Origin of the sequence: Roseisolibacter agri (assembly GCF_030159095.1) — a bacterium.
Taxonomy (GTDB): Bacteria; Gemmatimonadota; Gemmatimonadetes; order Gemmatimonadales; family Gemmatimonadaceae; genus Roseisolibacter; species Roseisolibacter agri.
On the sequence record NZ_BRXS01000007.1, the window covers coordinates 57,672 to 115,342 of the forward strand.

The following is a 57,671-nucleotide window of genomic DNA, read 5'->3' on the forward strand; positions in this document are numbered from 1 at the left end:
GCGGAGCTGACCGCGCTCGAGGCGGAGCATCACCAGCAGCTGGCCGTGCATGGCGCCGAGATCGCGCGGCTGCACGCGGAGGCCGAGCGCGCGCGGACGCAGCTCGCGCTGCTCTCGTCCGCCGCGATGCCGCAGGCACAGGCGTCGCTCGCCGCGAGCCTCGCCGCGTATCGCGCGGGGCAGGCGGGGCTCGCGGCGGTGCTCGACGCGCACGCCGCGGTCTTCGACCAGGAGACCGCCTACCAGCGCGCGCTCACGGACTTCGCGAGGGCGGTCGCGGAGCTGGAGCGCTCGGTCGGCGCGGAGGTGCTGCCATGAGGCGTCGGATGCTGTGGGCCGTCGTCATCGGTGCGGTCGTCGTCGCGGGCGCGGCCGCCGCGGTGCTCGCGCGCCGCGATCAGCGAAGCGGCGCCGCGCCCGCGACGACGCGTGACGGCAGCATGGCCGACATGCCGGGGATGGAGGGCATGGCGATGGGCGGCGGCGGGACGGTGCGGCTCACCGCCGGCCAGCTGCGGCAGTTCGGCGTCACGTTCGGCACCGTCGAGGAGCGCGAGCTCACCGCGGCCGTGCGCACGAGCGGCATGGTGACCGTCGATGAGCGGCGCGTCGCGACGGTCGCGCCGCGCTTTGGTGGCTACGTCGAGCGCCTGCTCGTGGAGACCACCGGCCAGGCCGTGCGCCGCGGGCAGCCGCTCGCGACGGTGTACTCGCCCGAGGTGCTGGCGGCCGCGGAGGAGCTGCTGGTCGCGCGGCGACTCGCGGGGACGCTGAGCGCGGACGGGCCGGGCGTGCCCGCGGCGCCATCGGATCTCGTCGCGGCCGCGCGGCGCCGTCTGACGCTGATGGGCGTCAGCGGCGCCGAGATCGACGCGGTGCTGCGGAGCGGCCGTGCGTCGCCGACGGTGACGCTGCGCGCGCCGGCGTCGGGCGTCGTGCTCGAGAAGCGCGTGACGGAGGGCCAGGCGATCGGTGCGGGCGAGCCGCTCTACACGCTCGCGGACCTCTCGGTCGTTTGGGTCGAGGCGGAGCTGCGCGAGGGCGACGCGGTGGCCGCGCGCGTCGGCACCGCCGCGGACGTGGAGCTGCCCGGCGAGCCGGGGCGGTCGCTCAAGGGGCGGATCACCTTCCTCGCGCCGACCGCCGACGCGACCTCGCGCACCGTCCGCGCGCGCGTCGAGGTGGCGAACGCCGACGGGCGGCTGCGGCCGGGCGCGTACGCCACGGTGCGACTGACGACGCCGACGCGCCGCGCGCTGACGGTGCCGGCGACCGCCGTCGTCCGCACGGGCGAGCGCGCGATCGTCTTCGTCGACATGGGCGGCGGGGAGCTGATGCCGCATGACGTCACGACGGGCCGCGTGTCCGGCGAGTACGTCGAGGTGCTGTCCGGCGTCGATCGCGGGCACCGCGTCGTCACGTCGGCGCAGTACCTCCTCGAGTCGGAGTCGAACCTCGCCGACGTGATGCGCGCGATGATGGGGCAGACGGGCAGCGCGGAGATGGGCGGCATGCCCGGCATGGAGGACATGCCCGGGATGGACGCGAAGGGCGCGCACACGAAGGGGATGCCCAGCGCGGCCGCGCCCGCGCCGCGGAGGTGAGGCGATGCTGACGCACATCCTCCGCGGCGTGATCGCGTGGTCGGTGCGGCACGCGCGTCTCGTGCTTGCCGTGACCGCGGTGCTCACGGTCGCGGGCGCGTGGGCGGCGCTGCGCACGCCCGTGGACGCGATCCCCGACCTCTCCGACGTGCAGGTCGTCGTGATGACCGAGTGGCCGGGGCAGGCGCCGGCGCTGGTCGAGGACCAGGTCACGTATCCGCTCTCGACCGAGCTGCTGAAGGTGCCGCGCACGAAGGTGGTGCGCGGGATGAGCCAGTTCGGCCTCTCCGCCGTGTACGTGGTGTTCGAGGACGGCACGGACCTCTACTGGGCGCGCTCGCGCGTGCTCGAGTACCTGAACGCGGCGCGCGAGCGGCTCCCCGACGGCGCGATGCCGATGATGGGGCCTGACGCGACCGGCGTCGGCTGGGTGATGCAGTACATCCTCGCCGACACGACGGGGCGACTGAGCCTCGCCGACCTGCGCGCGCTGCAGGACTTCACCGTGAAGCCCGCGCTCACCGCGGTGCCGGGCGTGGCCGAGATCGCGTCGCTCGGCGGCTTCGAGAAGCAGTACCAGATCGAGGTCGATCCGACGCGGCTGCTGGCGTACGGTCTGTCGATGTCGCGTATCGTCGCGGCGGTGCAGGCGTCCAACGCGGACGTCGGCGGGCGCGTGCTCGAGATGGGCGGCACGGAGTACGTGGTGCGCGGCCGCGGGCGCTTCGCGTCGCTCGACGACCTGCGCGCCGTGGCGCTCGCGACCGGGCCCGCCGGCGTGCCGGTGACGGTCGGCGACGTGGCGACCGTGCAGCTCGGGCCGGAGCTGCGGCGCGGCATCGCGGACCTGAACGGGCGCGGCGAGGTCGTGACGGGCTTCGTCGTCATGCGCTACGGCGGGAACCCGCGCGACGTGATCGACGGCGTGAAGACACGCATGGCGACGCTGGAGTCGGCGCTGCCGCGCGGCGTGACGTTCGTGGCGGGCTACGACCGCTCGAGCCTCATCGACCGCGCAGTCGCGAACCTGCGCGAGAAGCTGGTCGAGGAGTCGCTGATCGTCGCCGCGGTGACGGTGCTCTTCCTGCTGCACGTGCGCAGCGCGCTGGTCGCGATCGTCACGCTGCCGGTGGGCATCCTCATCGCGTTCCTCGCGATGCGCGCGCTCGGCCTGTCGGCGAACATCATGAGCCTGGGCGGGATCGCGATCGCCATCGGCGCGATGATCGACGCGGCCGTGGTGATGGTCGAGAACTACCACAAGCACCTGGAGCGCCGCGGGCACACGGGCGCGCCTTCCGCAGAGGAGCGCTGGCGGCTCGTGCGCGACGCCTCCGGCGAGGTGGGGCCGTCGCTCTTCGTCTCGCTGCTGCTGATCACGGTGTCGTTCCTCCCCATCTTCGCGCTCGAGGCGCAGGAGGGGCGGCTCTTCCATCCGCTCGCGTGGACGAAGACGCTGGCGATGGCCGCGGCCGCGCTCCTCTCGGTGACGCTCGTGCCGGTGCTCATGGGGCTCCTCATCCGCGGCGGCGTGAAGCCCGAGGCCGCGAACCCCGTGAACCGCGCGCTGGTCCGCGCGTACCGGCCCGTGATCGCGCTCGTGCTGCGGCACCGCTGGGCGACCGTCGGTGTCGCCGCGGCGCTGCTCGCGCTGACGATCGTGCCGTGGATGCGGCTCGGCTCCGAGTTCATGCCGCCGCTGGACGAGGGGAGCGTGATGGACATGCCGTCGCTCGCGCCGGGCGTGGGCGTGGAGCAGGCGAAGGCGATCCTGCGCCAGCGCGACGGCGCGCTCGCCGCGATCCCCGAGGTCGCGATGGTGCTCGGCAAGGTCGGACGCGCCGAGACGGCGACGGACATGGCGCCGATGTCGATGATCGAGTCGACCGTGCTCCTGAAGCCGCAGTCGGCATGGCGCGCGGGCGTCACGCGCGACTCGCTGCTGGCGGAGATCGACCGCCGCGTGAGGACGCCCGGCGTCGCGAACATGTGGTCGATGCCGATCCGGAACCGACTCGACATGCTCGCGACGGGGATCAAGACGCCGGTCGGCATCAAGGTGTTCGGGCCCGACCCCGCGACGCTCGACCGGGTGGCGCAGGAGATCGAGCGCGTGCTCCCGCGCGTGCCCGGAACGGCCGCCGTGTTCGCCGAGCGGACCGTGGGCGGCCGGTACCTGGACGTGGTGGTCGGCCGCGAGGCGGCGGCGCGCCATGGCCTCACGACGGGCGAGGTGCAGACCGCGCTCGCCGCGGCCGTCGGCGGCGCCCCGGCCGGGCAGGTGCTCGAGGGGCGCGAGCGCTACTCGGTGCTCGTGCGCTATCCGCGTGCGCTGCGCGGCGACCCGGAGGCCGTGCGCGGCGTGCTCGTGTCCACGCCGTCCGGCGCGCAGGTGCCGCTCGCGCAGCTGGCGCGCGTCGACGTGGTGCGCGGCGCGACGCTCATCAAGTCCGAGGACGCCCAGCTGAACGACGTCGTCTACGTGGACGTGCGCGATCGCGACGTGGGCGGCTACGTGGACGAGGCGCGCGCGCTGCTCGCGCGCGAGCTGCGCCTGCCGCCGGGCTACCGCCTGGAGTGGTCGGGGCAGTTCGAGGCGATGGAGCGCGCGGAGCGCCGGCTGAAGCTCGTCGTGCCGGCGACGCTCGCGGTGATCTTCCTGCTGCTCTACGCGAGCTTCCGCAGCGCGGCCGAGAGCGCGCTGGTGATGCTGTCGCTCCCGTTCGCGCTGGTGGGCGGCGTGTGGCTCCTCTGGCTGCTCGGCTACAACCAGAGCGTGGCGACCGCCGTCGGCTTCGTGGCGCTCGCAGGCGTGGCGGCGGAGACCGGCGTCATCATGCTGCTCTACCTGGACCACGCCTACCGCGACCGGGAGGCGGCGGGGGAGCTGCGCACGCGCGAGGACGTGGACGCGGCCGTCGCGCACGGCGCGGTCGAGCGCGTGCGGCCGAAGATGATGACCGTGACGGCGATCATGGCGGGCCTGCTGCCCATCCTCTGGTCGGCCGGCGCGGGCGCGGACGTGATGAAGCGCATCGCGGCGCCGATGGTCGGCGGCATGGTCACGAGCACCGTGCTCACGCTGGTCGTCATTCCCGCGGTGTACTCGCTGTGGAAGGAGCGTGCGCTCCGCCGCGCGTCCGTGGCGCCGAGCGCATCCTGAGCCCCGCGATCGTCGGAGACGACCCCAGCCGGGAATGCAGTCGCGCGTCGCGCCGTCCTCACCGTGCTCGCCCGATCCGTATTCCAGAGCCCGGGAGGTTCCGATGCGTTGGCAGCTCTCCTACGTCGTCGTCCCCTGTCTGCTTCTCGCCGCCTGCGCCGATGACGTCCCGCAGGGCGGCGCCGGCCCGACCGCGCCCAGCCTGCAGCGTCAGAGCGGCCAGGGCGCGGCAGTGAGCACCGCGAACAACATCGGGCCGAGCCCGATGGGCGCGATCATTCCCATCGGGCTGGAGGTTGTGGCCACCGGGCTCGTCTCGCCCATCCAGCTCGTGCAGCCCGACAAGATCGGGATCCGGTTCGTCGTCGATCAGATCGGGTTCGTCCGCATGATCGACGAGAACGACGCGCTGCTGCCGCAGCCGTTCCTCGACGTGCGCAGCCGCCTCGTGACGCTCAACCCCAACGGCGACGAGCGCGGGCTGCTGGGCCTCGCGTTCCACCCGGACTTCCGGAAGAACGGGCGCTTCTTCGTGTTCTACACGGCGCCGCCGCGCGTCGCGGGCTACAACAACACGATCACGATCGCGGAGTACCGCGCGGACGTCGCCACCGGGTCCAACACGAACAAGATCATGACGGACGAGGTGCCGCGCGTGATCCCGGGCTCGGAGCGCATCGTGCTGCAGGTGGACCACCCGCAGGCGAACCACAACGGCGGCACGGTCGCCTTCGGACCGGACGGCTATCTCTACATCTCGATCGGCGACGGCGGGGGGCGCGACGACGACAACCCGCTCGGCCACGTCCCGGACTGGTATCCCGACAACGCCGGCGGCAACGGCCAGGACATCACGCAGAACCTGCTCGGCAACATCCTGCGCATCGACGTCGACCGCGGCGCGCCGTACGCGATCCCGCAGGACAATCCGTTCGTCGGCCGTCCGGGGCTCGACGAGATCTGGGCCTACGGCTTCCGCAACCCGTACCGCTTCGCGTTCGACACGAAGCACGGTGGGACGCTGCTCGTCGGCGACGCGGGGCAGGAGCTGTGGGAGGAGGTGAGCGTCGCCGAGCGCGGCGCGAACTACGGCTGGAACGTGAAGGAGGGCACGCACTGCTTCGACGCCGAGGCGCCGACGGTGGTGCCGGCCACCTGTCCGACCGTGGATCCCACGACGGGCGAGCCGCTGCGCAACCCGGTGATCGAGTTCCCGAACAGCAAGAACCCGCTCGGCGGCGATCTCGGGCTCACGGTCGTGGGCGGCGTCGTCTACCACGGCGAGGACGTGCACGCGCTGCGCGACCTGTACGTGTTCGGCAGCGCGGCGACGCAGCGCCAGCCCGCCGGGAGCGGGCGGCTCTTCGCCTCCGAGATGCACGGCTTCCCGCTGTGGACCATCCACGAGCTGCGCGTGAACGGCACGGACCCCATCGGCTACTTCGTGAAGGGGTTCGGCACCGACCGCGCGGGCGAGGTCTACGTGACGGCGTCGCGCATCCTCGGGCCCAGCGGCACGACCGGCACCATCCTCCGGATCACGGATCCGATCCAGTGATCCGACGGCGGCTGTCGCGCGCGGGTGCGGGCGGGACGCGTCCCGCCCGCACCGGGGCGCGCGATGCGCCGCGTCGCTGACGCAGACGCAGACGCTAGGGCAATCCGTCGAGCACGCGCCTCTTCCCCAGCGGGTCGATCTCGAACGCCACCGCCTGTCCCTTGCGCGCCTCGGCGCCGCGCACCGTGGCGAGCGCGGTGTAGTAGTCGAGGTACGAGAACGACGCGATCGTCCCGCCCACGAACTCGTAGCGCGAGACCGCCTCGCGCCAGCGCGGCACGACGCCGGTGACGTCGACGTAGACGTACGGCCGGAACCCGTCCGCGTCCTCCCAGTTCTCGGCGTACCACACGCTGCGCACGCCGCGGTGCGGCGGATGCGCGGTGCGCACGCCCGCCAGCGACGCGAGCAGCACGGCGTCCTTCACCACCGCGTGCGTGGCCGCGTGGTCCTTGTGGATGCTCTCGCGCCAGTGCGTGACGACGTGCGTCGGGCGCACGTCGCGGATGGCGTCCGCCACCCAGCGGCGTGCCTCGTCGTCATTCGGCAGCTCGCCGTCCTTCCACGGCCCGAAGCGCACCTCGGCGCCCATCGCCCCGGCCACGGCGGTGGCCTCGCGGCGCTTCTGCGCGCCGTAGGCCTCGGGCGCGAGCCGCGCGTTCCCGCCCTCGCCGAGGGTGAGGTGCAGGAGCACGACGCGCGCGCCCTGCTGCCGCGCCTTGAGGAGGAGCATGCCCGTGGTGAGCTCCATGTCGCCCGCGTGCGCGCCGATGGCGAGGATGGTGCGCGGCGGCGCGGCTTCCTGCGCGGGCGCTCCGTGCGCGAGCACGGCGAGGCCCGCGAGGGCAGGGAGTACGGCGCGTGTGTGCATGGCGGGGAGAGGTGGGTGGCGCGGCGAATCTATCGCGGGCGCGGCCCCGGTGGCTCCGGGCGCGGCGCGCGCGCGCCGCGCATCTTCCACCTGCCGCATTCGCGGCCGAACGGCCATCCGTCCGCACTCACGCCCGTACTCATCCTCCGCCCATGTCGCGCGCGCTCGTGCTCCTCTCCCTCGCGGCGCTCGCCGCATGCGGCGCCGGCGCCGCGTCCCGTTCGGGCCCGCAGCCGACGCCCGTGCCATCCGGCGTCGCCTGGGAGCGCCAGCCTGCGGGGCGCGTGCACGTGCTGATGCCGTCGCCCACCACCGTGGTGTTCGGCGGCTACGATCCCGCGGCCGCCCCGGCGCTGCGCGTGGCGTCGGGCGACGTCGTCGAGATCGGCACGGTCTCGACGTGCGGCACGCGCCTCCTGCAGCCCGGTGCCGACTCGGGCACCATCGAGCCGGCGATCCGCGGCATCCAGGCCGCCGTGCGCGACTCGACGCTGCGCCGCGGGCCCGGCGGCCACGTGCTCACCGGCCCGATCTTCGTCGAGGGGGCCGAGCCGGGCGACGTGCTCGAGGTGCGCTTCGCGTCCGTGCGCCTCGACCTTCCCTTCGCGTGCAACTCGTTCGGCCCGCGCAGCGGCTTCCTGCCCGAGGACTTCCCGGGCACCTCGCGCTCGCGGGTGGTGCCGCTCGATCGGCGCCGCATGGTCGGTCGCTTCTCGGACAGCCTCGGCATCGAGATCCCGCTGCGCCCGTTCTTCGGCAGCGTCGGCGTCGCACCGCCTCCCACCCAGGGGCGCATCCACAGCGCGCCGCCGGGGATGCACGCGGGGAACCTCGACAACAAGGAGCTCGTCGAGGGCACCATCCTGTACATCCCCGTCCACGTGCGCGGCGCGCTGCTGCACGTCGGCGACGGACACGCCGCGCAGGGCGACGGGGAGGTCGACATCACGGCGTTGGAGACGGCGCTCCGCGGTCGGCTGCAGCTCGTCGTGCGCAGGGACATGAAGCTCACCTGGCCGCGCGGCGAGACGCCGACGCACTGGATCGCGATGGGCGCGGACAGCAACCTCACCACCGCCACCAAGATCGCCGTCCGCGAGGCGATCGCGCTCCTCGCGGACGTGAAGCGCATGACGAGCGAGGACGCCTACATGCTGGTCAGCACCGCGTGCGACGTGCGCATCACGCAGCTCGTCGACGGGACGATGGGCGCGCACGTCATGATCCCGAAGGGACTCTTCACGCGGTAGGCCGCATCGAGGACCGGATGCCGCGCCCCGCGCGCCCGCCGCCCGTCGCCGTGCCGACGATCCCGCCGGCCGCCGCGCCGATGAGCGCGCCCTTCACGCTGCGGCCGGTCACCGCGCCGATGATCGCGCCCGCCGCCGCGCCGATGCCGGCACGCTGCGCGCGGCTCGGACCGCCGCCGCTCGTGCGGGCCGTGGTCGCCGGCTGACCGATCGGCTCCGGCGCGCTCGTGGTGGCGACCACCTCGCCGCTGGACACGGTGTCCGCCACGCCGTGGGCGACCGCCGCGTCGGTCGTGGCAGCGGGCGGAGCCGGCGCCGCCTCCACCGTGCGGTGCGCGACGGTGCGCGCGACGGCCGCCCGCGCGCGCGTCCCGCGTCGCGACGCCTTCGCCCGTGCGCGCGCCGTGGCCGCCGGCTCGCGCTCGCTCGCCGTCGCCACGTGCGTCTCCGGCTGCGACAGCCGCGCCACGCGCTGGCGCGCCTCATCTGCCTCGGCCGCCGTCGGGGTCAGCGCGAGGAAGCGGCAGTACGCCGCGACCGCGGCCGGCCGGTCGCCCAGCGCCTCGGTGACGCGGCCCAGGTGGTAGACGGCCGACTCGTTCGTGCCGTCGAGGTCCGACGCGCGGCGCAGCAGCGCCCGCGCCGCCTCGGGGTCGCCGAGCGCCTCCGCGGCGTACGCGCGGTGCGCGAGATCCTCCGCGCGCGACATGCTCGCGGCGGCCGGCTGTGCGGCGGCGGGCACCGCGCCGCACACCTCCGGGAGCGCGGGCCGTACCGGCGCCGGCGCGAGGCGCGCGACGAGCGCGGAGTCCTTCGCGAGGGGCGCGGCGTCCGTGGTCGCGTCACCCGTGGAGCAGGCCGCCAGGGCGGCGAGGAGCACGAGCGCGGACATCGGAGAGCGGTGCATGGACGCCTGCCGTTCTCGGGGAAGGGGACGATCGCGGGTGGCCGTGCACGCCGGACGGCTGGGCGCGACCTGACGTCGCGCACCGCGGATCCGCGCCTGCCATCACCCTGGAGAGGGCAGGCGACGTACCCGGGGTTGCGGGCCCCTACGCGCCCGCAACGTGGCGAGCTGTCCATACCGATGACGGCCGGTGTCTATTCGGGGGGACCGGCGGGCTCGACGCGTCGGCCCCGGTCAGCGCCCGGTCAGCGCCCGGTCAGCACCGCGCCGTGGCTCTGCGTACTCCCCGCGTCAGGAGTGCCGGGACGCCGTCGTGCCCGCGACGCGCCGTCCCGCCCGCCCGCCACCGCCGACCAGGAGCCCGCTTGCCTCCTCGCCCCACCCTCGCCCGGCGTCTCGCCGCCGCGGCCCTTCCCGCCTGCGCGCTGGCCGCGCTCGCCACACTGGCGCTCGCGCCCCGGGCCGCCGCCGCGCAGCGCGACTCCGCGCGCGCCACCGCCGCGGACTCCATCAAGTACCGCTACCCGACCGACGCCCGCCTCGCGGCGCTCAAGGCCGAGGCGGCGAAGAAGATCGACGAGCGGGCGAAGCTGATCCAGGAGATGGTCGACCAGGTCTTCTCCTACGGAGAGCTCGGCTTCCAGGAGGTCGAGACGTCGAAGTACCTGACGGGCATCCTGGAGCAGAACGGCTTCAAGGTGGAGCGTGGCGTCGCGGGCATTCCCACCGCCTTCGTGGCGAGGTGGGGCTCGGGCAAGCCCGTGATCTCGCTCGGCTCCGACATCGACGGGATCCCGCAGGCCACCAGCAAGCCGGGCGTCGCCTACCGCGATCCCATCACCGTGCAGGGCGCGCCCGGGCACGGCGAGGGGCACAACTCGGGCATGCCGCTCAACGTCGCCGCGGCGCTGGTGGTGAAGGAGATCATGCAGCGCGAGAAGCTCCCGGGCACGCTCGTCCTCTGGCCCGGCGTGGCCGAGGAGCAGATGGCCGGCAAGGCGTTCCTCGTGCGCGCGGGCGTGTTCAAGGACGTCGACGTCACGCTCTTCACGCACGTCAGCAACGACCTCGGCGTGTCGTGGGGCCAGTCGAGCAGCAACGCGCTCATCTCCGCGCTCTTCAAGTTCAAGGGCTCCAGCGCCCACTCGGCCGGCGCGCCGTGGCGCGGGCGCAGCGCGCTCGACGCCGTGATGATGCTGGGCATGGGCTGGGACATGAAGCGCGAGCACCTCGAGCTGCCGCAGCGCTCGCACTACGTCATCCCCGACGGCGGCGACCAGCCCAACGTGGTGCCGAGCACCGCGAGCATCTGGTTCTACTTCCGCGAGCGCGACTACCCGAAGACGCTGGCGCTGTTCGAGGCCGCGAAGACGATGGCGCAGGGCGCGGCGATGCTCACGAACACGCAGGTCGACACGATCCAGATGATCGGCTCGGGCTGGAGCGGACACTTCAACCGCCCCATCGCCGAGGCGATGTACCAGAACATCCAGACCGTCGGCATGCCGGCGTGGGACGAGAAGGACCAGCAGCTGGCGAAGGCGCTGCAGCGCGAGCTCGGCTCGCCCGACAGTGGGCTGAGCAAGCGGCCCGGTCGCCTCGGCGGGCCCGTGAACGAGGCGACGCGCATGGGCGGCGGCTCTGACGACATCGGCGACGTGAGCTGGAACGTCCCCACGATCACGCTGCGCTACCCGTCGAACATCCCGGGGACGCCGGGCCACAACTGGGCGAACTCGATCGCGATGGCGACGCCGATCGCGCACAAGGGCGTGGTGGCCGGCGCGAAGGTGCAGGCGATGACCATGCTGGACATCCTCATGACGCCGCAGATCGTCACCGACGCCTGGTCGTACTTCAACGACGTGCAGACGAAGACGGTCAAGTACAAGCCGTTCATCGCCGCGACGGACCAGCCGCCCATCTGGCTCAACGCCGACATCATGGCGCAGTACCGGCCGGAGATGCGGAAGTACTACTACGACGCGAAGAAGTACCGGACGTACCTGGAGCAGCTCGGCGTCACGTACCCGACGGTGAAGACGCCCACGGTGCCCTGAGACCGGCGCTGACTGCTGCCCCGACGACGAAGGCCCCGCCGATTCGGCGGGGCCTTCGCGTTCACACCCGCGCGGCCGTCACGCCGCCGGCGCGTCCAGCGTCGCCCGCACCAGACGCCCGAGGGCGCTGAGGCTGAACGGCTTCTCGATGTAGTGCGCCGCCGGCACCGCGCCGTCGCCCGCCGCCGCCTCGCGCTCGGCGTACCCCGACATGCAGATGACGCGCAGCGCGGGGTCGAGCGCGCGCGCCCGCTCCACGAGCACGCGGCCGCTCATGCCGGGCATCGTCAGGTCGGTCAGGAGCAGGTCGACGCGCGGCCCCGGCGACGCGAGATGCTCCAGCGCCTCGGCCCCGTCGGCGGCGGCGATGCAGGTGTAGCCGTTCCCCGTCAGGTACCGCAGCACCAGCTGGCGGATCGCCGCCTCGTCGTCGACCACCAGCACCACCTCGCGCGACGCGGGCGCGGCGGACGGCGCGGCGGGCGTGGCCGGCAGCGACTCCGGACCCGCGTCGCCCTCCGGCGCCGCGGCGAGCGGGATCAGCACCGTGAACGTCGTCCCCGTGCCGACCGTGCTCGCGACGTCGATCGTGCCGCCCGCGCGCGAGACGATCGCGTACACGGTCGACAGCCCCAGCCCCGAGCCGCGCCCGCGCGGCTTGGTGGTGAAGAAGGGCTCGAAGATGCGCGCGATGACGTCGGGCGTCATGCCGTGGCCCGTGTCGCGCACTTCGAGCGTCGCGTAGCGCCCGGCCTCCAGCACCGCCGTCGGCGCGTCGCGCACGGTGGTCCCGACGGTGATCGCGAGCGTGCCGCCGTCGGGCATCGCGTCGCGGGCGTTGATCGCGAGGTTGAGCAGCACCTGCTCCAGCTGCGCACGGTCCATCTCCACCGGCACGGCGCCGGACGGCAGCGACACGCGCAGCACGATCTCGCCGGTCACCACGCGCCGCAGCATCGCGTCCATCCCGTGCACCACGGCGCGCAGGTCGAAGCGCTGCAGCTGCACCGCGTCGCGCCGCCCGAACGCCAGCAGCTGCCGCGTGAGCGACGCGCCATGGTCGACCGCGCGCACGATGTCCTCCATGTCCTGCCGGCCGGCGGTGCCCGACGTCGCCGCGAGCTCCGCGCTCGCGCGGATGGCGGTGAGGATGTTGTTGAAGTCGTGCGCGATCCCGCCCGCCAGCAGGCCCACCGCCTCCAGCTTCTGCGCCTGCTGCAGCTGCACCTCGAGCGCGCGCTGCCGCGTGAGCCGCGCCTGCTCCGCCGCGGCGAGCGCCATCAGGTGCCGGCGCGCCAGCAGCTGGCGCGCCATCACGAGGCCCGTCAGCGCGACGGCGCCGACGACCATGCGCCCGAGCGTCGTCTGCCACCGGTCGCCGACCTCGAGGATCACCACGACGACCGCGCCGAGCACCGCGCCGTAGGGGAGGATGCTGGAGCGCGCGGGGCCGAGCGCGAACGCGCGCGCGTCGTCGCGCCCGGGACGCTCGCGCTGCAGCTGCGCCGATGCCACGGCGAGGCAGCCGGCGAGCAGGTACAGCGGCTCGTACCAGATGCCCGGCCGGTGCACGCCGGCCGCCGCGGCGCGTCCGTACGCGAGATCGCCGACCACGGTCAGCGCGACGCCGGCGGCGAGCAGCCCGACGGCGTCGCGCGCCACGCCGCGGCCCGGGCGCAGGACCACGACGATCGCGGCGAAGATCACGGCGCCGTTCAGCGCGGGGAAGCCGATCGTGGTGAGCGCCTTCACGGGCGACGCCAGCGAGCTCTCGCCGGGCGTGTGCGCGAACACGTAGAGCAGGATCAGCAGGCCGCTGACGAGCACCGTCGCCGAGTCGAGCCAGAAGGTGGCGCGCTCCAGCGCCGTCTCCATCGCGCGCGTCAGGCGCGCCAGCCCCGCGAAGATCGCCGCGTACCAGAGCAGCGGCACGACCACCGCCACGAGCAGGCCGGCGCCGGGGAAGGGCGCGACGTGCCGCGCGAAGACGAACAGGAGGTTGTTGACCGCGAGCATCGCGTAGGCGGCGGCGATCCGGCGCCAGCCGCGCGCGCCCGCGTCATCGAGCGCGCCGGTCCGCGACGCCTGCAGCGCGAGGGCGGCGGCCATCCAGTAGATCGGGAGGAAGGCCGTCGCGAACAGCCGCGACACCGCGGGCGACTCGCCGGGATGGCGCGTCGGCAGCGCGAACGCGGCGAGGATCGCGAACGACGCCGCGACGGCGATCCGTCCGCCCCACAGGGGCGCGCGCGGGCTGCTCGGCTGCAGGGGACGACTCATGGTGAAGGAGGACACGGTCGGGCCCGACGTCGGGGCCGACCGTCCGCGTGGGCGCGGTACGATCCGGGCGCGCACGGGCGCTCGCGCAAGGTGCCGACCACCGGCGCGCACGTCGAGCGCATGGACGCACGATTCTCGTGCGACGCGCGACGCGGGCGCATGCCCGGGCACTATTGACGCCGCGTCCGGTCGAGCGCAGAATGGCACCGCACCTCCAACCCGTGCTCGACAGGCCGCTGATCGCGTGGTGACGCACCCGATCGCGCGGCCGGGCGCATGGAGACCGCGCGTCCCCGGACGCGCGCGATCGCGTGCGCAGGACCCTCCGCACCGCCGCGATGCGCCGACGACGGCGACGCCGGTAGCGCACGGCCCGCAGCCTCGCTCCTCCGCGTGACGCACCGCGGAGCGCCAGCGCGCCCCTCCTGCCTGCGGCCCGCGCCGCCATGGGAGAACGCATCGCGATGTTCGGCTCCAAGATCCTGGACGTGGCGGTCGGGCTGATCCTCGTCTTCTTCCTCGTGAGCGTGATCTGCTCGACGATCCGCGAGGGGCTCGAGGCGTGGCTCAAGAGCCGCGCCGCCTTCCTCGAGCAGGGGATTCGCGAGCTGCTGCACGACGAGCAGGCCGTCGGCCTCGCGCGCAGCGTCTACACGCACCCGCTGATCTACTCGCTGTACGCGGGGCGCTACACGCCGGGCGCGAGCCGGCACCGTCCCTTCGCGCTCGCGCGCGGCACCGGGCTGCCGTCGTACATCCCGTCGCGGAACTTCGCGCTGGCGCTCATGGACCTCGCCGCGCGCGGCCCGGTGACGCAGCAGGGCAGCGGCGCCAGCTCGGCCTCGCCGGTGCTGTCGCTGGCGGAGGTGCGCGCCAACGTCGTCAACCTCGAGAACGCGTACGTGCAGCGCGTGCTGCTGACGGCCATCGACACCGCGCAGGGAGACCTGGACCGCGCGGTCGCCAACCTCGCGGCGTGGTTCGACAGCGGGATGGACCGCGTGTCGGGCGCGTACAAGCGCGGCACGCAGAACGTCGTCCTCGTCATCGCGCTCATCGTGACCGTGGGGCTCAACATCAACACGATCACGATCGCGGACTACCTGTACCGCAACGACGAGGCGCGCGCCGCCCTCGTGGCGCGGGCCGAGGCGGCGGCCCGGGACTCGTCGCTCCTGAAGGGCGGGGACTCGACGCGCTACCTGCGCGCGCGGGCCGCGCTCGACTCGCTGCAGCTGCCCATCGGGTGGGACATCGGCTGGGGCGCACCGCGCCCGACGCCGCGCGCCACCGCTCGGGCAGTGTGGGCCGACATCATGAGCCCCGACCAGTGGTGGAACGACCTCTTCGCGCCGATCGTCGGCCTGCTCATCACCGCCTTCGCCGCGTCCCTCGGCGCGCCGTTCTGGTTCGACGTGCTGAACAAGGTGATGGTCATCCGCTCGACCGTGAAGCCGCGCGAGAAGAGCCCCGAGGAGGGATCGGAGGACCGCCAGAGCGCGGCGGACCGCGAGCGCATCGCGGCGCAGCGCGTGGGCGCGCAGGCGCCGCCGGTGGGAGCAGGCGTGGCCACGCCCGCCGCGCCGCCCGCGCCCGTGGCCGAGCAGCCCGCGCCCGTGGCCGAGCAGCCGCCGGCCCCGGAGGAGGAGCTCGACTTCGACGGGTGCAACGTGCTCACCAGGGATCGCCGGACTGACGAGGCCCACACCGCCGACGAGGAGCTGCCCGAATCCACCGGAGGCGTCGCCTGACATGTCGCCACGACTGCACTGGCTTCCGGACGTCCTCGAGGGCGCGGGGCTCAAGGTCGCACGCCAGCCCGGCTGGGAGACGCGCGGCAGCGACACCATGGGCCCGATCCGCGGCGTCATCTGCCACTACACGGCGACGCCGGACCGCACGAAGGTCATGCCCACGCTCGGACTGCTGATCCGCGGGCGCGACGACCTGCCAGGCCCGCTGTCGCAGCTCGGCCTCGGGCGCGACGGGACCTACTTCGTCATCGCGTCCGGCAAGGCGAACCACGCGGGGCGCGGCGCGTGGAACGGGATCGAGACGGGCAACTCGAGCTTCATCGGCATCGAGGCCGAGAACTCGGGGCGGCGAGACGATCCGTGGCCGCCGATCCAGCTCGACGCGTACCACCGCGGCGTGGCGGCGATCCTCGCGTTCGTGGGCCGCACGGCCGCGTCGTGCTGCGGGCACGCCGAGTGGGCGCTGCCGGCGGGCCGGAAGTCGGATCCGGGCCTCGACATGCACGCGTTCCGCCAGAACGTCGCCGCGATCCTCGGCGGCGCCGCGCCGCCGCCGCCGATCATTCCGCGCGCGGAGCCCACCGGGAAGGGCCGCCCGACGCTGCGACGCGGCGACGAGGGCGAGCACGTGCACGCGCTGCAGGCGAAGCTCGGGATCGCGCCGCCCGGTCCCTTCGGCCCGAAGACGGAGGCGGCCGTGCGCGACTTCCAGCGCGGCAAGGGCATGGTCCCCGACGGCATCGTCGGGCCCAAGACCTGGCTCGCGCTCGATCAGCTGCGGTAGGCGGCGCGCCGGTGCGTCAGTGTGACGCGTCCGCCTGCCGCGCCGGGCGCAGCGCGTCGACGATCCGCTGCCGCTCGTACAGCCGGCCCGCGCGCATGACCTGCCGCACCTTCCGCAGGTCCGCCACGCGCTCGTGCGGCTTCCCGTCGACGATCGCGAGGTCCGCGACCTTGCCGGCGGCGATGCTGCCGTAGTCGCGGTCGTCCTTCATCACGCGCGCGGCGACGATGGTCGCGATGCGCAGCACCTCGGGCGCGGGGATGCCGGCGCGCTCGTACAGCTCCAGCTCGTCGTTGTAGCTGCTGCCGTCGGTGCCCGCGACCAGCGTCACGCCCGCGTCGTACAGGCGGCGCAGCAGGCGCAGGTAGTTCGCGTCCGCCCGCTTCGCGAGCGAGTCGGGCGGCGCGCCGGGATTCCGCGCCGACATCCAGAGGTTGAACGTGCCGTCGATGACGGTGCCGCGCTCCTTGAAGAGCGCGATCATCTCGGTCATCGGCGCGCCCTCGACGTCGATGCGCGGCGCCACCGCGGCGGCGACGGCCGAGTAGGCGCGCATTGGCAGGTAGAGGGAGTCCTGGTAGAAGGTCGAGAACAGGAACGCCGCGTGGTTGATCTCGTCGAAGCCGAGGCGGACGGCGGTGGGCACGGTGATGCCGCGCGGCACGTGGCCGCTGAGCCGCAGGCCGCGCCGGTGCGCCTCCTCCGCGATGGTCGGCACGAGGTCGGGATGCACCACGTTGTAGACCTTGATCTGCCGGTACCCGAGCGAGTCGTAGCGCGCGACCCACGCCCGCGCCTCCGCCTCGGTGGCGACCAGCACCTCGCTCGGCCCCGCCCAGCGCAGCGGCCCCTCGATGAAGCCCGCGAGCACGAAGCGCGGCGCGAGGATCGTCCCCGCGTTCGCGCGGTCGCGGTGCGAGACGGCGACGTCGAGGTCGGCCGCGAGATCGCGTACGGTGGTGATGCCGTCGGCCAGCTGTGCGGGCGCGCTGCTCGACTGGCTCGTGAGCTGCGCGTGCGTGTGCATGTCCCACATGCCGGGGATCACCGTGCGGCCCGTGGCGTCCACCGTGCGCGCGCCGGCGGGGACGGCGACCGAGTCGGCCGGGCCGACGGCGACGATCCGGTCGCCGCGGACCACGATCGTCGCGCGCGGCCGCACGATGCCGCGCTCGCTGTCGAAGACGTCGCCGCCGACGATCGCGATCGCCTCGGCCGCCGGCGGCGCGACGGAGCGGGCCAGGGCGGCGCCCTGCGCATCGCGCCACCGCGTCTCGATGCGGCGCAGCGCGGGGAGCGTGGACTCGAAGCCGCGGCGCACGGTGATGAACCAGCCGACGCCCGTGACCGCGAGCTCGCCGCGCTGGTCGAGCCAGAGCGCGCTCGGCGCGCCGGCGCCGCGGTGCAGCATCACCAGCCGCAGGCGCTCGCGCCGTCCGCCGACGCTGAGCGTCGTGTCGCCGACGATGTCCGCGCGCACGCTGCCCGCGCCCGGCAGCCGCAGCGAGCGGTCGGGACGCGCCAGCGCGGCGCGCGCGACGAGTGCGTTGTCGAGCGGCGAGCCGCCGCCGAGTCGGTACGTGAGCCCGGGTGACAGCGCCACCGCGCGCCGCGTGCGGTCCGTCGCGCCCCACACCAGCGAGTCGCGCGTCATCTCGAAGCGATCGGAGGGCGCGCGGCGCGGCGCGTCCGGCTCGTTCAGCGGGAGCTGCCACACCGTGCCCGCGACGACGCGGCCGTCGGGCGCGAGGCGGTAGTGCGTCTCGTTGCGCGCGCCGCGGTTCCGGTCGATGTGGTGGTAGTGCACGACGAGCGAGTCGCCGTCGCGCACGACCAGCATCTCGCCGGCGGGGCGGCCGTGGTTCAGCACGACGTGGCGCACGGTGTCGGGCGCGTTCGTGACGACGGCGGGCATGGCGGGCATCGCGGCGGCTCCGGGCGGGAAAGGGTGGTGGCGACGGCATGCGAAGCTACTGGCCGGCGCACGCGATGGCGACGCGGCGGTCCCGTGTCCATCTTCGCTGCCGCTCCCGAGCCCGCCCGCGTACCCGACCGGATCCAGACATGCACCCTGCCGATCCCACCGACTCCGGCTTCGCCGACACGCCCGCTCCCGTCACCCGCCGCGAGTTCGTCCACGGCGCGGCCGCCAGCGCCGCGCTGCTCGCCATGGGTGGCCTGTCCGCGCCGCTGGCCGCGATGCCCGGTGCGATGCCCGCCGTCGCCGCGGACCGTGCGGCCGTCCTCGCGCAGGTCGCCGCGCAGCACGACGACACGCTGCGACGCCTGCGCGAGTGGATCGCGCTGCCGTCCATCGCCGCGGAGGACCGCAACTACCCGCAGGGGCCCGAGCACATGGCGCGCCTCGCGCGCGAGGCCGGCTTCCAGCACGTCGAGGTGGTGCCGACCGCGGGCAAGAGCGGCGTCTTCGCGACGCTCGACGCGGGCGCGCCCACGTGGCTGGCGATCTACATGATGTACGACGTCAAGCAGTACGACCCGGCCGAGTGGAGCGCGCCGCCGCTGGAGGGGCGCATCGTCGAGAAGGCGGGGCTCGGAAAGGTGCTCGTCGGGCGCGGCGCGACGAACTCCAAGGGGCCGCAGATGGCCTGCCTCGCGGCGCTGCACGCCTTCCGCGCGGCGAACACGAAGCTGCCGGTGAACCTCGTGCTGATCTGCGAGGGGGAGGAGGAGATCGGCTCGCCGAACTTCCGGCAGATCGTCTTCAAGCCGGAGGTCGAGGCCGCGCTGAAGAAGTGCGTCGGGATCATCATCCCGCTCGGCAACCAGGATCCCGACGGCTCCGTGCAGATCAACCTCGGCGCCAAGGGTGTGGTCGAGCTGGAGCTCGTGGCGTCGGGCGAGAAGTGGGGGCGCGGGCCCACGAAGGACGTGCACTCGAGTCTCGCCGCGCAGGTCGACAGCCCCGTGTGGCACCTCGTGCAGGCGCTCAACACGCTCGTGAAGGCGGACGGGCACACGCCCGCGGTCGAGGGCTTCTTCGAGAACGTGCGGCCGCTGACGGCCGAGCAGCGCCGCATCCTCGACGCCGCGATCCCGAAGCGCAGCGAGGAGAGCGCGAAGCGATCGCTCGGCGTGTCGCGGTGGATCGCCGACGAGCCGTGGCGCGAGTCGCTCGTGCGCCTCGCCTCGCAGCCGACCATCAACATCGAGGGGCTGGTGGGCGGCTACACGGGGCCCGGCGGCAAGACGATCCTGCCGCACCGCGCGATCGCGAAGATCGACATGCGCCTCGTGCCCGACATGACGGCGAAGGAGGCGCTCGCGAAGCTGAAGGCGCACCTCGCGAAGCAGGGCTTCGGCGACGTCGAGGTCAACATGACCGGCGGCTACGATCCCACCGAGACGCCCGCCGACTCGCGCCTCGTGAAGGCGATGGCCGCGACCTACCGCAAGGTCGGCGTCGAGCCGCTGCTCTGGCCGCGGCTCGCGGGCTCGTGGCCGGGCGCGACGTTCACCGCCGCGCCGCTGAAGCTCGCGGCGGGGCAGTTCGGCATGGGGCACGGCGGCGGCGCGCACGCGCCCGACGAGTACTGGGTCGTGGAGCCCGCGAACCCGAAGGTCGCGGGGATGGACGGTGCGGCGCGCTCGTTCGTCGAGCTGTTCTACGCGCTCGCCTGACCGTCATGTCGCTGCAGGAGCTGCTGGACCTCTCGCTCGTCGGCCGCGCCGGCGCCGTCGGGCTGGAGGACGCGACGCGCGATCCCGCGTCGCCCGCGGTGCTCACCTTCGGGGAGATCGACGCGCGCGCCGACGCGACGGCTCGACTTCTGGCGGCGCGCGGCTTCGTCGCCGGCGACCGGCTCGCGTTCTTCCTGCCGAACCGGCTGGAGCTGCTCGACCTCTTCCTCGCCTGCGTGCGGCTGGGCGTGATCGCGGTGCCCATGAACGCGCTCTACCGCGAGCGCGAGGTGGCGCACCTCGTCGCCGATTCCGCGCCGAAGGTCGTCGTCACGACCGCCGACCGCGCGGCGTACCTGCCCGCGGGCACGCCGTGGTGGGACGTCGCGACGCTGGCCGCGGAGGCGGCGGCGCACGCGGACCCGGGCCGGCGGCTCGTCGTGCCGATGGACGGCGAGGCGATCGCGGCGCTCGTGTACACGTCGGGCACGACGGGGAAGGCGAAGGGCGCGATGCTGACGCGCAACAACCTCGCGGCCAACGCCGCGGTGCTCACGACGTGCTGGCAGATCACCGCCGCCGACCGCTACCTGGCGGTGCTCCCGCTCTTCCACGTGCACGGCCTCGCGAACGGCGTGCACTGCTGGCTCGCCAGCGGGTGCCGCATGCGGCTCGAGGAGCGCTTCGACGCGGCGCGCGCGGCCGACGTGCTGCGCGCCTTCCGCCCGACGCTGGTGTTCGGCGTGCCGGCGGTCTACGTGCGGCTGCTGGAGCTGGACGACGCGACCGCGCGCGAGGTCGGCGCCGCGGCGCGCCTCTTCGTGTCCGGCTCCGCGCCGCTGCCCGCGCACGTGCACGCGGCGTTCGAGGCCAGGTACGGCCAGCGCATCCTCGAGCGCTACGGGATGAGCGAGACGCTGATGACCATCGGCAACCCGTACGCGGGCGAGCGGCGCGCCGGGAGCGTCGGCTTCCCGTTCCCCGGCACGGCGGTGCGGATCCTCGATGCGTCCGGCGAGCCGGCGGCCGAGGGCGAGACGGGCGAGCTGTGGGTGAAGGGGCCGACGGTGTGCGCCGGCTACTGGAACCGCCCCGACGCGACGGAGGCGGCGTTCGCGGGCGGCTGGTTCCGCACGGGCGACCTGGGCGCGCGCGGCGCCGACGGCTACGTGACGCTGCGCGGGCGCGGCTCGGACCTGATCATCTCGAGCGGCTTCAACGTCTACCCGCGCGAGATCGAGGACGTGCTGCTGGAGCTGCCCGGCGTGCGCGAGGCGGTCGTCGTCGGCGCGCCGCACGCACGCAAGGGCGAGGTGCCGCTGGCGTACGTCGTCGCGGACGATCCGTTCGACGGTGACGCGCTGCGCGCCGCGTGCGCCGCGTCGCTCGCGTCGTTCAAGGTTCCAGTCGACGTCGTGCGCGTCGACGCGCTGCCGCGCACCGCGCTCGGCAAGGTGCAGAAGCACCTGCTGCCCGCGTGGGCGGGTGCTGCCGCGGAGGGCGCGTGAGCGGTGCCGCGTGGGCGCTCGTCGCCCTGCTCGGCGCGGTCGTCCTCTCGCTCACCTCGCGCGTGAACGTCGGCATCGTCGCCGTCGCGCTGGCCTGGCTCGCCGGCGTCTTCGGCGCGGGGCTCGGCACGGAGGCGGTGCTCGGCGGCTTTCCCGGCTCGCTGTTCGTCACGCTGCTCGGCGTCACGCTGCTGTTCGCGGCGGCGGAGGCGAACGGCACGCTCGCCGCGCTCGCGACGCGCGTCGTGACGCTCGCGCGCGGCGACGCGCGGCTGCTGCCCTGGCTCCTGTTCGCGGGCGCCGCGCTGCTCTCGTCGCTGGGGCCCGGCGCGGTACCGACGGTGGCCCTCGTCGCGCCGCTGGCGATGGCCGCGGGGATGCGCGCGGGCGTGTCGCCCTTCCTCACGGCGCTGATGGTGTGCACCGGCGCGAACGCGGGGAACCTGTCGCCGGTGAGCGCGGTCGGCGTGGTCGCCAACGGCGTGATGACGAAGGCGGGCATGGGCGGCCACGCGACGCGTCTCTGGCTCGCCAACGCCGCCGCGCACGCGCTGGTCGCGGCGTGCGCCTACGTGCTGCTGCGCCTGCGCGCGACGGACGCCGGCGTCGCCGACGTGCGCACCGACGCGCCGACGGACGCGGCGCCGCTCGGCCGCACGGGATGGCTCACGCTGTGCGTGATCGTCGCCTGGGTCGCGGGGCTGCTCGCGTGGCGCTGGCCGCTGGGCCCCAGCGCGTGCGCGGCGGCGGCGCTGCTCATCGCCGCGCGCCTCGGCGACGAGGCCGCGACGCTGCGGCGCGTCCCGTGGAGCGCGATCGTGATGGTGTGCGGCGTGTCGATGCTGGTCGCGCTGCTGGAGAAGACGGGCGGGCTCCCGCTGTTCGCCGCGCTGCTCGCGCGCCTCGCCACGCCGGCGACGCTCGACGGCACCATCGCGTTCGTCACCGGCGCCATCTCCGCGTGGAGCAGCACCTCGGGCGTCGTCATCCCCGCCTTCCTGCCCACCGCGTCCGCGCTCGTGGGGCAGACGGGCGGTGGCGATCCGCTCGCGGTCTCGCTCAGCATCGCCGTCGGCTCGCACCTCGTCGACGTCTCGCCGCTGTCCACGCTCGGCGCGCTCTGCATCGCGACGCTCGCCGAGCCCACGGCGCAGCGCACGCTCTTCCGCCAGCTGCTGACGTGGGGGCTGTCGATGATCGTCGTGGGCGCGCTGCTCTGCCAGCTCGCCGCGGGGTGGGTGGCGCGGCTCTGAGGACGGCCGCCACCTCGGCGTCGCGACGGTCGAGCTCGAAGCGCGTGATGCGGGCGCGGGGCTGCTCGTCGGGATGACTCGGCGCGCTGCCGGCGTCCCTGTCACCGAATGCTCTGGCGCCGGCGCGCCTCCTGCACCATACGTGACGTGCACGACGCCGAGTCGGCGCCGCCGGGCGGACTCCCCAGCGAGGTCCCGATGCTACACCACGTGCGGGCGCTGCCGCGCCCACTCCCGGTGCCGGTCGCCGGCACGGTCGTGAGCCTCACCGCGCACGCCGCCCTCGTGGGCGCGCTGGTCGTCGGGGGGACCGGCACCGGCGTCGAAGCCACGGACGACGCGACGGTCACGCAGCTCGTCCGCGTCGGCGCGGGGCAGGGCGGCGAGCGGCTCCACTGGGTCGGCATCGCCGAGGGACCGGGCAGCGGCCTCGCGCGCGCCGGCGAGCGTCCGCCGAGCGCGTACGTGGTGCCGGGGCGCGAGGGCGCGCGTCGCGGTGCGATCGGCGGTGGGGCGGGCGGCCGGCCCGCCGCCGGCGACGCGTTGGCGGGAGTGATCCCGCCCGAGGCGCCCGTGACCGCGCGGCCATCGCCCCCGCCGATCCCGGACTTCGTCCTGCCCGACGTGACGGCCGTCGAGGCGGCGACGGTGCTCGTCGCGGGCGTGCTCACCTCCGCGCCCGATCCCTCGCGCGGCGTGTCGCGCCCCGAGGACTTCACGCGCTTGAACGCGCAGGAGATGCTGCCCGACCTGCTGGGCGTCGGCGGTGCGCCCGCGCTCACGCCGGCGTTCGCGCACGCGCAGGTGGACGTGCTGCCGATCCCGCTCGTGAGCAACCCGCTGCCGTCCTATCCGCGCGCGCTGGAGCGCTCGCGCACGGGCGGCCGCGTGGTGGTGGAGTTCCGCATCGACAGCACGGGCGTCGTCGATCTCGCGTCGCTGCACGTCGTGCAGAGCACGGACTCGCTCTTCACGAACGCGGTGCGCGGCGTGCTGCCGTCGCTGCGCTTCGTGCCGGCGCAGCTGCGCACGCACGCGGTCGGCCTGACGGTGCGGCAGCCGTTCGTGTTCCGCGTCGCGCGCTACTGACGCCGCGCCGCACCGCTCGACACGGCCCGGCTCGGCTGCCACGGCGAGCCGGGCCGTCTGTCGTCGCGGACTGATGCTTGCCCTGTGTGTGGGGCTGCAGGACCCACCCCTACTCATCAGGAGAGGACCGATGTCTCACGACCACTCGCGCAGCAACCTCGACCCGCGCAAGGACGACGGCAACGTCGTCGGCAACCTCGTCGGTGAAGGCGTTGGCGGTACGGCCGGGATCGCGGCCGGCGCCGCGGTCGGTGCGCTCGGCGGCCCGGTCGGCATGGTGATCGGCGCCCTCGCCGGCGCGGTCGGCGGCTGGTGGGCGGGCCGTTCGGTCGCCGAAGGCGTGCACGACTACACGGACGACGACGACCGGTTCTACCGGGAGCACCACACCACGACGCGCAGCAAGCTGGCCGACGTCAGCACCTCGCGCAGCTACGACGACGTGCGCCCGGCCTACCAGCTCGGCCACCTCGCGGGCCGCAACCCGGACTACTCGGGCCGCAGCTTCGACGACGTCGAGACGGACCTGCAGCGCGGCTGGACGAACGACGTCGCCGCGAAGCACGGCGACTGGACGTCGGTGCGCCCGTACGCGCGCGACGCGTACGACCGTGGCCGCGGCATGACCTCGGGCATGGCCGGCATGGCGGGCAACGTCGGCGCGCGCGTCGGCAACGCGCTCGACGACATGAAGGACCGCATCGACGGCAACCCGGCGTCGCGTCCGGGGCTCGACAGCACGGATTCGGCGGCGCGCGCGTCCAACGCGGGCCCGATCGACCGCGCGACGGGTGCGGTGGCCGGTGCGGCGGGCTCCGTCGGTGCGGCGGGTGGTCGCCTGGCCGACAAGGCTGCCGACACGGTGGACGACATGAAGGACCGCGTGGACGGCAATCCGGCGAGCCAGCCGGGCCGCGACACGACGGACCGTCCGGGCCGCTGAGCCGATCACGGTGCGACGGGGCGGATCGGCGACGCGGCCGATCCGCCCCGTCGTGCTGCACTCACCACGAGACGACGCATGAGCATCTTCGGCAAGCTGTGGGACAGGCTGCGCGGGCACGCGAACGAGGCGAAGGCGGCGCCGCTGCCGCCCGCCTCGCTGCCGCCGATCCCGGCGCCCGGCGCCGCGCCGGCTCCCGCGCCGGCACCGACGCCCGCACCCGCCGCGACGGCGGCCCCCGCGACCGTCGACGTCGAGGCGATCATGGAGGCGCTCGACGCGAAGCAGAGCCACCGCAGCAACTGGCGCCACTCGATCGTCGACCTGATGTCGCTGCTCGGCATGGAGAACAGCCTCGCCGAGCGGCGCGAGCTCGCGAAGGAGCTGGGCTACACGGGCGACATGAGCGACACCGCGACCATGAACGTCTGGCTGCACAAGCAGGTCATGCGGAAGATGGCCGAGAACGGCGGCAAGGTGCCCGCGAGCATGATGGACTGAGCGTGCGCGCGAAGCGACGAGGGGGCGGATCGCGATGTCGCCGATCCGCCCCCTCGTCGCTTCGTGCGTACGTCTCAGCTGCTCCGCTTCGCCGGCGGCATCGCGCGGCCGCCCTGCTCGATCACCAGCGTGCCCGCGCGCTCGCCCTCGACCTGGAAGCGGAAGCGCAGCGCCGGATCGTGCTCGGCGACGAAGACGCCGTCGCCCTGGTGCAGCAGCCGCGCGGCCACCTGGCCCGGCGGCTGCGCGCGCAGGTGGTCGCCCTGCTCGTACACCTCCAGCTTCACCGGCCCCAGGTCGAACGTGCCCGCGAAGCGCGCGCGCTCGGCCGCGGTCATGGGCAGGTCGGCGATGGAGGGCTGCGCGAGTCCCAGCGCCTGACGCGCGACCGTCTGCACGAGGCGCGTGACGATGCTCCCCGCGTACACGCCGTTCGTCAGCACCGTGACGCCGAGCGCGGAGTCGGGCAGGTACGCCGTCTCGCCGAGGAAGCCGGGCGTGGCGCCGCCGTGCGCGAGGTAGCGCTGGCCGTCCACCGCGCCGATCTCCACGCCCAGGCCGTATCGCGCCGGGCGGCCCGACGCGAGCGTCACGGGCGTCGCCATCGCCTTCCAGCTCTCGGCGCTGACGACGCGGCCCGTGGCGAGCGCGCGCTGCCAGCGCGCCAGGTCGCCCGCGGTCGAGCAGAGCAGGCCGGCGGAGTACGTGACGGTCGCGTGGTGTGACGGCGCGACGGTCGCGGCGATCGGGCCACGCGTCGCGTGCGCGTAGCCGGCCGCGCGGCGCGCCGCGGGTGCGGCGTCGCACGGCATCGTCGACCGCAGGCCGAGCGGCTGCAGGAACGCGGTGCGCACGTAGTCGGCGTACGGCATGCCGCTCGCCTTCTCGACGACGAGGCCGAGCAGGATGTAGCCGTTGTTGTTGTACGCGTAGCGCTCACCCGGCGCGAACTCCACCGCGCGCGCCGCGAGGCTGTCGACCACCGTGCGCGGCGACGACGGCGCGGTGAGGTCCGCGACCGTCCACGCGCGCGAGAGCCCCGACGTGTGGCTCAGCAGGTGTCGGAGCGTGACGCCGCGCGCGCGGTCGGCCAGCGCGGGCAGGTGCGCGCCGATCGAGTCGTCGAGGCCGAGCTTCCTCTGCTCCGCGAGGCGAACGACGGCCGCCGCCGTGAGCTGCTTCGTGATCGAGCCGACCTCGAAGATCGTGGCGGGCGTCGCCTTCGCGTTGCGGGCCCGGTCGGCGACGCCGTACGCCTTCTCCAGCACGACCGCGTCGCCGCGCGTCACCGCGACCGCGATGCCCTCGATCGGGATGCTGCCGGCGGCGCGCACGATGGAGTCGACCGCCTGCTCGAGGGAGCGCTGCGCGTCCCGGGATGCGGCGGGCGGCTGGGCGTGGAGCGCGTGCACGGGTGGCGCGACCGCCAGCGCGAGCGTGGCGGCGAGGCGGAGGGAGCGAGGAGGCATCGGGATCTATGGCTGCAGGGTCGGATTCGTGCATCGACGGCCGCGAGGGCCGGTGCGGCCCGTACGCCCCTCGCGCCGCGCGGTTTCAGCGTGACACCCGTTGGCGGACGTGCGGTCGGCGGCCACATTGCTCGCGGGGGGGACTTCACCGACGGAGGGGAGCGTTGCCAGACGGGGTGCCGGAGCCGATCGAGCGCGCGTTCGCGCGCGTGCGCCAGGACCTGGAGATCCGCGACGGATTCCCGGACGACGTGCGGCGCGAGGCCGAACGCGTGGCGGCGGAGCGCGTGGCCGTCGCTGGGCCCGGCCGTGTCGACCGCACCGACGTCGGCTTCGTCACCATCGATCCACCCGGGAGCCGCGACCTCGATCAGGCGGTGCATGCGGAGCGCGCGGGCGACGGCTACCGCCTGCGCTACGCGATCGCGGACGTCGGCTTCTGGATCGATCGCGGCGGCGCGGTGGAGCAGGAGGCGTGGCGGCGCGGCGTGACGTACTACGCGCCCGACCATCGCGCGCCACTCTACCCGGAGGTGCTGTCACAGGGCGCCGCGAGCCTGCTGCCCGAGGGCACGCGACCGGCTGTCCTGTTCGACCTGACGCTCGACGCGCGCGCGGAGGTGACGTCGTGGACGGTGGAGCGCGCGCTCGTCCGGAGCCGCGCGCAGCTCACCTACGCGCAGCTACTGGAGCACGCGGTGCAGGGGAGCACTTCGTCGCTCGCGGGCGCGCCGTGGGCGGAGACGCTCACCCTCCTCGCTGAGATCGGCCCGAAGCGGCTGGAGCGCGAGGCGGAGCGCGGTGGCGTGTCGCTGCCGGTACGCGATCAGCACGTGCAGCGCAGCGCCGCCACCACGCTCGGCTACGAGCTCGCCTACGAGGCGCCCAACGCGGCGGAGGCGTGGAACGCGCAGGTCTCGCTGCTCACCGGCCACGTCGCCGCGCTGCGGATGATGGACGCGCGCGTCGGGCTGCTGCGCACGATGCCGCCCTTCGGCGAGCAGGACGTCGCCAAGTTCCGGCGGATCGCGCGCACCCTCGGCTTCGCGTGGCCGGCGGGGCGCTCGTACGCGGACTTCATGCACGGCCTGCAGCCGCACCATCCGCGCATCGAGGTGCTGGTGCGGCAGGCGCGGCGCGTGATGCGCGGCGCGGACTACGTGGCGTTCGACGGCGAGCTGCCCGCGCAGCCGCTGCACGGCGCGCTGGCGTTCGTCTACGCGCACGTCACCGCGCCGCTGCGTCGGCTGGCCGACCGCTACGTGCTCGACCTGCTCGTCACGCTCTCCGCCGGCGCGCGCCCGGCGGAGGCCGAGGTCGCGACGCTGCGCGCGCTCGTGCCGGTGATGGACGCCGCGGAGCGCCGCACGAGCGCGCTGGAGCGCCAGGTGGTGGACCTGGCCGAGGCGTGGACGCTGCGCGACCGCGTGGGCGAGGTGCTGCGCGCGACCGCGATCGACGTGCGCGGTCGCGACGTCGAGGTGCAGGTCGAGCAGCCGCCGCTCCGCGCCACGCTGACCGTCGGCGACGGCGCGGTGCCCGCGCTCGGCGAGGCGCTGGACGTACGGCTGGCGGCCGTGGACGTCGAGGGCGGGCACGTGCGGCTGGAGGCCGTGGGCTGAGTGGTGGTGCCCGCTCTCACCGCATCGCTGCGTGCTCCGCATACAGCACGGGCACGATGTCGTGGAAGCACGAGTCGCTCTCGACGCCGTCCCAGTAGGCGCGACGGTGCGTTCGGAACCCGACGAGCGTGAGACGCTCCGACAGCGGCTGGTCGGCAAGGTCGCGGACGCCGCCGTAGCGGAGCGACTCGGGAATGCGCTCCTCGGCACCGTTCGTCATGCGGATCCCGCGGGGCTTCGCGACCGCCTGCTTCGCGGGCTCGTCGAGGAAGTTGGATCCCAGGACGTCGGCGCCCGCGAAGACGTTCAGCCACTTTCCGGGGGCGTCCGGGAGCCCCTGCCGGTCGTCGAAGTACCTCGGCCAGTAGGTGCGAATGAAATCGAACGGGCAGCCGATCGTGACGAGCGTCGAGATTCGACCCAGGTGGTGCGCGGGCCGCACCACGGGAAAGATCGAATCGAGCGCGACGACCGATCCGAAGCTGAACGCGACGACGTGAATGCGCTCGTATGCGCGCCCCTCGACCTTGCTCTCGAGCACGTGCTGCAGGAGGCGGCCGAACGCACCGCGCACGCGGGCCGCGCGTTCCCCCGTCGCGAGGTACGCGCTCGCCGCTGCGGCGCCCGCGGCAACCTCACGGAGCACCGTCTTCAGGCTCTGGGTGCGCAGCAGCCCGATCGCCGTCAGGATGACGAGCAGCCCCTGAAGGCGGCCCAGCAGGGCGGGCGACCGTAGCGCCGTCCATCCCGCGCGGGCCGTACCGGTCGCGCCGGCCCACACGGAACGCCCCGTGTCGCGAGCGCGCTCGATCCACGGCCGTCCAGGCCGTCGGCCGCCGACTGGCGCCGGTGCGCGCGTCTGCGGAGTGCGCGTGGTCACCGGCGACGCGGTCGTCGTCGGCGGGGAGGCGACCGCGACCTGGCGGTTCGACGATCCGGGCACGACCGCCGGCAGCGTCGCGATCGCGGTCGCCAGCAACACCCCCACGTAGGCCACCAGGCCGAGCATCACGAGCACGCCGTAGGCGACCTGCCACTTCTCGGCGGCCGTCTTGCTGGGCTTCCGGATGCTCGTCATCACCCGTCCGAAGAGCGCGAGCAGGGTGCCCGTGATCGACAGCGCCTGTCGGGCCGGTGTGCGGTTCTGGTAGGCGCCGAGCAGGGTGTCGTGGTATCGGAAGTCGAACACGTCCACGATGGGCAGCTCGACGCCATCGACGTCGAGACGCACCACCGTCGCCTTCCGCGTCCGGTAGTCGTCCGCGAGGCTCTCGTCCTTCCCTTCGAGCACGAGGAACTGGGCGTCGTGGGTCGCCGCATTCTCGTCGAACGCACGCGCGATGCGGCGCGCGGCGACGTCGGCGGACTGCACGCCTCCCTCCACGAACAGCCCTGGAACGAAGATGATCGCGTCGCGACCGTGCATGACGGGCGCGCCGGGCGCTGGAGGCGTCAACCGGGCTGCCGAATCCGGATCGACTGTCGTAGGCATCTCGGGTCGCGTGCGGGGGAGCGGCTGCCGCGCAGCATGCCGTAGCCGGCGAGCGAGGCGTCAGGCGACGGACCGGACGCGGCTCGGGTCGCGCTGGCGCGAGGGGTCAGGGCATTGCCCGCAGATCATCGGCGCCCAACCGCGGACCCGACGCGAGCGCCCAGCGGACGTTCGCGATCAGCCGCATGGGATCCTTGCGGAGCTGGGTCGCGAACGTGCTGCCGAAGCCGACCGCGAGCCAGAGATCCTGTGCGGTGTGGACCTCGACTCCGGCCGACCACTTCGCCGTCGACCGGTCGCTTCCGCGATCGGACCACTGGCCGAGCATCTCGACGAACGAGTTGGCCTTGCGTCCGCCGAGGGTCGCGCGTGCGCCCGAGCTGAAGACGTTGGTCGTGGAGTCCGCCGTCTCGCGCCGGTCGAAGCGCGTCTGGAGGAGGAACTGGCCCACGCGCGAGATCGGGAACGATCCGGTCAGCCAGGTCGACATCCCCGTGTAGCGCAGGCCGTCGAGGCGTGACTCGGGAAGACGTCCACCGATGGCGATCGCACCCGACAGCGCGGCACCTCGAAGGTCGCCCCGTCGAGCCGCGGCATCGTAGACGGAGTCCGTCTTCGTGACGAGACACTTCAGGCGCTTCGCCGCATCCGACAGGTTGGTCGTCGGATCCGTGAAGGCGGTGTCGGGACAGAGCGCGCGCGCGACTCTGCCCACCTCCCGCGCCACGACGGCGCTGGCCAGCGGATCGCTGCGATCGAAGAACACCGTCTTGGCGCCGAGCGCCACGTCGGTGGACGTCGTGTCCGAGCCGGCGGAGCGCGCGCTGCCGAACGAGACGTCGAGGTTGGCGAGGCTGTACCACGCGGCGCTCTCTCGATATCGCCGGCGCGTCACGGGCGCACCGAACACGAACCAGGGCTGGAAGTTGATGCCCACGCCCTGGCGTGCCTGCCCTGTCGAGTCGACGACGTTGCTCAGGCCGACGGCCAGCTCGCGGGCAGTGGTCGGACGCGCGATGTCCGACGGTGCGACGCCAAGCAGCACGAACGCCGGAATCTCGGGGATTCGCGTCGTCGCCTGCGCGTCGGCCGAGCGCACGGCCCCGACGAGCAGCACGGCGGCATACGTCGCGAGCGCGGCGGAGCGGTGGATGCGTCGCACGGTGGAGGTGATCGCGGTCGGCATCAGACGACCTCCACCTGGATGTCCACGACCTCTCCCTTGTCGGCGCCCGTCTCGCTCTTCACTTCGGCGAGCGGACTCCCGTGGCAGTCCTGCTGCTGCTGTCGCAGGGCGGTGCGGATGATGAAGCTGTGGTTGCCGCCCCACAGCACGACGCGCAGGAGCATCTCGCTGCCGGTCGCCAGCGCGGGCACGGTCGTCGAGACCTGGCCGTCGTCGACCTCGGAGATGTCGAAGTGCGCGGCGCGCGTCCACTTCACCTCGCCCGGCAGGTGGTAGTAGATGGTCACCTCCGCGAACAGCGGGGTGAGCACGCGCATGTCGACGACGACGGGCCCTCTCAGCGCATCGATCGCGACCTGGGACTTCTGCATGATCTGAGCTCCGTGAATGAGGGTGCGCGCTACGCTGTCGTGCCGCGCGCCGGCGGCGCGCCCGCCGGCGACTTGGGGTGCTCCTCGGGCGCGCGTCCCGCCGCTCGGATGTTGATCACCTTGTTCAGCATGTCGAACCAGAAGGGCGCACCCAGCGACACGGCGAGCGTGGTCAGCGCGAGGCCCGGGAGGGAAAGGAGAACGTCGCCGGCACGGTAGGTGGCGACGAGGAGCGCGCGCGGCTTCCAGCTCGTGTCGGCATCGATCCGTGCGCGCACCGCGCGCGGCAGCGGCGGCCAGCCGAGCGGAACGCCGAGCATGTTCAGCGAGTCGAGCGTCCGACGGATCATCTGCAGACGGCGCGTCGCTGCCAGCGAGATGGCGCCGTCGGGCGAGATCCCTGCCGCCGGCTCGGTCGCCGCCGGCGTGGTGGGCCGTTCGGGCTTCTTGGCCGCGGCGCCGGTCACCGGGGCGGGCAGCGGCGGCTCTTCCGGGCGGCCGGCGGCATTGGGTCGGCCGGTGACGCCACCGCCGGCGGAGCCCGCGGTGTCGGCGCGCGCCACGGTCGACGTGTCGATCCCAAGCGCGGCCGGCGACATGGACGCGAGGGACTCGGCCTGCGCCACGACGACGGCGCGCAGTGCGGCGCTCTCGGCGAGCGCGCGTGCGATGCGCAGCGTATCCGCGTGGGCGAGCACGGTGAGGAGCGCCGAGAGCACGAGGATCCGGAGCTGCGTCTTGCGCTTGTAGAGCCCCGAGACGCGCTCCATGACGTCCTGGTACCAGCGCTGGACGCGTCGCTGGACGTCGGCCAGCTCACCGCCCTCGTTGGCGAACGCCCGCAGCGGCTCCGCGATCTGTGGAGGGAGGCCGTCCAGCAGTGCCACGAGCTCGCGGCAAGTGGTGGCCGTCGGCGCGACGACGTGGAAGAACGCCGTCGAGAAGGCCGTCACCGGGATGTAGGACGCCGCGTCCTCGGTGCCCAGCAGCGCGAACGGGCGCCGCCGCTTCTGGCGCAGCGCACGGATGATGGGGTGCTCCCAGAACTTGTCGAGCAGCAGCTTCGCATTCTCCGCGTCCCTCTCCTCCTCCTTCGCGTCGGTCGGCGCCTGCGGGACCGCCTGCCGGCGCCACGTCCAGGCGCGCGTCAGGGATCGGCCGGTGAACAGCTTGTGGAGCCCCTCCTCCAACGTGTCGGCGCGGCTGTTCATCCACTGCGCGACCAGCTCGTTCAGCGTCGTGCACGCGAGACTGAGCAGCACGTACATGAAGACGAGCCCGATCACGACGTCGAGCGTCTGAAGGCCCACCTGGCTATCCTCCCCGTGCCGGTCGCCGAGATTCGCGGTTCACGTTCCGCTAGACGGACACGCGGTCCCGGTTTCCGGAGCGAGGTGCGCTTTCGACCGGAGATGCCGGGAGGCATGACGCGCGTCGGCGCGCTGGCGCGACGCGCCGTCGGCCGGCGGGTCTACCGATCGACCGCCGCGATCGCCGAGTCGAGGAGTGCGCGCAGCGTCGCAAGATCGGCCGGCGCCCCCACGGCGCGATTGCGCAGCGCGCGGAAGCGCGCGACCGCCGCGGCGCCCGCACGCCGCTCGTCGTCGGGCGCGCGGTCCAGCGCCGTGAGGATGCGCGTCAGCGCCTGCATCGGTGGCCGCGCCGGGGCGAAGAACTCCGCCCGTCCCGCGCGCGCCGCCAGCCGCGCGGCCTCGCTCCAGGCGCCGAGGTCGAACCACGCCGGCGACGCGGCGAGGTCGCGGAGCGCGGACGCGACCGCGGGGAGGGACGCGTCCGCCTCCGCGATGGGCGACGTCGCCAGCGCCTCCACCTGCGCCGCCACCGGCGCCCCGCCATCGACCCGTGCGGCGAGCCGGCCGAGCGCGGCGGCCGCCGCGCGCACCGCCGCCGCGTCGCGTGCGCGCAGCGAGAGGTCCAGCTGCGCGAACCGTCCGCCGAGCCGGAATGCGCCGCCGTCGCGCGAGAGCGGGTCGTCGGCCCCGCGCACCACGGACCATCCGGGCTGCTCCCAGCCCGTGCCGAAGCGCGACGCCATGTCGCCCGTCTGGCCCGGCACCGTGGCGTCGCCCACCACCTGCGCGATGTCGGGCGCGCCGGTCCGGCCGAACCGGGCGGGCAGCACGATGGCCGCGATCCCGGCGGCCGCCAGCAGGGGCACGGCGGTGAGGAGGCCGCGGCGCCAGCGGCGCGCCGCGGGTCCCGCCCCGGAGCCCACGCCCGGTCGCGGGTGGGGCAGGGGCTCCCCAGGCTCACCGCGGCCGCCCTCGTCCTCCAGCGCGCGTACGAGGGCGCTCGCCTCGAGGAGATCCTCGTACGACTCGTCGCCGCGCGCGAGCGCCGCCAGCACGCGCGCGCGCTCCTCGGCGCTCAGGGTGCCGTCCAGCAGGGCGGCGATGGTCTCCGGCGCGATGCGGTCGTTACTCAAAGGGGGCCACCGGACAGGACGTGCGGCGCGCGGCGCCGGAGGGGCGACGCACACCCAGCGTATTGACGGCCGCAGCGTGAAAAACTCGCACCCGCGATGGCGCCGGCCCGGTCACTCGCCCCCGCTCAGGAGCTCGGCGACGAATGCGCGGTCGATGCCGCGCGCTTCCAGCGCCGTACGGAGCCGGCGCTCCAGACCCTCGATCCGGCGATAGAGCGGCATCTGCTCGAGACGCAGCGCGCGGGCGATGTCCGCCACGCGGACGCCGTCCCAGAAGTGCAGGCGCAGGATGAGGCCGTCCTCCGGTGGCAGCGCCGCGACGACCTCGCGGACCACGCACGCTGCCGCCTCGAGCCGGTCGGCGTCCAGCGCCGTCGTCGCGTCGTCCGGCGAGGCCAACGTTCCGCCCGCCTCGCCGAGCGACTCCAGGCTAATCTCGCGCGTGGCGGGCCGTGGCGGCAGCCGCGCCGCCAGCCGCGCCAGCTCGACCTCGCTCTGCGTCGTGGCGGCCGTGTGGAGCAGCTGGATGGCTTCGCGCAGCGTGTAGCCGTCGCGGTAGAGCAGCTGCTCCAGGCGCACGGCGATCGGTCCCAGGCGCTTCGCCGCGGCCGACGGTCGCCAGCGTCCCCAGACGCTGTTCTTGTAGTCGCGGACGAGGTTCGCGAGGACGACCGCCAGGTACGTCGCGATCGTGCTCCGCCCGCCGAACTTCCGGATGATGGCGTAGTCCCCCTCGATCAGGCGCCCCTTCGCCCACGCCGCGAAGTCCTCGGCGTCCGCGCCGCCCAGCGCGTGACGGCGGGCCTGGATCGCGATGAGCCGCTCGACCAGCGGGAGGCAGGCGAGAAAGACCCGCTCCGTCTCGGAGGCGGTGCCGGTCGTGGGTCGTGACATGCGCCCTTGGGGGAAACGGACGGCGGGGCGGCCAACGTAGCGCCGGGCGCGGGCACTTGGCCAGAGGCGAACCGTGCGGCTGCCGCTGGACATCGCGGCCACCTCGGTGTCTACTGCGCCTGCGGCGCGCGTCACGCCCGCCGGCACCAGGCTCCCCCGGTCCGAGTCCCCATCCGTGCGCCCGATCGCCCGATCGACCGTCCGACGCGCCGTGCAGCACGCGCTCGCCCTCGCGTGCATCACGGTGGGCGCATCGTGTCGTCCCCGGATCCCGCCCGCGCTCGGAGCGGAGCCGCTCGGCGACGTGCAGACGACCGTGCTGCTCATCGGCGATGCCGGCGATCCGGGACGCCATGCCCGTGCCGGCGCGGAGCCCGTGCTGCGGGCGCTGGCGCGCGCGGCGAGCGAGCGCGCCGACCGCACCACCGTCGTCTTCCTCGGCGACAACGTCTACGACGACGGCGTGCCGCCCGAGGAAGGATCGCCCGGGCATGCGCGTGCCGAGTCGATCCTGCGCCGCCAGCTCACCGCGGAGGACGGCATCCCGCCGGTGGTGCGCCGCATCTTCGTGCCGGGCAACCATGACTGGAACGACCACGGGAGGCGTCGGGACCCGCGCGGCGCGGACCGCGTGCGCGCGCAGCGCGACGTGCTGCGCCGGCTCGACGGCTCCGGCGCGGCGACGCTGTCGCCGCCGGCATCGTGTCCGGGTCCGGAAGTCCACGACGTCGGGCCGCGGCTGCGGCTGGTCGCGCTCGATTCCGAATGGTGGCTGCAGCCGGGTGGCGGCGCGGGCGCCTGCACCGAATCGGGCGTGCCGCACGACTCGGCGTCGTCGGTGGACGCGCTGCGCGCGGCGACGGCGACGGCCGGGGACCGTCATGTCGTCGTCGTCGCCCACCATCCCCTCCTCACCGGGGGCGAGCACGGCGGGCACTGCACGCGGTGGCTGTCGCTCTGCTCGATCAAGCGTCTGTTCAGCGGCGGCAACTGGCAGGACACGCCCAGCCGCGCCAACGCGCGCATGCGTCAGGCGATCACCGCGGCGCTGCGCGATCGCCCGGCGCTCCTGTACGCCGCGGGCCACGACCACACGCTCCAGGTGCTGCGCGGCACCGGCGGCTCGGCGCCGGCGGCGCGCTACCTCGCCGTGAGCGGGGCCGGCATCTACGGCAACCAGTCGCAGGTGAAGTGCCTCGACGAGAGCCTCGCCGCGATCCGCGCACCGGGCTTCATGCGGCTCGACGTGCGCGCGGACGGCTCGGCGCGGCTGACGGTGCTCACCGTCGATCGCGATGGCAACGCCACGGAGCGCGCGCGCGTGTGGCTGACGCGCGACGACTCGTCGACGACGCCGTGCGGGCGATGATCGCGGCGCGCCGTCACGAGCGAGGCGCAACGCACGACGCCCGCCGCGCGACATTCGCGCGGCGGGCGTCGTGTCCGAGAGCGATCACGGCCAGCTGCCGAAGAAGCAGGACGCGACGTCGGGGGACAGAATGTGGGGCTCGTCCTGCGGCTTCAGTCCGGGACAGCTCGAACGAGGGGCCGGAAGGGGGCCCTTCTTCAACCATTCCGGCCAATCCCCCTTCGGCGGCTCGAGCACTTGGAAGAGCCACTTGAAGTCGTAGTCCTCGAGTCGCGCGCCGTTGGGGTGCTTCGCGCACGCGTCCTCCTCGCACTCCATCCGCTCCGGGTCTGGCTCGGGATGATCGTAGTTATAGATCCAAGCGCGCTGACCGTCACCGAGTGGGATGACCCGCGACACGCCGGGGCCCTTTCCGGGCCCGATGACTATCTCGGCATCATGGCTGGCCTTCGGTGACCAGATAGCGAGTAGCGGGATCCTGCGCGAGCCAGGGGCGTTCGGATTGTGATCCGGAGGAAAGTCGAAGACGAGTCGCGAGTTCTTGTGCACGCCCATCTCTCCGCCGTCGAACGTGACCTTCGTCGTGACGCGGTCCCAGAAGTCAGAGCCGGCCTCGTCGATGAGCGACAGGTGGTGTGACGCATCGGGTCCGTTCGTCAGCTGCGAAAGCGGCACGACGCGCTGCGGGGAGAAGCTCGGGTCGAGAGCGCAGCGACCACCAGCACCCTTCTCGCGCACCGTGACGCGTTTGTTCTGCAGGGGGATGGGCTTCTCCGTCGTCCCGTCCGCGTTTCGCACGATCAGCCCAGCATGGTGCTTCTTCGCCCTCGTATGGTCGGGGTGCTCACCATCTTTGGAGCTGCCGTGCGGTCGGACGCGAGTGCCGTCGGGCAGCAACACGTAGTCGAGCGTCTCCTTTCCGTTCTCCTGCCCCTTCACGAACAGGCACGGACCACGGAACACCACATTGATCGTCATGTCGTCCTCTGGTGAGCGTTCGCACCACTAGACGGTCACACCGCGCGGAATTCCGGCCGTCGTCGGCCGGACCTCACCGCGCCTCGTACCGGAAGGCGCTCCACAGGCGCGGTGACCGCATCCCGGCCCCGCCGCCCAGCATGCGCACCTGCGCACGGCGCAGCGCCTCCGCGGCGTCCGCACCGGACGCCAGCTCCTCGTGCAGGGCCCGCATCAGCACGGCCGTGCCCGCGTCATCGGCCTCCCACAGGCTGCCGACCACCCCGCCGGCGCCCGCCTGCAGGAACGCATCCGCCAGCCCGTCCTCGTGGTCGTCGCGGCGCGAGCGCGCCTGCGTCGTGCCGCACGACGCGAGGACGACCAGCTGCAGCCGCCGGAGGTCGAGCCGCGCGATCTCGGCGGCCGTCAGCGCGTTCGCGTCGAAGCCGCCGGGCTGCCGGGCCAGCACGAGGTGCGAGAGCGCAGGCACGCGCTCCACGAGCCGCGCATGCCCGGCGAAGTGGAAGATCGTCGCACGGCGCAGGGCACGCGTCACGGCCGTCTTCGTCGCCGCGTCCGCCGTGAGCACCGTCGGCCGTGCGAACGCCGCGGCGAGCGCGGACGCCTCGCGCGCGGCCTCGCGCAGCGGCTCGAGCTCGCGGAACAGCGCGCCCTCGAACGCCGGGTCGCCGACGATCACGGCCGCGCGTGCGCGCTCCGCGTGGTGCGGCCGCGGCTCCGGCGACGCGGCGGGCACGGAGGCGAAGCGCAGCGCGACCGACTCGACGACGTGCCGACCCGCCGCGTCCACCAGCCCGGCGAATGGCAGCCGCCCGAGCGCGCCGTCCGCGACGAGCACCAAGGCGCCCGCGCGCCGTGCGTCGGGCCACGCCGGCGCGAGCAGGAGGTCGAACAGCGCGCGCGCTTCGGTGGCCACCGCGACGGAATCCGCGTCGCGCCGGATCAGCGCCTCGAAGCGATCGATGCGCGCGCGCAGCTGCTCCGCACCCACGGGCACGCGGACCAGGCGACGCCGCGCACCGGCGGCGATCCACACGAGCAGCTCGTGGCGCAGCGTGGTGTACTCGATGCGCGGCGTCTCCGCGGCCGGCGCCTGGGACAGCGCTCCCCACCCGCGCGCGCGCGCGGCGAGCCGGTAGGCCGCGAGCGTGTCGTGGCGCGCGACGCGGATGCCCACGAGCTCGCGGTAGACCTCGCGCCGCGCCGCCGCCAGATCGCGGGCCGCCGTCGGATCGCCGGCGACGGTCGTCTGCGCCTCGAGGGCCACGATCGCGGTGTCCAGGTCACGCTCGGCCGCCGCGGTGTCGGCGAGCCGCAGCCGGAGCCGCGCGCTGCGCGTCAGCGCCGGCGCGCGGCCGATCACGATCCCCTGCCGGCGGTAGTAGTCGTCGACCTCGCGCAGCCGTGCGATGGCGGCGGCGGGCGCCCGGTCGGCCAGCACCGCCGCCTCCGCCGAGGCGGCCTCCATCGCGAGCCGACTGCGCATCAGCGCGTCGTCGACGCCCGGCAGCGCCGCGCGCGCGGCCGCGAGGTGCGCGTGCGCCTGATCCGCCTGGCCGGCGACGGCCTCCGCGCTGCTCAGCCGCACGAGGGCGTCCGGACGATCCATCGGGCGCCCCGTGTCGTCCGCGGATCGAACCGCCTCGCGCAGCACCGCGATGCTGGCCCCGGTGAGGCCGCGCTCCGACAGCTGCCGGCCGAGGGCGAGCAGCGGACCATGGCGGACGCGCGCGTCGCGCCGCACATGGAGCGCGGCGAGCGCACGCGCCTTCGCGTGCAGCGCTGCCTCGTCGCGCCCGACGAGAAAGAGGACGTCGCCGAGCTGCGACTGCATCGCGCCGTGGTTCGACAGCTCGCCGATGCGCCAGAAGATCGCGTCCGCCGCCGCGTAGCGTTCGGCCGCCTCGCCGCTCCGTCCGCGCCGCGCGAGCGAGAGGGCCTGTCCCCAGAGCGCGCGCGCCGTGAGCGCCAGCTCGCCCCGTGCGCGCGCGGTGCGCTCCACCCGTGCATAGCGCGCCTCCGCGGCCGCGTAGTCGCCGCGATAGAGCTCGACGGCCGCGAGGAGGACGTCGGCCCAGCCGGTGAGCGACGGCGCGTCCGCGGCTCGCGCGCGCCGAGCCGCCGTCTCGAGCGCGGGGGACGCCCGGCCGTACGCCGCCGCGCGGAACGCGTCGGCACCGCGGGCGAGGTCCGCGACGGCGGCCGCCAGCGTGCGTGCCGCCTCGCCCGTCCGCACGCACTCGCGTGCCAGGTGCACGACCGACGAGTCGCCCGTGCCGGCGGCCAGTGCCTCGCCGATCCCCATCGCCGCGTCCAGCGTGCGCGCCGTCCGCGTGCTGTCGCGCGCGAGCGTGGCGCTGCCCCATGACGGGAGCAGTGAGTCGAGCACGAGCTCGCGCGCGCCCTGCGGGTCCGAGCGCGCGACGTCGCGCGACGCGCGCGGGCGGTCCTGCAGCGCGTCGAGGTGGCCGCGCGCCTCGCGCGCCCAGTCGACGGGTGGATCGGTCGCGAGGAACGCGTGCCAGGTCGCCGCCGCCTCGCCGTACAGCCCGACGCGCTGCAGGACCAGCGCGCGATTGAATGCGATCACGGCCGACGTGGTATCGAGCCGTGCGGCGCGCTCGACGTCGTCGAGCGCGGCGAAGACGTCGACCGCGTCGCCGTGCGCGCCGGCACGCGCGAGGTACGCGACCGCCCGGTCGTTCAGCGGCGCCGCGTGGCGGGCGTCCTGCGTGATCACGTCGGTCAGCTGATCGATCACGCGGTCCAGCAGCTCCGGTCGCTCCGCCGCGAACGCGAGGTCGACGATCGCGCCGGCGTACGCCACGTCGGCGTACGCCACGTCCGCGTCGGAGGGCGACCGTGCTGCCCGGATGCGGCCGGCCAGCGCCGCGACGTCGGCCACCGTCGCGTGCCGGCGCACGTTCGCGCACGCGATGCCCAGTCGAGGCACCGACGAGTCGACCACGCGGCACGGCACCCACGCGGCGGACCCCGCCAGGCGTGCCGCGAACGGGCGGTCGCTGGCGAGGAGACGTGACGCCTGCGTCGAGAGCGGGTACGCGCGGGCGGACGCGTCGGCCGGGACGCCGCATGCCGACGCCAGCACGACGACGGCGGCCAGCGGCGCGATCCGGCGCACGATGCCGTGCCATCGTCCGAGCGGTCGCGGGCCTGCTGGAGTGTGCCCGACGGTCGGGGACACGGGAGAGCGGTGGAGGGACGCCTGGGCGGGCGAGCGGAGGCGGGCAGGGCGGATCGCTGTTCTAACCGCCACGCGGAGGGTCGGCAAGCCGGCCACGCCGGGAGGGCGCCCGCGTCTCCACCGAACCTCCACATCGTCTCCGCGCCGTCTCCAAGCATCGCGCGCGCCTCACGCGCACCGTGTGGCCCATGCGACGCGGCGCGACCGCGCCCGTCGCCACACCGGACCGCGCGATGGAGGCGATCATGGCTCGACTGCTCCCGGATCCCACGTTCTACCCGTCCCCCGGCATGGCCGCCGAGGCGCCGGCGGAGTCGCTGGCCTACGTCGCGCTGCTGACGCAGGGCACCAACGGGAAGAAGGACGCGCTCGGCGTCGTCGACGCGGATCCGGCGTCGCCCGAGTACGGCCGGCTCGTCGGGCGGCTCGACCTGCCGCACGGCGGCAACGAGCTGCACCACTTCGGCTGGAACGCGTGCAGCTCGCACCTGTGCGCCTTCGCGCCCAACCCGCACGTCGAGCGGCGCTACCTCGTGCTGCCGGGCACCAACAGCTCGCGCATCCACGTCGTCGACACCGCGCCCGACCCGCGCGCGCCGCGGCTCGTGAAGGTGATCGAGGGCGAGGAGGTGATGCGGAAGACGGGCTACGCCGCGCCGCACACCGTGCACTGCGGGCCCGACGGCATCTACATGAACGCGCTCGGCGCGCCCGACGGCGACGGCCCGGGCGGCATCTTCGTGCTCGACCACGAGACGTTCGAGGTGAAGGGGCGCTGGGAGCGCGAGCGCGGGCCGCAGTACCTGTCGTACGACTTCTGGTGGCACCTCGGGCACGACGTCATGATCACCAGCGAGTGGGGCACGCCCAACATGGTGAAGGACGGCGTGAACCCCGAGCTGCTGCTCGCCGGGAAGTACGGCAACGCGCTGCACGTGTGGGACCTCAAGCACCGCACGCACCTGCAGAAGCTGGAGCTGGGCGCCGAGCAGCAGATGGTGCTGGAGCTGCGGCCGGCGCACGATCCGCGGCGCGCCTACGGCTTCGTCGGCGTGGTCATGAGCCTCGCGGACCTCTCCAGCTCCATCTGGATGTGGTTCCGCGACGAGGTCACCGGCCGCTGGGACGTGCGCAAGGTGATCACGATCCCGGCCGAGCCGGCGGATCCCGCGGACCTGCCGCCGCTGCTGCAGGGGTTCAAGGCGGTGCCGCCGCTCGTCACCGACATCAACCTCTCGCTCGACGACCGCTTCCTCTACGTGAGCTGCTGGGGCACCGGTGAGCTGCGGCAGTACGACGTCAGCGATCCCACCGAGCCGCGGCTCACCGGCACGCTGCGCATCGGCGGCATCGTCAACCGCACGCCGCATCCGCGGGCCGACGGGCGCGCGCTCAACGGCGGGCCGCAGATGGTCGAGGTGAGCCGCGACGGACGCCGCGTGTACCTGACGAACGGGCTCTACTCGCCGTGGGACGCGCAGTTCTATCCCGACGGCATCCGTGGCTGGATGGCGAAGATCGACGCCGATCCAAACGGCGGCATCGCGTTCGACCGCGACTTCCTCGTCGAGTTCGAGGACGGATTGCGGCCGCACCAGGTCCGCCTGCAGGGGGGCGACGCGTCCTCGGACTCGTTCTGCTACGCGGAGTAGACGATGACGGACACGCAGCTGCCGTGGCTGTCGCTGCTGCTCCTGGGCGCGGCGCACGGGGTGAACCCGGCGATGGGCTGGCTCTTCGCCGTGGGGCGCGGGCTGCAGACGAGGGACCGGCGCGCGGTGTGGCGCGCGCTCGGTCCGCTCGCCGTCGGCCACGCGCTGGCGATCGCGGTCGCCGTGCTGCTCGCGGTCTCGCTCAGGCAGGTGCTGCCGCTGCGCGGGCTGCGGTGGGTCGTCGCGGCGGCGCTGCTCGCGGTCGGCGTCGATGGGCTCGTGCGCCACCGGCACGTGCGGCTGGGCGGCATGCGCGTGAACGCGCGCGAGCTCGCGACCTGGTCGTTCCTGATGGCGTCCGCGCACGGCGCCGGGCTGATGGTGCTCCCGTTCGTGCTCGGCGCCGCGGCGCCGGCGCCGGGCGGGATGCATCATCACCACACCGCGCCCGTCCTCGCGGCGGGCGCGGGCAGCGCGGGCGCGATCGGCGTCACGGCGCCGCTGGTCCACACGCTCGGCTATCTCGCGGCGACGCTCGTCCTCGCGGTCGTCGTCTACGAGAAGGTGGGGCTGCGCATCCTGCGGCGCGCGTGGATCAACCTGAACGCGATCTGGTCGGCGGCGCTGATCGTCGCGGCGGTCGCGGCGATCGCGATGTGACGGCCGCGCGATCGTCGTCGGCGGCCAGGAAGCGGCGCACCTCGTCGGTGAAGCGCGCCCACGCGGGCTCGGTCTCCAGCAGCACGTGGTTGCGGCTCTCCAGCGAGATGAACCGCGCACCCGGCACGAGCGCCGCGAGCAGACGCCCCTGGTCGAACGGGATGACGGCGTCGCCGGTCGCGTGCAGCACGAGCGTCGGCGCCCGCACGAGGGGCGCCAGCTCGGACACGTCGATCGTCGACGCCGTCGACCGCAGGCGCACCGCGATCTCGGGCGTGGTCGTGATGCGCTGGAGGTCGCTGAACCACCGCAGCTGCTCGGGCGTGCCCTCGGGGAGGAAGCGCGCCGCGAAGAAGAGGCGGAACGCCGGGTTGTCGCGGCCCCAGCCGAGCGGCATCTGGCGCATCACCAGCTCCGCCTCCTCGCGCTCCTCGGCCGTGCGCGCGCGCGTGAGGGCGCCCTGCACGTAGCCGCCGTAGAGCACGAGCCGCGACACCCGCTCCGGGTGACGCGCCGCGTACGCGATGGCCACCGCGCACCCCTGCGAGAGCGCGAGCAGCGGGAAGCGCTCCAGCCCCAGCGCGTCGACGACCGTCTCGAGGTCGTGCACCCACGCGTCGAACGACAGGTCGGCGACGTCGCGGTCGGAGAGCCCGCATCCACGCTCGTCGTAGCGCACCAGCGTGTGGTCGCGCGACAGCTCGCGCAGCCAGTGCTGCCACACCGGGCTCTCCCAGTCGTGCTCGAGGTGCGTCAGCCAGTTCGCGGGCTTCACCAGCGGCGGGCCCGTGCCGCTCGTCGCGTGGGCGATGCGCACGCCGTCCGTGGCGGTGGCGAAGCGGATGTGCTGCTCCAGCGTCGCCGGACCGCCCGTCGCCGCGGCCGTCCGCTCGACGACGTCGGCGACGACGCGGAACCCGAGCCCGTGCACGGTGCGGATCACGCGCTGTGCTGTGCCGTCGTCGCCGAGCGCCTGGCGCGCCGCCTTGATGCGGCTGTTGAGCGTTGTCGGGGCGACGTAGCGGTGGCCCCAGACCGCGTCGAGCAGCTCCTCCTTGGGCACCACGCGGTCGCGCCGCGCGAACAGGTGCGCGAGCACGTCGAACACCTGTGGCTCGACGTGCTGCGGCTCGCTGCCGCGCCGCAGCTCATGCAGGCGCGTGTCCAGCTCGTACGCGCCGCAGGCGTAGACCACGCCGTCGGTCGGTGTCGTCGCCATCGGGTCGCAGCGGGTGGTGGGCACGCGCGACGCGGGTGCCCGGACGCCCCAGCTTGCAGGCGGCCCCCACGAGGCGCAAGCGGCCCCGCGCGTGGCGCTCGCTGCGTGCTCAGCGCGTGATCGGCGGCAGCGCGCGCAGGAAGGCCGCCAGCCGCTCGCCCCACACCGCCGGCTGCGAGTGCGTGCCGTGGCCGCGCGTGCGCTCGCTGGTCGGGATCAGCACGTACTCGCCGCGCGGCACGGCCGGCATCAGGCGCTCCATCAGCCCCAGCTCCGGCGGGTTCACGAAGTCGTCGGCCGAGTTGATGGCGAGCACCGGCACGGTGACCTTCGCGAGGAGCGGCGACGGGTCGTAGTCGCGCGACGCCTCGAACGCGTAGATCACGTCGTTCGCGTCCTGCGCGCGCGCCTGCCGGTCGAGATAGACGAGGATCGCCGAGTCGGCCTGCGCACGCGTGGGCGCCTGGCGGTGCTGCACGAGCGGCGCGGACGTCATCACGAACAGCACGCCCATCGCCGCGCGCAGCCCGCGCACGGGCGGCTGCGCGTAGTCGCCGGCCCGCCACTCCGGGTCGCTCGTGATGTCGTCGACGATCAGCCTCCGGATCATGCGGTTGCGCCCCGCGATGGGCGCGGGCGCGCACGCCAGCGGCACGAGCGCGTCGGCGAAGCCCGCGTGCCGCGTGCCCCACACCCACGCGTGCATGCACCCCATCGACGTCCCCATCACGAGTCGCAGGTGCCCGACGCCAAGGCCGTCGACCAGCAGGCGGCGCTGCGCGTCCACCATGTCGTCGTACGTGTACTTCGGGAACCGCATGCGCAGCCCGTCGCTCGGCTTGCTCGACCGGCCGTGGCCGATGCCGTCGGGCAGCACGACGTAGTGCGCCGTGGTGTCGAGCGGCGCGCCCGGCGCGAACAGCGGCGACATCGGCGCCACGAGTCCCGTGCCCGTGCCGGTCGTGCCATGCAGCAGGAGCACCGCGTTGCGCACGACGCCGTCGGCGCCGCGCCGCGGGCGGCCGAGCGTCGTGTAGTGGATGCGGAGCTCGGGGAGCGTCTCGCCGCTGGCGAAGCGGAAGTCGCGGATGACGTGGTCGCCCTCAGTGCGCTGCGCGGCGGCGGGCGTCAGGGCGACGAGGGACAGCAGGAGGCCGGAGAGGAGTCGCATGGCCCCAAGGTAGCCGACGCGCCGAGGGGCGGGGCGGAGGCTGGCGGTCCGCGACGGCGCTTCGCATGTTGGCCGGGCGTTGGACCGATGCCGCCGTCCGCTCCGCGTGGATCGCCGTCGCCATGCCCTGTGCCGCTCCTCCGTTCGCGCGGGTCGCCACCTGCCCCGGTCCGACCGGACTGCCAGTTGCGTCGCGCTGTCCACGCTGCGCGCGAGGCACCTGCCTCGCCGCGGGCACCAAGTTCCGCGCCGACTGCCCGGGGCCGGGCGGGCTGCCGGCGGCGAAGGTCTGCCCCGAGTGCCGCGCACGCGCCAACCTGCGCGACCGCCGCGCCAGCATGTCGAACCTGCTGCTGCAGCCCGGCGTCACGGGCGCGCAGCTCCAGCGGGGGTGGACGCAGCGCGTCGAGGCGATCGTGCAGCAGATGTTCGTGGACGCGTTCGCGGGCAACGAGCCCTGTCGCTACGCGTTCTGCATCGCCGGCTCGGGCGCACGCCACGAGGCCTCGCCCTTCTCGGACCTCGACTGCTTCCTCCTCCTCGAGGACGACAGCGCCGCCAACGTCACCTTCTTCCGCAACGCGTCGAAGCAGGTCAGCGACCTGCTGCTCGCGCTCGACTATGGCAGCGGCCTCCGGTTCTGCAACCTGATGTCGCCGCTCGGCTGCCCCGGCGACCCGACCGCGCCGGAGCTGATGCGGACGCCGCACAACATGGCCGACGTCGTGGAGTGGCCGGACGCGCGCGCGAACGCGCACGTGAAGGGCGGGCTGCAGGAGAACCGCTTCCTCTTCGGCACCCAGCAGCTGCACACCGACTTCGTGACCGACCTGAACAACGTCGTGAACAAGACGTGCTTCACCTTCTCGTCGCGCGTGACGATCACGCGCGGGAAGCAGATGGGGCTCGACACCATCCGGAAGCTGCTGGCGGACCGCGAGTACGCGCCGCCGCAGAAGACGGATCAGTGGTTCCACGTGAAGAACCAGTTCTACCGCCCCCCGCAGTTCATCGCCAAGGGGCTCGCGTGGTTCTACGGCGTCCCGGACGTGAACACCGTGCAGCAGCTCGACGCGCTGGTCCTCGGCAACCACATGAGCCGGTCGGTGGCCAACAACTTCAAGCCGATCCTCGACGTCATGGCGCGGCTGCGCTTCAAGCTGCACCTCGACCGCGAGGGGGAGAAGGACTTCGTCTACGTGGCGGCCGCGACGCGCGACGCGGAGATCGCCCGCATCAACGGGCTCGTGACGACCACCAAGGAGGAGCGCGACCTGCGGACGCGGCTGCAGCAGGGCACGCTGCTCACGGCGCAGGAGCGCGCCGACCTCGTCGCGGTGATCCCGAACCTGCACTACATCATGCGGCTCGCGGCGGAGTTCCTGAGGGAGAAGGAGAAGGTGCTGGGCAAGCGCAACAACCCCTTCCTGGCCTGATGCGGGGCGGGGCTCAGCGCGCGGGGGACGCCGGCCGCCCGCTTCCGCGCAGCGCCCGCGTCTCGGCCGACGGCTCGGCGCCGTACTCGCGCTTCAGCCGCCGCGCGAAGTCCTCGTAGACGTACACAGCGCCGGCGCGGTCGCCCAGCCGGTCGAGCAGCTGCATCACGCGGCGCAGCATCCGCTCGTCGGTGGGCGCGAGCATGACGGCCTGTCGCGCGTAGCGCGTCGAGACCGTGTGGTGGCCCGCCTCCTCCGAGCGCGCGGCGATGCTCCACGCGGCGGCCGCGGCGCGGTCGCGCAGCGCGGTGCGCGTGCGCTCCAGCCAGTCCTCGAACTCGCCCGCCTCGGGGACGTAGAAGCCCGGCAGCAGGTCGCGGCGATAGAGGTCGAGCGCCTGCTCGTACGCGTGGCGCTCGACGGCCTCCTCGAACGCGAGCGCGTCGCACCAGAGCGCGCCCTCCGCGAGTCCGATCTCCTCGTCGCCGCGCGCGGCCAGCGCGTCGGGGCCCAGCGTGCGCCGCACCGCGTGCACGGCCTTGCGGAGGGCGGCCCGGGCGTGCTCCTGGTCCAGCTCCGGCCAGAGCAGCCCGACCAGCCGGTCGCGCCGGTGCAGGGTGCCCGGGCGCTCCAGCGCGAGGTAGGCCAGCAGCGCCACGCACTTGGACTGGGAGAGGAGCGCGTCCGCGGCGGCCGGGTCGACGCCACGCAGGTCGGTCGTGCCGAGCAGGCGGAGTTCGAGCATGGCGCGAACGTACGACCGGCCAGGGAACGCCGGAAGAGCGGCAAAAGGAACGCTCGAAGCACGGGCGCGGGACGCGTCGCGCACGATCCGGGAACCGGGGTGCCGGAGATTCATCCACGAGTGCAGCACCGACGTGCACCGCGCTGCAGGCCAGCTCCGAGCCCACTCCCGAGGACACGACCATGCGTACCACCGCCGCCCTTCGCGCCGACTCCCGCCTCGCCCTGGCCGCCGCCGCGTCGGCTGCCCTCGTCCTCAACGGCTGCGCCGATCCCAGCGCCGTCGCCGCCCCGCGCGCCTCCGCCGCGCCGGCCGCGGCCGACCGTCCGACGCTCGACCGCGACGGCGCGCCGGGGCTGGAGCGCGTCACCCTCCACGTCATGTTCAGGCGGGGGCTCGACGACGTGCCGGGCCGCGCCGCGCGGCTGGCCGATCGGCATGGGGGGAGCGCGCGTCACGTCTGGCCGAACCTGGGCGGCCTCGCGCTCGAGCTGCCCGCGCACGCCGCGGCCGCGGTGCTGCAGCGGCTGGCCGAGGATCCGGACGTCGAGACGGCGTCGCCCGAGGTCACCTTCCGGACGACGACGGAGCAGCTCGGCCCGACGTGGGGGCTGGACCGCATCGACGAGCGCGATCGGCCGATGGACGGGCGCTACGTGTACCAGCGGCAGGGCGCCGGCGTGCACGTCTACGTGATGGACACCGGCATCCTCGCGACGCACACCGAGTTCGGGAGCCGGGTCGGCACGGGCGCCACGTTCATCTTCGACGGGCGCACGGCGCGCACCGACTGCAACGGCCACGGGACGCACGTCGCCAGCACGGTCGGCGGCACGACCTGGGGCGTCGCGAAGATGGTCATGCTGCACCCGATCCGCGTGCTCGGCTGCGACGGCACGAGCGTCGGCGCGAGCGTGATGAACGGCCTCGAATGGATCCTCGCGAACGGCGTGCGGCAGTACAGCATCGTCAACATGAGCCTCGGCGGCGGCGCCAGCTCGTCGCTCGACGCGGCCGTGCGGAACCTCGTCGACGCCGGCTTCTTCGTGGTCGTGGCGGCGGGCAACGACAACGCGGACGCCTGCACGGTGTCGCCGGCCCGCGAGCCGAAGGCCTACACGGTCGCCGCCAGCACGAGCCTCGACCGGCGCCGGCTGACGTCGAACTTCGGGCCGTGCGTCGACATCTTCGCCCCCGGCCAGATGATCGTCGGCGCGAGCCCGGCCAGCACGACGGCGCGCGACACGCTGAGCGGCACGTCGATGGCCGCGCCGCACGTCGCCGGCGCCGCGGCGCTCCTGCTCTCGAAGGGGGGCTCGGCCTACATGCCCATCCTCGGCGCGCTGCTGTCGGGCAACGCGAGCATGGGCAAGATCACGGAGGCGGGCGCGGGCTCGCCGAACCGGCTCCTCTACATGGGCTTCATCGACTGAACCAGATGCGGCACGCACGCGGGGCCGGCGTCCTCCGGGGCGCCGGCCCCGCGTGCGTGCACGGTCTGCGTCGTGCGTGGGACGCGCGCATGTCCCAGCCGCTCGCGACGACCCCGGCGCCCGCCGCCGCCGCGCTCCCCGACGCGCCGGCGCCGCTGGCGCACCGCCAGGTGCTGGTGGCGTTCAGCGGCCTCGTGCTGGTGATGCTGCTCGCCGCCCTCGACTCGACCATCGTCTCCACCGCGCTGCCGACGATCGTCAGCGAGCTCGGTGGCCTGGAGCGGCTGGCGTGGGTGGTGACCGCCTACCTGCTGGCGCAGACGGTCGTCACGCCCATCTACGGCAAGCTCGGCGACCTGTACGGCCGCAAGATCGTGCTGCAGTCGGCCGTCGTGATCTTCCTCGTCGGCTCGGCGCTCTGCGGGCTGAGTCAGAGCATGCTGCAGCTGGTGGCCTTCCGCGCGCTGCAGGGGATCGGCGGCGGAGGGCTCAACGTCACGACGCAGGCGATCGTCGGCGACATCGTCCCGCCGCGCGAGCGCGGGCGCTACCAGGGGATCTTCGGCGCCGTGTTCGGGCTGGCGAGCATCGCGGGCCCGCTGCTCGGCGGCTACTTCACGACGCACCTCTCGTGGCGCTGGATCTTCTACGTCAACCTGCCGGTCGGCGTCGCGGCGCTCGTCGTGCTGGCCGCGGTGCTGCCCGGGAGCCTGCGCCGCGTGCGGCATGCGATCGACTACGCGGGCGCGGCGCTGCTCGCGGTCGCGCTCAGCAGCCTCACGCTCATCGCCGACCTCGGAGGCACGACGCTCGGCTGGACGTCGGCGCCGATGCTCGCGCTGTACGCCGCCGCGGCGCTCGGCCTGGTCGCGTTCGTGACCGTGGAGCGCCGGGCGCCCGAGCCCGTGCTGCCGCCGCGCCTGTTCGGGCAGCGGACGTTCGTGGTCGCGACGACGGTGGGCCTCATCGTCGGCTTCGCGCTCTTCGGCTCGGTGACGTACTTCCCGCTCTTCCTGCAGGTCGTGAAGGGGGAGAGCCCGACGTCGTCCGGGCTGCACATGCTGCCGATGATGGGCGGCATGCTCGCGACGTCCATCGTCTCGGGGCAGGTCATCAGCCGCACGGGGAGCTACCGCCTCTTCCCGATCGCGGGCACGGGCGTGATGACGCTCGGGCTCTTCCTGCTCTCGCGCCTCGACGCGGGCAGCAGCACGACGACGGCGTCGCTGCTGATGCTCGTGCTGGGCACGGGGCTCGGGATGGTGATGCAGGTGCTGGTGATCGCGGTGCAGAACGCCGTGGACTACCGCGACCTGGGCGTCGCGACGTCCGGCGCCACGCTCTTCCGGCTCATCGGCGGCTCGCTCGGCACCGCGATCCTGGGCGCGGTGTTCGCCGGCCGCCTCGACGCGCACCTGGCGCGCGTGCTGCCGCCCGGCACGGAGGCCGAGGGGGCGCGGGCGCTGAGCGCGAGCGCGATCGCGGCGCTGCCGCCCGCGCTGCGCGACGCGTACGCGGGCGCCTTCGTGGCATCGCTGAACACGCTGTTCCTGGTCGCGGCGGTCACGTGCGCGTTCGCGTTCGCGCTCGCGTGGCTCCTGCCGGAGCGGCCGCTGCGCACGACGGTCGGCGCGAGCGCGGGCGACGCGGGCGAGCAGGCGGGCGAGGCGTTCGGGCGGCCGTCGGACGAGGACGCGGTCGTGGCGCGGCTGCAGGCGGCGCTGGCGCGCCTCGCCGACCGCGACGTGCAGCGGGTGCACATCGAGCGCATGGTGCAGCGGGCGGGCGACACGCTGAGCGCGCTCGCGGCCTGGCTGCTGGTGCGCGCCGCGCGCACGCCGGCCGAGGATCCGGTCGCGATCGCGCGCGGACGGCAGGTGGACGACGCGCGCACCTTCGCGGCGCTGGAGGAGCTGCGCGGGCGGGGGCTGGTGACCTTCGCCGGCGCGCCGGCTCCGGGCATGAGCGCACCCCACGTCACCGACGCGGGCTGCGCGCTGCTGGAGCGCCTGGAGGAGGCGCGCCACGCGCACCTGGCCGAGCTGGCGGCGGACTGGCACCCGGAGCGCAACGCCGACCTGGCCACGCTGCTGGTGGAGGCCGCGCGCGGCCTCGCGCCCGCTGACATCAACCGACGGAGCAGGGCATGGAGCTGACATGGAGCTGAGCGGCAACACGGTGCTCGTCACCGGCGGCGCGTCGGGGATCGGGCTGGCGGTGGCGCGCCGCTTCCTGGAGGCGGGGAGCCGCGTCGCGATCTGCGGGCGGCGCGAGGCCGCGCTGCGCGAGGCGGCGGCCGCACATCCGGGGCTCGTGACGCGCGCGTGCGACCTGGCGCGCGAGGAGGATCGCGTGGGCCTCGTGGAATGGGCGCTGGACGCGCTGCCCGGGCTCAACGTGCTGGTGAACAACGCGGGCATCCAGCGCCGCTTCCGACTGGCCGAGCCCGAGGCGTGGGCGGAGACGCGGCAGGAGCTGGCGATCAACCTCGATGCGCCCGTGCACCTCACGCTGCTGCTGCTCGCGCACCTGAAGGCGCAGCCGCGGGCGGCGATCGTGAACGTGACCTCGGGGCTCTCGTTCGTCCCGATGGCGAGCGCGCCCGTGTACGGTGCGACCAAGGCGGCGCTGCACTCGTTCACGCTCGCGCTGCGGCACCAGCTGGCGGACGACGCGCCGCACGGCCCGCAGGTGATCGAGATCATCCCACCGGCGGTGAACACGGACCTCGGCGGCGCCGGATTGCACACGTTCGGCGCGCCGCTCGACGCGTTCGCGGACGCGGTGATGGCGCGGCTGGCGGCCGGCGAGACGGAGATCGCCTACGGCACGGCGGAGGACCGCGCCCGCGCCGCGCACGCGGCGTTCGACGAGGCGTTCGCGCGCATCAACGGTCGGCCGCCCGGCTGACCGCGGCGCGTGGCGGGTGAGCGGTGGGCCACATCGTCGTGTGCCGCATCTCCTCCCCCTCGCGCGCCGCGGCCACGTCGGCCACCAGCCGCGCCACGAGCGCCGTCCAGCCGGTCTGGTGGCTCGCGCCCAGCCCGCGCCCGTCGTCGCCGTGGAAGTACTCGTGGAAGAGCACGAGGTCGCGCCAGTGCGGATCCTGCGCGAAGCGCCGGTCGGCCGCGAGGGCGGGGCGCACGCCGCTCGCGTCCGGGAGGAAGAGCGACGTGAGGCGGCGCCCCAGCTCGCGCGCGACCTCCAGCAGCGTGAGGTAGCGCCCGGAGCCGGTCGGGCACTCGACCGTCAGGTCGTCGCCGAAGAAGTGGTGGTAGCGCTCGAGCGCCTCGATGAGCAGGTAGTTCATCGGCATCCACACCGGCCCGCGCCAGTTGGAGTTGCCGCCGAACAGCCCCGTGGGCGACTCGCCGGGCGCGTACTCGACGCGGTGCTCCTGCCCGCCCGCCTGCAGGACGAACGGGTGCGCCGCATGGAAGCGCGACAGCGAGCGCACGCCGTACGGCGACAGGAATTCGTCCTCGTCCAGCAGGTAGCGCAGCACGCGCACCAGCCGCTCGCGCGGCGCGATCGCGAGCAGCCGCAGCGGATGCGCCGACGCGCCCACCGGCGCCATCGACGACACGTGGCGCGCGAGGGCAGGGCGGTTGGCGAGGAACCAGTTGGTGCGCCGCGCGAAGCGCGGCAGCCGCTCCATCAGCGCGTCGTCGAGGATCTCGCACGCGAACAGCGGGATCACGCCCACCATCGACCGCAGGCGCAGCGGGATCTCGGTCGAGCCGACGTGGATCTCGTCGTAGTAGAAGCCGTCGCGCTCGTCCCACAGGCCGTCCTGCCCGAACGTGTTCATCGCGTCGGCGATGGCGACGAAGTGCTCGAAGCACTTGGACGCGACGTCCTCGTACGCCGGGTTCTCCTGCGCCAGCTCGAGCGCGATCGCCAGCATCGTCGAGCAGTAGAACGCCATCCACGCGGTGCCGTCGGCCTGCTCCAGGCGGCCCATCAACGGCAGCGGCTTCGAGCGGTCGAACACCCCGATGTTGTCGAGCCCCAGGAAGCCGCCGGAGAAGAGGTGGTTGCCCTCCTCGTCCTTCCGGTTCACCCACCAGGTGAAGTTGATCAGCAGCTTGTGGAAGGCGCGCTCCAGGAAGCCGCGGTCACGCGCGCCGCGCGGTCCGGACATCTTGTAGACGCGCCAGCACGCCCACGCGTGCACGGGCGGGTTCACGTCTCCGAACGCGAACTCGTACGCGGGCACCTGGCCGTTGGGGTGCATGTACCACTCGCGCAGCAGGAGGAGCAGCTGCTCCTTCGCCAGCGCGACGTCCACGCCGCCCACCGCGACGGTGTGGAAGGCGAGGTCCCACGCCGCGTACCAGGGATACTCCCAGGTGTCGGGGACCATGAGGACGTCGCGGTTGTACAGGTGTCCCCAGTCGCCGTTGCGCACGCGGCGTCGCTCCGCCGCCGGCGCGGGGTGCGCGGGATCGCCCTCCAGCCACTCGCCGACGGCGAGGTGGAAGAACTGCTTGGACCAGAGCAGCCCGGCGTACGCCTGCCGCTGCACGCGCCGCTCCTCGTCGGTGGCGGCCGCCGGCGCGCGCGCGGCATGGAAGGCGTTGGCCTCCACCCGCCGCGCGTCGCACGTCGCGTCGACGAACGCGTCGACGTCGCCCGCGTCCGTGTCGCCGTCGCCGCGCAGCCGCAGGCGCACGGTCGCCTCGCCGCCCGCCGCGACGTGCAGCACGTGGTGCGCCGCGCACTTCGTTCCCGTCCGCGAGGGATTCACGGCGTCCCGATCGCCGTGCACCACGTACGCGTGGAACGCGTCCTTCACCCACGGCGTCGCGTTCGGCACGCCGAACAGCCGCGCGGTGTTGGTCTCGTTCTCGGTGAAGAGCAGCGCGGGGGCGGCGCCGTCGGGTCCCGCGCCCACCGCCAGCACGTGGCGGCCGAGCGACGCGTGGTCCGTCGTGACGATCCCTGGAGCGGTCGCGCGCAGCCCGGGCCGCGGCCAGTAGCCCTCGCCCGTGCGGCCCCACGCCCACGTGTTGCGGAACCAGAGCGTGGGCAGCAGGTGCAGCGTCGCGGCGTCGGGGCCACGGTTCGCCGCCGTGATCCGGATCGCCAGGTCGTCGGGGCCCGCCTTCGCGTACTCGACCTGCACGTCCCAGTAGCGGCTCTCGTCGAAGGCGCCGGTGTCGGCCAGCTCGTACTCCGGCTCGTGCCGCCCGCGCCGCGCGTTCTCCCGCACGAGCTCCGTGTACGGGAACGCGTGCTGCGGGTACTTGTAGAGCGCGCGCATGTACGCGTGCGTCGGCGTCGCGTCGAGGTACCAGTAGCACTCCTTCACGTCCTCGCCGTGGTTCCCCTCGGGGCCCGTGAGGCCGAACAGCCGCTCCTTGAGGATCGGGTCGCGCTCGTTCCACAGGGCGAGCCCGAAGCAGAGGCGGCACTGCCGGTCGCAGAAGCCCAGCAGCCCGTCCTCGCCCCAGCGGTAGGCGCGGCTGCGCGCGTGGTCGTGCGGGAAGTACTCCCAGCACTTGCCGTCGGGCGAGTAGTCCTCGCGCACGGTCGCCCACTGCCGCGCGGGGAGGTACGGCCCCCACCGCTTCCAGTTGCGGACGCGCTGCGCGTCCTCGTCCAGTCGGTCGTCCTCGGCGGTCCTCACGACGGTGAGTTATCCGCCGTCGCCACGCCCCGCCAGAGCAGGCGCAGCGCGGGCGCGCCGGCCTTGCTGGCGGTGGGCCGCCGCTTCACTGTTGGCACCTGCGCCGTTCGGCGCGCGCGGCCGGCACCCGATCGGGAGGGACGGTGGAGACGGGCACTGCGGAAGCGACGGCGGACGCGACGTACGACTACGACCTCGTCGTGATCGGCAGCGGGCCCGCCGGCCAGAAGGGGGCGATCGCGGCCGCCAAGCGGGGCGAGCGCGTCGCGATCGTCGACCGGCACGAGATGGTGGGCGGCGTCTGCCTGCACACGGGCACGATCCCCAGCAAGACGGTGCGCGAGGCGATCCTGCACCTGAGCGGCTTCCGCCAGCGCCTGCACTACGGCCGCGACTACGTCGTCAGCGAGCGCATCTCGGCCCGCGACCTCGCGCATCGCGTGCAGGCGGTGGTGACGCGCGAGGTGGAGGTCGTGCGCAACCAGCTCCGCCGCAACGGCGTGACCACGCTCGCCGGCACCGCGCGCTTCGTCGATCCGCACACCGTGGAGGTGACGGAGGCCGACGGCACCCCCGAGCGCGTCCGTGGCGCGCGCATCCTCATCGCCTGCGGCACGCGGGCCGCGCGCAGCCCGCAGATCCCGCTCGACGGCGTGCGCATCTTCGACGCCGACCAGCTGCCGGCGCTGGCCGAGCTGCCGCGCGAGCTGATCGTCGTCGGTGCGGGCGTGATCGGGCTGGAGTACGCGTCGATGTTCACCGCCCTCGACATCAAGGTGACGATCATCGACCAGCGGCCGACGCTGCTCGACTTCGTGGACCGCGAGCTGATCGAGGCGCTCGGCTACCACATGCGGCGGCGCGGCGCGACGTTCCGCCTGGGCGAGACGGTGGCGTCGGTCGGCGTCGACGCGCAGGGCCGCGTGGAGGCGGTGCTCGACAGCGGCAAGAAGGTGCGCGGGCAGGCGCTGCTCTACACGGTGGGCCGGCAGTCCAACGCCGACCTTCTGAACCTCGACGCGGCCGGCCTCACCGCCGACGCGCGCGGCCGCATCGCCGTCGACGAGTGCTACCGCACCGGCGTCCCGCACATCGCGGCGGCGGGCGACGTGATCGGCTTCCCGTCGCTCGCGTCGTCGTCGGCGGAGCAGGGCAGGCTGGCAAGCGCGCACCTGTTCGGCGCGCCGCGCCGCGCGACGCCGGCCGAGCTGCTGCCGTACGGCATCTACACGGTGCCCGAGATGTCGATGGTGGGGCGCACGGAGCAGGAGCTCACCGCCGCCCGCATCCCCTACGAGGTCGGCATCGCGAAGTACGAGGAGCTGGCGAAGGGCCAGATCGTCGGCGACGACACGGGGATGCTCAAGCTCCTCTTCGACCCGACGTCGCTGCGGCTGCTCGGCGTCCACGTGATCGGCGAGGGCGCGACGGAGCTGATCCACATCGGCCAGGCGGTGCTCGCCCTCGGCGGGACGATCGAGTACTTCCGCGACACGGTCTTCAACTACCCGACGCTGGCCGAGGCGTACAAGGTGGCGGCGCACGCGGGGCTGAACCGGCTCTGAAGGCAGGCGGGCGAAACCGAATGCGGTCCGGGCCCGTCGTGCCTCGGACCCACCGGCCCGGCCCGCCCCTCCCGCCTCCCCGCCGCGCATCATGGACCTCGCCATCCGTCACGTATCCAAGCGCTACCCGAACGGCGTCCAGGCGCTCGACGACGTCACCCTGACGATCCCGGTCGGCATGTACGGGCTGCTCGGCCCCAACGGCGCCGGCAAGTCCACGCTGATGCGGACCCTGGCCACGCTCCAGGAGCCGGACACGGGGACGATCACGCTCGGCGACATCGACGTCGTGCGGCAGAAGCAGGAGCTGCGGCAGACGCTCGGCTACCTGCCGCAGGAGTTCGGGGTCTACCCGAAGGTGAGCGCGGAGGCGCTGCTGGACCACTTCGCCGTCCTGAAGGGGATCACCGAGAAGGGGCCGCGCCGCGACACGGTGGAGGCGCTGCTGCGGCAGGTGAACCTCTGGGACGTGCGGAAGAAGAAGCTCGGCGGCTACTCGGGCGGCATGCGCCAGCGCTTCGGCGTCGCGGTCGCGCTGCTCGGCGACCCGCGACTCCTCATCGTCGACGAGCCCACCGCGGGCCTCGACCCGGCGGAGCGGGTACGCTTCCTCAACCTGCTGAGCGAGCTGGGTGAGAACAGCGTGGTGCTCCTCTCGACGCACATCGTCGAGGACGTGAGCGAGCTGTGCACGCGCATGGCGATCATCGACCGCGGGCGCATCCTGCTGGAGGCCGAGCCGCAGCAGGCGATCGACGACCTGCAGGGGCTCGTGTGGCGCCGCGTGATCGCGCGCGAGGAGCTGCCGGCGCTGGAGCGCGAGCAGCGCGTGATCTCGACCAAGCTGCTGGGCGGCCGCACGGTGGCGCACGTGTACGCCGAGGGCTCGCCGGGCGACGGCTTCGAGGCCGTGGAGGCGGACCTCAAGGACGTGTACTTCGCGACGATGGCCGGCCACGTGCGCACGGCGGGCGCCGGCGCGGGAGTGGGCGCGGCCGGATGAGTCGCTTCCGTGCGGTCCTGGCGTTCGAGATCGGACTGCACCTGAGGCGCCCCGCGACGTGGGCCGGCTTCGCGCTCCTCGCCGCGCTGGGCGTGCTGTTCGTGCTGGGCATGGGCGCGGACATGGGACGGCACGTGAACGCGCCGGCCGCGATCATGCTCAACACCTTCATCCTGGGGATGGTGGGGGTGCTCGTGACCGCGGCGCTGTGCGCGGACGCCGGCGCGCGCGACGCGCTGACGCGGATGCAGGCGCTCTTCCACACGACGCCGCTGCGGCGCGAGGAGTACCTCGCGGGGCGCTACCTGGGCGCCTTCGTCGTCAACGCGATCGTGCTGCTCGGCGCGCCGCTGGGGCTCGCGCTGGCGATGCTCTGGCCGGACTTCGATCCGTCGATGGTCGGGCCGTTCCGGCCGGCGTCGTACCTGCGCGCGTACGCGATCTTCCTGCTGCCCGGGCTCCTCGTCAACTCGGCGATCCTGTTCGGCGTCGCGGCGCTGACGCGGCGCGCGCTCGCGACGTACCTGGGCGTGGTGCTGCTCTACCTGGGCTACGCCGCCGCCGTCGGCGTGACGAGCGAGGTGCTGCAGCGGAGCACCGGCGCGCTGCTCGACCCGACGGGCGTCGTCGCCGTGCTCGAGACGATGCGCGACTGGAGCCCGGTCGAGCAGAACACGAATCCGGTGACGCTCCAGGGACCGCTGCTGGCGAACCGCGTGATCTGGGTCGCGGTGGGCCTCGCGGTGCTGGCGTTCACGTGGCTGCGCTTCCGCTTCGGCCACGACGCGCAGCGCGAGCGTCGGCGTCCGGCCGACGCGACGTCCGAGCCGCTCGAGCGCGTGGCGCACGTCGCGCCGCTGCGGCCGGCCCCCGCGCGGCGCGCGTTCGATCTCGTGGCGCAGGCGTGGCAGGCGATCGCCGTCGCGCGGCGCGCGTTCGCGGAGATCGTGCGCGGG

At 73.9% G+C, this 57,671-nt stretch carries 42 protein-coding genes (2 of these 42 cut by a window edge); 25 read left to right on the forward strand and 17 right to left on the reverse strand.

Annotation, left to right across the window (positions count from 1 at the left end):
- From rosag_RS21405 to rosag_RS21420, 4 genes are all read left to right on the forward strand, one after another.
- On the forward strand, positions 1–318 hold the 3' end of the coding sequence (locus rosag_RS21405; protein ID WP_284352212.1) for a TolC family protein. The gene continues 1,290 nt to the left of window position 1, outside the view; the window shows 318 of its 1,608 coding nt (coding positions 1,291–1,608); its start codon lies off the left edge, out of view; it ends in the stop codon at positions 316–318.
- Complete coding sequence (locus rosag_RS21410; protein ID WP_284352213.1) at positions 315–1,604, forward strand: efflux RND transporter periplasmic adaptor subunit; 1,290 nt, start codon at positions 315–317, stop codon at positions 1,602–1,604. Before rosag_RS21405 ends, rosag_RS21410 begins: the two co-directional genes overlap by 4 nt.
- Before the next feature lie 16 nt (positions 1,605–1,620).
- Positions 1,621–4,767: an efflux RND transporter permease subunit gene (locus tag rosag_RS21415; RefSeq protein ID WP_345784873.1), complete on the forward strand. Its 3,147-nt coding sequence runs from the start codon at positions 1,621–1,623 to the stop codon at positions 4,765–4,767.
- A 103-nt stretch (positions 4,768–4,870) separates the two neighbouring features.
- Positions 4,871–6,325, forward strand: coding sequence for a PQQ-dependent sugar dehydrogenase (locus rosag_RS21420; RefSeq protein WP_284352215.1), 1,455 nt, complete (start codon positions 4,871–4,873; stop codon positions 6,323–6,325).
- Positions 6,326–6,419: 94 nt separating this feature from the next.
- Here the strand turns inward: rosag_RS21420 and rosag_RS21425 are convergent, their stop codons facing one another.
- Entirely contained in the window at positions 6,420–7,196 is a 777-nt protein-coding gene (locus rosag_RS21425; RefSeq protein ID WP_284352216.1) for a PIG-L deacetylase family protein, read from the reverse strand.
- 152 nt (positions 7,197–7,348) lie between these two features.
- Here rosag_RS21425 and rosag_RS21430 point away from each other — a divergent pair, with 152 nt between their 5' ends.
- Positions 7,349–8,446: an acetamidase/formamidase family protein gene (locus rosag_RS21430; RefSeq protein WP_284352217.1), complete on the forward strand. Its 1,098-nt coding sequence runs from the start codon at positions 7,349–7,351 to the stop codon at positions 8,444–8,446.
- On the opposite strand, the gene rosag_RS21435 is transcribed toward rosag_RS21430, so the two are convergent.
- Positions 8,436–9,338 carry a tetratricopeptide repeat protein gene (locus rosag_RS21435; protein ID WP_284352218.1) on the reverse strand — a complete coding sequence of 301 codons (903 nt, stop codon included), beginning with the start codon at positions 9,336–9,338 and terminating at the stop codon, positions 8,436–8,438. The genes rosag_RS21430 and rosag_RS21435 overlap by 11 nt on opposite strands.
- A gap of 380 nt (positions 9,339–9,718) precedes the next feature.
- Between rosag_RS21435 and rosag_RS21440 the strand changes: the two genes are divergently transcribed.
- A complete protein-coding gene (locus rosag_RS21440) occupies positions 9,719–11,413 on the forward strand; it encodes an amidohydrolase (protein ID WP_284352219.1) in 1,695 nt (564 codons plus the stop codon).
- Between the two features lie 78 nt (positions 11,414–11,491).
- Here rosag_RS21440 and rosag_RS21445 read toward each other — a convergent pair whose 3' ends face one another.
- A complete protein-coding gene (locus rosag_RS21445; RefSeq protein WP_284352220.1) occupies positions 11,492–13,693 on the reverse strand; it encodes an ATP-binding protein in 2,202 nt (733 codons plus the stop codon).
- Positions 13,694–14,139: 446 nt separating this feature from the next.
- Here rosag_RS21445 and rosag_RS21450 point away from each other — a divergent pair, with 446 nt between their 5' ends.
- Both rosag_RS21450 and rosag_RS21455 read left to right on the forward strand, forming a co-directional pair.
- Complete coding sequence (locus tag rosag_RS21450) at positions 14,140–15,444, forward strand: hypothetical protein (protein WP_284352221.1); 1,305 nt, start codon at positions 14,140–14,142, stop codon at positions 15,442–15,444.
- 1 nt (position 15,445) lies between these two features.
- Positions 15,446–16,231 carry a peptidoglycan recognition protein family protein gene (locus rosag_RS21455; RefSeq protein WP_284352222.1) on the forward strand — a complete coding sequence of 262 codons (786 nt, stop codon included), beginning with the start codon at positions 15,446–15,448 and terminating at the stop codon, positions 16,229–16,231.
- Positions 16,232–16,247: 16 nt separating this feature from the next.
- Here rosag_RS21455 and rosag_RS21460 read toward each other — a convergent pair whose 3' ends face one another.
- Positions 16,248–18,155: an amidohydrolase family protein gene (locus rosag_RS21460; protein WP_284352223.1), complete on the reverse strand. Its 1,908-nt coding sequence runs from the start codon at positions 18,153–18,155 to the stop codon at positions 16,248–16,250.
- Positions 18,156–18,295: 140 nt separating this feature from the next.
- Here rosag_RS21460 and rosag_RS21465 point away from each other — a divergent pair, with 140 nt between their 5' ends.
- The 6 genes from rosag_RS21465 to rosag_RS21490 all read left to right on the forward strand — a co-directional run bounded on the left by rosag_RS21465 (position 18,296) and on the right by rosag_RS21490 (position 25,167).
- The gene (locus rosag_RS21465) at positions 18,296–19,873 is read left to right on the forward strand and encodes a M20/M25/M40 family metallo-hydrolase (RefSeq protein ID WP_284352224.1); all 1,578 of its coding nucleotides are present in this window, start codon (positions 18,296–18,298) and stop codon (positions 19,871–19,873) included.
- Between the two features lie 5 nt (positions 19,874–19,878).
- Positions 19,879–21,381, forward strand: a complete 1,503-nt coding sequence (locus tag rosag_RS21470) for a class I adenylate-forming enzyme family protein (RefSeq protein ID WP_284352225.1) — start codon at positions 19,879–19,881, stop codon at positions 21,379–21,381.
- The gene (locus rosag_RS21475; RefSeq protein ID WP_284352226.1) at positions 21,378–22,634 is read left to right on the forward strand and encodes an SLC13 family permease; all 1,257 of its coding nucleotides are present in this window, start codon (positions 21,378–21,380) and stop codon (positions 22,632–22,634) included. The genes rosag_RS21470 and rosag_RS21475 overlap by 4 nt, the downstream gene beginning before the upstream one ends.
- 147 nt (positions 22,635–22,781) lie before the next feature.
- The gene (locus tag rosag_RS21480) at positions 22,782–23,723 is read left to right on the forward strand and encodes a TonB family protein (protein ID WP_284352227.1); all 942 of its coding nucleotides are present in this window, start codon (positions 22,782–22,784) and stop codon (positions 23,721–23,723) included.
- Positions 23,724–23,853: 130 nt separating this feature from the next.
- Positions 23,854–24,666, forward strand: coding sequence for a hypothetical protein (locus rosag_RS21485; protein WP_284352228.1), 813 nt, complete (start codon positions 23,854–23,856; stop codon positions 24,664–24,666).
- A gap of 78 nt (positions 24,667–24,744) precedes the next feature.
- Positions 24,745–25,167: a DUF3597 domain-containing protein gene (locus rosag_RS21490; RefSeq protein ID WP_284352229.1), complete on the forward strand. Its 423-nt coding sequence runs from the start codon at positions 24,745–24,747 to the stop codon at positions 25,165–25,167.
- Between the two features lie 74 nt (positions 25,168–25,241).
- Here the strand turns inward: rosag_RS21490 and rosag_RS21495 are convergent, their stop codons facing one another.
- Positions 25,242–26,636, reverse strand: coding sequence for a serine hydrolase domain-containing protein (locus rosag_RS21495; protein ID WP_284352230.1), 1,395 nt, complete (start codon positions 26,634–26,636; stop codon positions 25,242–25,244).
- Between the two features lie 164 nt (positions 26,637–26,800).
- Here rosag_RS21495 and rosag_RS21500 point away from each other — a divergent pair, with 164 nt between their 5' ends.
- Positions 26,801–28,258, forward strand: coding sequence for an RNB domain-containing ribonuclease (locus rosag_RS21500; RefSeq protein WP_284352231.1), 1,458 nt, complete (start codon positions 26,801–26,803; stop codon positions 28,256–28,258).
- Positions 28,259–28,274: 16 nt separating this feature from the next.
- Here rosag_RS21500 and rosag_RS21505 read toward each other — a convergent pair whose 3' ends face one another.
- The 6 genes from rosag_RS21505 to rosag_RS21530 all read right to left on the reverse strand — a co-directional run bounded on the left by rosag_RS21505 (position 28,275) and on the right by rosag_RS21530 (position 34,647).
- Positions 28,275–29,684 carry a hypothetical protein gene (locus tag rosag_RS21505; protein ID WP_284352232.1) on the reverse strand — a complete coding sequence of 470 codons (1,410 nt, stop codon included), beginning with the start codon at positions 29,682–29,684 and terminating at the stop codon, positions 28,275–28,277.
- Positions 29,685–29,856: 172 nt separating this feature from the next.
- Complete coding sequence (locus rosag_RS21510; RefSeq protein WP_284352233.1) at positions 29,857–30,936, reverse strand: hypothetical protein; 1,080 nt, start codon at positions 30,934–30,936, stop codon at positions 29,857–29,859.
- Positions 30,936–31,307: a hypothetical protein gene (locus tag rosag_RS21515; protein WP_284352234.1), complete on the reverse strand. Its 372-nt coding sequence runs from the start codon at positions 31,305–31,307 to the stop codon at positions 30,936–30,938. The genes rosag_RS21510 and rosag_RS21515 overlap by 1 nt, the downstream gene beginning before the upstream one ends.
- 29 nt (positions 31,308–31,336) lie before the next feature.
- A complete protein-coding gene (locus tag rosag_RS21520) occupies positions 31,337–32,617 on the reverse strand; it encodes a hypothetical protein (RefSeq protein WP_284352235.1) in 1,281 nt (426 codons plus the stop codon).
- Positions 32,618–32,778: 161 nt separating this feature from the next.
- Entirely contained in the window at positions 32,779–33,753 is a 975-nt protein-coding gene (locus rosag_RS21525; protein ID WP_284352236.1) for a hypothetical protein, read from the reverse strand.
- 111 nt (positions 33,754–33,864) lie between these two features.
- Entirely contained in the window at positions 33,865–34,647 is a 783-nt protein-coding gene (locus tag rosag_RS21530; protein WP_284352237.1) for a hypothetical protein, read from the reverse strand.
- A gap of 211 nt (positions 34,648–34,858) precedes the next feature.
- On the opposite strand from rosag_RS21530, the gene rosag_RS21535 reads away from it, so the two are divergent.
- Positions 34,859–36,016, forward strand: coding sequence for a metallophosphoesterase family protein (locus tag rosag_RS21535; protein ID WP_284352238.1), 1,158 nt, complete (start codon positions 34,859–34,861; stop codon positions 36,014–36,016).
- 84 nt (positions 36,017–36,100) lie between these two features.
- On the opposite strand, the gene rosag_RS21540 is transcribed toward rosag_RS21535, so the two are convergent.
- Positions 36,101–36,994 (reverse strand): hypothetical protein, encoded by an 894-nt coding sequence (locus rosag_RS21540; protein ID WP_284352239.1) that lies wholly within the window; start codon positions 36,992–36,994, stop codon positions 36,101–36,103.
- Positions 36,995–37,067: 73 nt separating this feature from the next.
- The gene (locus rosag_RS21545; protein WP_284352240.1) at positions 37,068–40,136 is read right to left on the reverse strand and encodes a CHAT domain-containing protein; all 3,069 of its coding nucleotides are present in this window, start codon (positions 40,134–40,136) and stop codon (positions 37,068–37,070) included.
- Between the two features lie 308 nt (positions 40,137–40,444).
- Between rosag_RS21545 and rosag_RS21550 the strand changes: the two genes are divergently transcribed.
- Together rosag_RS21550 and rosag_RS21555 are read left to right on the forward strand one after the other, a co-directional pair.
- On the forward strand, positions 40,445–41,851 hold the full coding sequence (locus rosag_RS21550; RefSeq protein ID WP_284352241.1) for a selenium-binding protein SBP56-related protein: 1,407 nt from the start codon (positions 40,445–40,447) through the stop codon (positions 41,849–41,851).
- 3 nt (positions 41,852–41,854) lie between these two features.
- Complete coding sequence (locus rosag_RS21555) at positions 41,855–42,511, forward strand: hypothetical protein (RefSeq protein WP_284352242.1); 657 nt, start codon at positions 41,855–41,857, stop codon at positions 42,509–42,511.
- Here rosag_RS21555 and rosag_RS21560 read toward each other — a convergent pair.
- Positions 42,447–43,754 carry an alpha/beta hydrolase gene (locus rosag_RS21560; RefSeq protein ID WP_284352243.1) on the reverse strand — a complete coding sequence of 436 codons (1,308 nt, stop codon included), beginning with the start codon at positions 43,752–43,754 and terminating at the stop codon, positions 42,447–42,449. The genes rosag_RS21555 and rosag_RS21560 overlap by 65 nt on opposite strands.
- An 85-nt stretch (positions 43,755–43,839) precedes the next feature.
- The gene (locus rosag_RS21565) at positions 43,840–44,901 is read right to left on the reverse strand and encodes an alpha/beta fold hydrolase (protein ID WP_284352244.1); all 1,062 of its coding nucleotides are present in this window, start codon (positions 44,899–44,901) and stop codon (positions 43,840–43,842) included.
- A 338-nt stretch (positions 44,902–45,239) separates the two neighbouring features.
- Between rosag_RS21565 and rosag_RS21570 the strand changes: the two genes are divergently transcribed.
- Entirely contained in the window at positions 45,240–46,337 is a 1,098-nt protein-coding gene (locus rosag_RS21570) for a DUF294 nucleotidyltransferase-like domain-containing protein (RefSeq protein ID WP_284352245.1), read from the forward strand.
- Positions 46,338–46,350: 13 nt separating this feature from the next.
- On the opposite strand, the gene rosag_RS21575 is transcribed toward rosag_RS21570, so the two are convergent.
- Positions 46,351–47,082: an AfsR/SARP family transcriptional regulator gene (locus tag rosag_RS21575; protein WP_284352246.1), complete on the reverse strand. Its 732-nt coding sequence runs from the start codon at positions 47,080–47,082 to the stop codon at positions 46,351–46,353.
- A 182-nt stretch (positions 47,083–47,264) separates the two neighbouring features.
- On the opposite strand from rosag_RS21575, the gene rosag_RS21580 reads away from it, so the two are divergent.
- From rosag_RS21580 to rosag_RS21590, 3 genes are all read left to right on the forward strand, one after another.
- Positions 47,265–48,515, forward strand: coding sequence for a S8 family peptidase (locus tag rosag_RS21580; protein ID WP_284352247.1), 1,251 nt, complete (start codon positions 47,265–47,267; stop codon positions 48,513–48,515).
- Between the two features lie 89 nt (positions 48,516–48,604).
- Entirely contained in the window at positions 48,605–50,671 is a 2,067-nt protein-coding gene (locus tag rosag_RS21585; RefSeq protein ID WP_284352248.1) for an MDR family MFS transporter, read from the forward strand.
- 1 nt (position 50,672) lies between these two features.
- Positions 50,673–51,425, forward strand: coding sequence for an SDR family oxidoreductase (locus tag rosag_RS21590; RefSeq protein WP_284352249.1), 753 nt, complete (start codon positions 50,673–50,675; stop codon positions 51,423–51,425).
- Here rosag_RS21590 and rosag_RS21595 read toward each other — a convergent pair.
- The gene (locus tag rosag_RS21595; protein WP_284352250.1) at positions 51,403–54,147 is read right to left on the reverse strand and encodes an MGH1-like glycoside hydrolase domain-containing protein; all 2,745 of its coding nucleotides are present in this window, start codon (positions 54,145–54,147) and stop codon (positions 51,403–51,405) included. The two genes, rosag_RS21590 and rosag_RS21595, sit on opposite strands and share 23 nt — an antisense overlap.
- Before the next feature lie 143 nt (positions 54,148–54,290).
- On the opposite strand from rosag_RS21595, the gene sthA reads away from it, so the two are divergent.
- The 3 genes from sthA to rosag_RS21610 all read left to right on the forward strand — a co-directional run.
- Positions 54,291–55,712, forward strand: coding sequence for a Si-specific NAD(P)(+) transhydrogenase (gene sthA, locus rosag_RS21600; RefSeq protein WP_284352251.1), 1,422 nt, complete (start codon positions 54,291–54,293; stop codon positions 55,710–55,712).
- Between the two features lie 91 nt (positions 55,713–55,803).
- Positions 55,804–56,715 (forward strand): ABC transporter ATP-binding protein, encoded by a 912-nt coding sequence (locus rosag_RS21605; protein ID WP_284352252.1) that lies wholly within the window; start codon positions 55,804–55,806, stop codon positions 56,713–56,715.
- Positions 56,712–57,671 carry the 5' portion of a M1 family aminopeptidase gene (locus tag rosag_RS21610; protein WP_284352253.1) on the forward strand. The gene runs 2,622 nt beyond the window's last position, so 960 of the gene's 3,582 nt are visible here — the first part of the coding sequence; its start codon is at positions 56,712–56,714; the stop codon falls past the right edge of the window. Before rosag_RS21605 ends, rosag_RS21610 begins: the two co-directional genes overlap by 4 nt.

Excerpts from the sequence above, each read along its gene's own strand:
- rosag_RS21410 (WP_284352213.1), top strand. The coding sequence starts at position 315 with ATGAGGCGTCGGATGCTGTGGGCCGTCGTCATCGGTGCGGTCGTCGTC.
- rosag_RS21420 (WP_284352215.1), top strand. The coding sequence starts at position 4,871 with ATGCGTTGGCAGCTCTCCTACGTCGTCGTCCCCTGTCTGCTTCTCGCC.
- rosag_RS21425 (WP_284352216.1), bottom strand. The coding sequence starts at position 7,196 with ATGCACACACGCGCCGTACTCCCTGCCCTCGCGGGCCTCGCCGTGCTC.
- rosag_RS21430 (WP_284352217.1), top strand. The coding sequence starts at position 7,349 with ATGTCGCGCGCGCTCGTGCTCCTCTCCCTCGCGGCGCTCGCCGCATGC.
- rosag_RS21435 (WP_284352218.1), bottom strand. The coding sequence starts at position 9,338 with ATGTCCGCGCTCGTGCTCCTCGCCGCCCTGGCGGCCTGCTCCACGGGT.
- rosag_RS21445 (WP_284352220.1), bottom strand. The coding sequence starts at position 13,693 with ATGAGTCGTCCCCTGCAGCCGAGCAGCCCGCGCGCGCCCCTGTGGGGC.
- rosag_RS21450 (WP_284352221.1), top strand. The coding sequence starts at position 14,140 with ATGGGAGAACGCATCGCGATGTTCGGCTCCAAGATCCTGGACGTGGCG.
- rosag_RS21455 (WP_284352222.1), top strand. The coding sequence starts at position 15,446 with ATGTCGCCACGACTGCACTGGCTTCCGGACGTCCTCGAGGGCGCGGGG.
- rosag_RS21460 (WP_284352223.1), bottom strand. The coding sequence starts at position 18,155 with ATGCCCGCCATGCCCGCCGTCGTCACGAACGCGCCCGACACCGTGCGC.
- rosag_RS21465 (WP_284352224.1), top strand. The coding sequence starts at position 18,296 with ATGCACCCTGCCGATCCCACCGACTCCGGCTTCGCCGACACGCCCGCT.
- rosag_RS21470 (WP_284352225.1), top strand. The coding sequence starts at position 19,879 with ATGTCGCTGCAGGAGCTGCTGGACCTCTCGCTCGTCGGCCGCGCCGGC.
- rosag_RS21485 (WP_284352228.1), top strand. The coding sequence starts at position 23,854 with ATGTCTCACGACCACTCGCGCAGCAACCTCGACCCGCGCAAGGACGAC.
- rosag_RS21490 (WP_284352229.1), top strand. The coding sequence starts at position 24,745 with ATGAGCATCTTCGGCAAGCTGTGGGACAGGCTGCGCGGGCACGCGAAC.
- rosag_RS21495 (WP_284352230.1), bottom strand. The coding sequence starts at position 26,636 with ATGCCTCCTCGCTCCCTCCGCCTCGCCGCCACGCTCGCGCTGGCGGTC.
- rosag_RS21505 (WP_284352232.1), bottom strand. The coding sequence starts at position 29,684 with ATGCACGGTCGCGACGCGATCATCTTCGTTCCAGGGCTGTTCGTGGAG.
- rosag_RS21510 (WP_284352233.1), bottom strand. The coding sequence starts at position 30,936 with ATGCCGACCGCGATCACCTCCACCGTGCGACGCATCCACCGCTCCGCC.
- rosag_RS21515 (WP_284352234.1), bottom strand. The coding sequence starts at position 31,307 with ATGCAGAAGTCCCAGGTCGCGATCGATGCGCTGAGAGGGCCCGTCGTC.
- rosag_RS21530 (WP_284352237.1), bottom strand. The coding sequence starts at position 34,647 with ATGTCACGACCCACGACCGGCACCGCCTCCGAGACGGAGCGGGTCTTT.
- rosag_RS21540 (WP_284352239.1), bottom strand. The coding sequence starts at position 36,994 with ATGACGATCAATGTGGTGTTCCGTGGTCCGTGCCTGTTCGTGAAGGGG.
- rosag_RS21550 (WP_284352241.1), top strand. The coding sequence starts at position 40,445 with ATGGCTCGACTGCTCCCGGATCCCACGTTCTACCCGTCCCCCGGCATG.
- rosag_RS21555 (WP_284352242.1), top strand. The coding sequence starts at position 41,855 with ATGACGGACACGCAGCTGCCGTGGCTGTCGCTGCTGCTCCTGGGCGCG.
- rosag_RS21565 (WP_284352244.1), bottom strand. The coding sequence starts at position 44,901 with ATGCGACTCCTCTCCGGCCTCCTGCTGTCCCTCGTCGCCCTGACGCCC.
- rosag_RS21570 (WP_284352245.1), top strand. The coding sequence starts at position 45,240 with ATGTCGAACCTGCTGCTGCAGCCCGGCGTCACGGGCGCGCAGCTCCAG.
- rosag_RS21575 (WP_284352246.1), bottom strand. The coding sequence starts at position 47,082 with ATGCTCGAACTCCGCCTGCTCGGCACGACCGACCTGCGTGGCGTCGAC.
- rosag_RS21580 (WP_284352247.1), top strand. The coding sequence starts at position 47,265 with ATGCGTACCACCGCCGCCCTTCGCGCCGACTCCCGCCTCGCCCTGGCC.
- rosag_RS21585 (WP_284352248.1), top strand. The coding sequence starts at position 48,605 with ATGTCCCAGCCGCTCGCGACGACCCCGGCGCCCGCCGCCGCCGCGCTC.
- rosag_RS21590 (WP_284352249.1), top strand. The coding sequence starts at position 50,673 with ATGGAGCTGAGCGGCAACACGGTGCTCGTCACCGGCGGCGCGTCGGGG.
- rosag_RS21605 (WP_284352252.1), top strand. The coding sequence starts at position 55,804 with ATGGACCTCGCCATCCGTCACGTATCCAAGCGCTACCCGAACGGCGTC.